Annotated in this window: 57 protein-coding genes, 3 tRNA genes and 1 other RNA gene (2 of these 61 only partly in view); 24 read left to right on the forward strand and 37 right to left on the reverse strand. The window is 71.5% G+C overall.

Features of this window, described 5'->3' with window-relative positions; translation table 11 throughout:
• The 4 genes from KZJ41_RS17800 to KZJ41_RS17815 form a co-directional block, all read right to left on the reverse strand.
• A protein-coding gene (locus KZJ41_RS17800) for a xanthine dehydrogenase family protein molybdopterin-binding subunit (RefSeq protein WP_251549370.1) crosses the window boundary here: on the reverse strand, positions 1–78 show its beginning. It extends 2,034 nt beyond the left edge of the window; only the first 78 of its 2,112 coding nucleotides appear in the window; its start codon is at positions 76–78; its stop codon lies off the left edge, out of view.
• A complete protein-coding gene (locus KZJ41_RS17805; protein ID WP_043798882.1) occupies positions 75–1,064 on the reverse strand; it encodes a xanthine dehydrogenase family protein subunit M in 990 nt (329 codons plus the stop codon). Before KZJ41_RS17805 ends, KZJ41_RS17800 begins: the two co-directional genes overlap by 4 nt.
• Positions 1,061–1,609, reverse strand: coding sequence for a 2Fe-2S iron-sulfur cluster-binding protein (locus KZJ41_RS17810; protein WP_043798879.1), 549 nt, complete (start codon positions 1,607–1,609; stop codon positions 1,061–1,063). Before KZJ41_RS17810 ends, KZJ41_RS17805 begins: the two co-directional genes overlap by 4 nt.
• A gap of 140 nt (positions 1,610–1,749) precedes the next feature.
• Complete coding sequence (locus tag KZJ41_RS17815) at positions 1,750–2,310, reverse strand: NAD(P)H-dependent oxidoreductase (protein WP_006940564.1); 561 nt, start codon at positions 2,308–2,310, stop codon at positions 1,750–1,752.
• A gap of 86 nt (positions 2,311–2,396) precedes the next feature.
• Here KZJ41_RS17815 and KZJ41_RS17820 point away from each other — a divergent pair, with 86 nt between their 5' ends.
• On the forward strand, positions 2,397–3,026 hold the full coding sequence (locus KZJ41_RS17820) for a TetR/AcrR family transcriptional regulator (protein WP_006940565.1): 630 nt from the start codon (positions 2,397–2,399) through the stop codon (positions 3,024–3,026).
• Between the two features lie 5 nt (positions 3,027–3,031).
• Complete coding sequence (locus KZJ41_RS17825) at positions 3,032–3,823, forward strand: META domain-containing protein (RefSeq protein WP_050036388.1); 792 nt, start codon at positions 3,032–3,034, stop codon at positions 3,821–3,823.
• 15 nt (positions 3,824–3,838) lie between these two features.
• Here the strand turns inward: KZJ41_RS17825 and KZJ41_RS17830 are convergent, their stop codons facing one another.
• Positions 3,839–4,387, reverse strand: coding sequence for a nucleosidase (locus tag KZJ41_RS17830; protein ID WP_006940567.1), 549 nt, complete (start codon positions 4,385–4,387; stop codon positions 3,839–3,841).
• Positions 4,384–5,157 (reverse strand): fructosamine kinase family protein, encoded by a 774-nt coding sequence (locus KZJ41_RS17835; protein ID WP_050035431.1) that lies wholly within the window; start codon positions 5,155–5,157, stop codon positions 4,384–4,386. The genes KZJ41_RS17830 and KZJ41_RS17835 overlap by 4 nt, the downstream gene beginning before the upstream one ends.
• A gap of 75 nt (positions 5,158–5,232) precedes the next feature.
• Between KZJ41_RS17835 and nadE the strand changes: the two genes are divergently transcribed.
• Entirely contained in the window at positions 5,233–6,072 is an 840-nt protein-coding gene (gene nadE / locus KZJ41_RS17840; protein ID WP_006940569.1) for an ammonia-dependent NAD(+) synthetase, read from the forward strand.
• An 88-nt stretch (positions 6,073–6,160) separates the two neighbouring features.
• On the opposite strand, the gene KZJ41_RS17845 is transcribed toward nadE, so the two are convergent.
• Together KZJ41_RS17845 and moaA are read right to left on the reverse strand one after the other, a co-directional pair.
• Positions 6,161–6,421: a MoaD/ThiS family protein gene (locus KZJ41_RS17845; protein WP_006940570.1), complete on the reverse strand. Its 261-nt coding sequence runs from the start codon at positions 6,419–6,421 to the stop codon at positions 6,161–6,163.
• Positions 6,414–7,475 carry a GTP 3',8-cyclase MoaA gene (gene moaA, locus KZJ41_RS17850; protein WP_029544496.1) on the reverse strand — a complete coding sequence of 354 codons (1,062 nt, stop codon included), beginning with the start codon at positions 7,473–7,475 and terminating at the stop codon, positions 6,414–6,416. Before moaA ends, KZJ41_RS17845 begins: the two co-directional genes overlap by 8 nt.
• Positions 7,476–7,595: 120 nt before the next feature.
• Here moaA and glp point away from each other — a divergent pair, with 120 nt between their 5' ends.
• The 4 genes from glp to KZJ41_RS17870 all read left to right on the forward strand — a co-directional run bounded on the left by glp (position 7,596) and on the right by KZJ41_RS17870 (position 11,910).
• Complete coding sequence (gene glp / locus KZJ41_RS17855; RefSeq protein ID WP_251549372.1) at positions 7,596–8,825, forward strand: gephyrin-like molybdotransferase Glp; 1,230 nt, start codon at positions 7,596–7,598, stop codon at positions 8,823–8,825.
• Positions 8,822–9,868, forward strand: coding sequence for a bifunctional molybdenum cofactor biosynthesis protein MoaC/MoaB (gene moaCB / locus KZJ41_RS17860; RefSeq protein ID WP_006940573.1), 1,047 nt, complete (start codon positions 8,822–8,824; stop codon positions 9,866–9,868). The genes glp and moaCB overlap by 4 nt, the downstream gene beginning before the upstream one ends.
• Positions 9,861–10,307, forward strand: coding sequence for a molybdenum cofactor biosynthesis protein MoaE (locus tag KZJ41_RS17865; RefSeq protein WP_029544500.1), 447 nt, complete (start codon positions 9,861–9,863; stop codon positions 10,305–10,307). The genes moaCB and KZJ41_RS17865 overlap by 8 nt, the downstream gene beginning before the upstream one ends.
• Positions 10,308–10,482: 175 nt before the next feature.
• Entirely contained in the window at positions 10,483–11,910 is a 1,428-nt protein-coding gene (locus KZJ41_RS17870; RefSeq protein ID WP_029544502.1) for a DEAD/DEAH box helicase, read from the forward strand.
• A 26-nt stretch (positions 11,911–11,936) separates the two neighbouring features.
• Here the strand turns inward: KZJ41_RS17870 and KZJ41_RS17875 are convergent, their stop codons facing one another.
• From KZJ41_RS17875 to KZJ41_RS17885, 3 genes are all read right to left on the reverse strand, one after another.
• Positions 11,937–12,965 (reverse strand): GTP-binding protein, encoded by a 1,029-nt coding sequence (locus tag KZJ41_RS17875; protein WP_044476173.1) that lies wholly within the window; start codon positions 12,963–12,965, stop codon positions 11,937–11,939.
• Between the two features lie 61 nt (positions 12,966–13,026).
• Positions 13,027–13,686, reverse strand: a complete 660-nt coding sequence (locus tag KZJ41_RS17880; RefSeq protein ID WP_102799088.1) for an MBL fold metallo-hydrolase — start codon at positions 13,684–13,686, stop codon at positions 13,027–13,029.
• On the reverse strand, positions 13,683–14,768 hold the full coding sequence (locus tag KZJ41_RS17885) for an S-(hydroxymethyl)mycothiol dehydrogenase (protein ID WP_006940578.1): 1,086 nt from the start codon (positions 14,766–14,768) through the stop codon (positions 13,683–13,685). Before KZJ41_RS17885 ends, KZJ41_RS17880 begins: the two co-directional genes overlap by 4 nt.
• A gap of 264 nt (positions 14,769–15,032) precedes the next feature.
• On the opposite strand from KZJ41_RS17885, the gene KZJ41_RS17890 reads away from it, so the two are divergent.
• Positions 15,033–15,347 carry a WhiB family transcriptional regulator gene (locus KZJ41_RS17890; RefSeq protein WP_050035435.1) on the forward strand — a complete coding sequence of 105 codons (315 nt, stop codon included), beginning with the start codon at positions 15,033–15,035 and terminating at the stop codon, positions 15,345–15,347.
• Between the two features lie 58 nt (positions 15,348–15,405).
• Positions 15,406–15,954, forward strand: coding sequence for a gluconokinase (locus KZJ41_RS17895; RefSeq protein WP_006940581.1), 549 nt, complete (start codon positions 15,406–15,408; stop codon positions 15,952–15,954).
• Here KZJ41_RS17895 and KZJ41_RS17900 read toward each other — a convergent pair.
• Both KZJ41_RS17900 and KZJ41_RS17905 read right to left on the reverse strand, forming a co-directional pair.
• Positions 15,938–17,215: a LuxR C-terminal-related transcriptional regulator gene (locus KZJ41_RS17900; RefSeq protein WP_006940585.1), complete on the reverse strand. Its 1,278-nt coding sequence runs from the start codon at positions 17,213–17,215 to the stop codon at positions 15,938–15,940. The genes KZJ41_RS17895 and KZJ41_RS17900 overlap by 17 nt on opposite strands.
• 44 nt (positions 17,216–17,259) lie before the next feature.
• Positions 17,260–18,621, reverse strand: a complete 1,362-nt coding sequence (locus KZJ41_RS17905) for an MFS transporter (protein ID WP_185712826.1) — start codon at positions 18,619–18,621, stop codon at positions 17,260–17,262.
• Positions 18,622–18,839: 218 nt separating this feature from the next.
• Between KZJ41_RS17905 and KZJ41_RS17910 the strand changes: the two genes are divergently transcribed.
• The 6 genes from KZJ41_RS17910 to KZJ41_RS17935 are packed head-to-tail and all read left to right on the forward strand — an operon-like array spanning position 18,840 to position 24,651.
• Entirely contained in the window at positions 18,840–19,901 is a 1,062-nt protein-coding gene (locus tag KZJ41_RS17910) for an aromatic ring-hydroxylating dioxygenase subunit alpha (RefSeq protein ID WP_185712827.1), read from the forward strand.
• A gap of 3 nt (positions 19,902–19,904) precedes the next feature.
• Positions 19,905–20,123 (forward strand): hypothetical protein, encoded by a 219-nt coding sequence (locus tag KZJ41_RS17915; protein WP_006940590.1) that lies wholly within the window; start codon positions 19,905–19,907, stop codon positions 20,121–20,123.
• A gap of 10 nt (positions 20,124–20,133) precedes the next feature.
• Positions 20,134–21,111 carry a PDR/VanB family oxidoreductase gene (locus KZJ41_RS17920; RefSeq protein ID WP_050035439.1) on the forward strand — a complete coding sequence of 326 codons (978 nt, stop codon included), beginning with the start codon at positions 20,134–20,136 and terminating at the stop codon, positions 21,109–21,111.
• A gap of 25 nt (positions 21,112–21,136) precedes the next feature.
• Positions 21,137–22,336, forward strand: coding sequence for a cytochrome P450 (locus KZJ41_RS17925; RefSeq protein WP_239010457.1), 1,200 nt, complete (start codon positions 21,137–21,139; stop codon positions 22,334–22,336).
• A 34-nt stretch (positions 22,337–22,370) separates the two neighbouring features.
• On the forward strand, positions 22,371–23,156 hold the full coding sequence (locus KZJ41_RS17930; RefSeq protein ID WP_050035440.1) for an IclR family transcriptional regulator: 786 nt from the start codon (positions 22,371–22,373) through the stop codon (positions 23,154–23,156).
• Entirely contained in the window at positions 23,149–24,651 is a 1,503-nt protein-coding gene (locus KZJ41_RS17935; RefSeq protein ID WP_065922421.1) for a long-chain fatty acid--CoA ligase, read from the forward strand. Before KZJ41_RS17930 ends, KZJ41_RS17935 begins: the two co-directional genes overlap by 8 nt.
• On the opposite strand, the gene KZJ41_RS17940 is transcribed toward KZJ41_RS17935, so the two are convergent.
• The 17 genes from KZJ41_RS17940 to prfB all read right to left on the reverse strand — a co-directional run bounded on the left by KZJ41_RS17940 (position 24,652) and on the right by prfB (position 36,897).
• On the reverse strand, positions 24,652–25,068 hold the full coding sequence (locus KZJ41_RS17940; RefSeq protein ID WP_029544516.1) for a hypothetical protein: 417 nt from the start codon (positions 25,066–25,068) through the stop codon (positions 24,652–24,654).
• A gap of 378 nt (positions 25,069–25,446) precedes the next feature.
• Positions 25,447–25,519 (reverse strand) — tRNA-Ala (locus KZJ41_RS17945).
• A gap of 77 nt (positions 25,520–25,596) precedes the next feature.
• Positions 25,597–25,672 (reverse strand) — tRNA-Ala (locus KZJ41_RS17950).
• Positions 25,673–25,809: 137 nt separating this feature from the next.
• Positions 25,810–26,556 carry a DsbA family protein gene (locus tag KZJ41_RS17955; protein ID WP_006940599.1) on the reverse strand — a complete coding sequence of 249 codons (747 nt, stop codon included), beginning with the start codon at positions 26,554–26,556 and terminating at the stop codon, positions 25,810–25,812.
• A 37-nt stretch (positions 26,557–26,593) separates the two neighbouring features.
• Positions 26,594–27,082 (reverse strand): MauE/DoxX family redox-associated membrane protein, encoded by a 489-nt coding sequence (locus KZJ41_RS17960; RefSeq protein ID WP_006940600.1) that lies wholly within the window; start codon positions 27,080–27,082, stop codon positions 26,594–26,596.
• A 26-nt stretch (positions 27,083–27,108) separates the two neighbouring features.
• A complete protein-coding gene (locus tag KZJ41_RS17965; protein WP_006940603.1) occupies positions 27,109–28,317 on the reverse strand; it encodes an MFS transporter in 1,209 nt (402 codons plus the stop codon).
• A gap of 61 nt (positions 28,318–28,378) precedes the next feature.
• Positions 28,379–30,013: a phosphoglucomutase (alpha-D-glucose-1,6-bisphosphate-dependent) gene (gene pgm, locus KZJ41_RS17970; protein WP_029544519.1), complete on the reverse strand. Its 1,635-nt coding sequence runs from the start codon at positions 30,011–30,013 to the stop codon at positions 28,379–28,381.
• A 78-nt stretch (positions 30,014–30,091) separates the two neighbouring features.
• Positions 30,092–30,436, reverse strand: a complete 345-nt coding sequence (gene crcB, locus KZJ41_RS17975) for a fluoride efflux transporter CrcB (protein WP_006940607.1) — start codon at positions 30,434–30,436, stop codon at positions 30,092–30,094.
• Positions 30,433–30,786: a CrcB family protein gene (locus KZJ41_RS17980; RefSeq protein ID WP_006940609.1), complete on the reverse strand. Its 354-nt coding sequence runs from the start codon at positions 30,784–30,786 to the stop codon at positions 30,433–30,435. The genes crcB and KZJ41_RS17980 overlap by 4 nt, the downstream gene beginning before the upstream one ends.
• A gap of 68 nt (positions 30,787–30,854) precedes the next feature.
• Positions 30,855–31,223: a transfer-messenger RNA gene (gene ssrA / locus KZJ41_RS17985) on the reverse strand.
• 101 nt (positions 31,224–31,324) lie between these two features.
• Complete coding sequence (locus KZJ41_RS17990) at positions 31,325–32,167, reverse strand: DMT family transporter (RefSeq protein WP_161996278.1); 843 nt, start codon at positions 32,165–32,167, stop codon at positions 31,325–31,327.
• Positions 32,168–32,175: 8 nt separating this feature from the next.
• Positions 32,176–32,649 carry an SsrA-binding protein SmpB gene (gene smpB, locus KZJ41_RS17995; protein WP_006940611.1) on the reverse strand — a complete coding sequence of 158 codons (474 nt, stop codon included), beginning with the start codon at positions 32,647–32,649 and terminating at the stop codon, positions 32,176–32,178.
• A 93-nt stretch (positions 32,650–32,742) separates the two neighbouring features.
• Positions 32,743–33,648 carry a permease-like cell division protein FtsX gene (gene ftsX, locus KZJ41_RS18000; protein ID WP_006940612.1) on the reverse strand — a complete coding sequence of 302 codons (906 nt, stop codon included), beginning with the start codon at positions 33,646–33,648 and terminating at the stop codon, positions 32,743–32,745.
• 60 nt (positions 33,649–33,708) lie between these two features.
• Positions 33,709–34,398 carry a cell division ATP-binding protein FtsE gene (gene ftsE / locus KZJ41_RS18005; protein WP_029544525.1) on the reverse strand — a complete coding sequence of 230 codons (690 nt, stop codon included), beginning with the start codon at positions 34,396–34,398 and terminating at the stop codon, positions 33,709–33,711.
• 31 nt (positions 34,399–34,429) lie between these two features.
• A complete protein-coding gene (locus tag KZJ41_RS18010; RefSeq protein WP_050035443.1) occupies positions 34,430–34,870 on the reverse strand; it encodes a hypothetical protein in 441 nt (146 codons plus the stop codon).
• On the reverse strand, positions 34,867–35,694 hold the full coding sequence (locus KZJ41_RS18015) for a mechanosensitive ion channel family protein (RefSeq protein WP_373566485.1): 828 nt from the start codon (positions 35,692–35,694) through the stop codon (positions 34,867–34,869). Before KZJ41_RS18015 ends, KZJ41_RS18010 begins: the two co-directional genes overlap by 4 nt.
• Before the next feature lie 78 nt (positions 35,695–35,772).
• A complete protein-coding gene (gene prfB, locus KZJ41_RS18020) occupies positions 35,773–36,897 on the reverse strand; it encodes a peptide chain release factor 2 (RefSeq protein WP_029544529.1) in 1,125 nt (374 codons plus the stop codon).
• Between the two features lie 79 nt (positions 36,898–36,976).
• Here prfB and hisN point away from each other — a divergent pair, with 79 nt between their 5' ends.
• The 3 genes from hisN to KZJ41_RS18035 all read left to right on the forward strand — a co-directional run bounded on the left by hisN (position 36,977) and on the right by KZJ41_RS18035 (position 40,506).
• Positions 36,977–37,762 carry a histidinol-phosphatase gene (gene hisN / locus KZJ41_RS18025; protein ID WP_161996279.1) on the forward strand — a complete coding sequence of 262 codons (786 nt, stop codon included), beginning with the start codon at positions 36,977–36,979 and terminating at the stop codon, positions 37,760–37,762.
• A 100-nt stretch (positions 37,763–37,862) separates the two neighbouring features.
• Positions 37,863–39,254 (forward strand): acyl-CoA dehydrogenase family protein, encoded by a 1,392-nt coding sequence (locus KZJ41_RS18030; protein ID WP_065922418.1) that lies wholly within the window; start codon positions 37,863–37,865, stop codon positions 39,252–39,254.
• A 43-nt stretch (positions 39,255–39,297) separates the two neighbouring features.
• On the forward strand, positions 39,298–40,506 hold the full coding sequence (locus KZJ41_RS18035) for an acyl-CoA dehydrogenase family protein (RefSeq protein ID WP_029544531.1): 1,209 nt from the start codon (positions 39,298–39,300) through the stop codon (positions 40,504–40,506).
• Between the two features lie 86 nt (positions 40,507–40,592).
• On the opposite strand, the gene KZJ41_RS18040 is transcribed toward KZJ41_RS18035, so the two are convergent.
• Complete coding sequence (locus tag KZJ41_RS18040; protein WP_251549374.1) at positions 40,593–40,895, reverse strand: potassium channel family protein; 303 nt, start codon at positions 40,893–40,895, stop codon at positions 40,593–40,595.
• Between the two features lie 294 nt (positions 40,896–41,189).
• Here KZJ41_RS18040 and KZJ41_RS18045 point away from each other — a divergent pair, with 294 nt between their 5' ends.
• Positions 41,190–42,833, forward strand: a complete 1,644-nt coding sequence (locus tag KZJ41_RS18045; RefSeq protein WP_029544536.1) for an acyl-CoA synthetase — start codon at positions 41,190–41,192, stop codon at positions 42,831–42,833.
• A gap of 51 nt (positions 42,834–42,884) precedes the next feature.
• Here the strand turns inward: KZJ41_RS18045 and KZJ41_RS18050 are convergent.
• Positions 42,885–42,961, reverse strand: a tRNA-Met gene (locus tag KZJ41_RS18050).
• Positions 42,962–43,216: 255 nt separating this feature from the next.
• The gene (locus tag KZJ41_RS18055; protein WP_185712829.1) at positions 43,217–46,204 is read right to left on the reverse strand and encodes a UPF0182 family protein; all 2,988 of its coding nucleotides are present in this window, start codon (positions 46,202–46,204) and stop codon (positions 43,217–43,219) included.
• A 155-nt stretch (positions 46,205–46,359) separates the two neighbouring features.
• On the opposite strand from KZJ41_RS18055, the gene KZJ41_RS18060 reads away from it, so the two are divergent.
• Positions 46,360–46,965: a PPA1309 family protein gene (locus KZJ41_RS18060; protein WP_037200991.1), complete on the forward strand. Its 606-nt coding sequence runs from the start codon at positions 46,360–46,362 to the stop codon at positions 46,963–46,965.
• Between the two features lie 20 nt (positions 46,966–46,985).
• On the opposite strand, the gene KZJ41_RS18065 is transcribed toward KZJ41_RS18060, so the two are convergent.
• The gene (locus KZJ41_RS18065; RefSeq protein WP_029544543.1) at positions 46,986–48,011 is read right to left on the reverse strand and encodes a PDZ domain-containing protein; all 1,026 of its coding nucleotides are present in this window, start codon (positions 48,009–48,011) and stop codon (positions 46,986–46,988) included.
• Between the two features lie 88 nt (positions 48,012–48,099).
• On the opposite strand from KZJ41_RS18065, the gene KZJ41_RS18070 reads away from it, so the two are divergent.
• From KZJ41_RS18070 to KZJ41_RS18080, 3 genes are all read left to right on the forward strand, one after another.
• Positions 48,100–49,602 carry a zinc-dependent metalloprotease gene (locus KZJ41_RS18070; RefSeq protein WP_006942790.1) on the forward strand — a complete coding sequence of 501 codons (1,503 nt, stop codon included), beginning with the start codon at positions 48,100–48,102 and terminating at the stop codon, positions 49,600–49,602.
• Between the two features lie 93 nt (positions 49,603–49,695).
• Complete coding sequence (locus KZJ41_RS18075) at positions 49,696–50,556, forward strand: hypothetical protein (RefSeq protein ID WP_161996280.1); 861 nt, start codon at positions 49,696–49,698, stop codon at positions 50,554–50,556.
• Between the two features lie 82 nt (positions 50,557–50,638).
• Positions 50,639–51,970 carry an AarF/ABC1/UbiB kinase family protein gene (locus tag KZJ41_RS18080; RefSeq protein WP_029544549.1) on the forward strand — a complete coding sequence of 444 codons (1,332 nt, stop codon included), beginning with the start codon at positions 50,639–50,641 and terminating at the stop codon, positions 51,968–51,970.
• Between the two features lie 21 nt (positions 51,971–51,991).
• Here KZJ41_RS18080 and KZJ41_RS18085 read toward each other — a convergent pair whose 3' ends face one another.
• Both KZJ41_RS18085 and KZJ41_RS18090 read right to left on the reverse strand, forming a co-directional pair.
• Positions 51,992–52,270: a WhiB family transcriptional regulator gene (locus KZJ41_RS18085; RefSeq protein WP_043797088.1), complete on the reverse strand. Its 279-nt coding sequence runs from the start codon at positions 52,268–52,270 to the stop codon at positions 51,992–51,994.
• Between the two features lie 383 nt (positions 52,271–52,653).
• Positions 52,654–54,786, reverse strand: coding sequence for an ATP-dependent DNA helicase UvrD2 (locus KZJ41_RS18090; protein ID WP_238406460.1), 2,133 nt, complete (start codon positions 54,784–54,786; stop codon positions 52,654–52,656).
• Positions 54,787–54,900: 114 nt separating this feature from the next.
• Here KZJ41_RS18090 and KZJ41_RS18095 point away from each other — a divergent pair, with 114 nt between their 5' ends.
• Entirely contained in the window at positions 54,901–55,155 is a 255-nt protein-coding gene (locus tag KZJ41_RS18095; protein ID WP_043797086.1) for a mycoredoxin, read from the forward strand.
• A 36-nt stretch (positions 55,156–55,191) separates the two neighbouring features.
• On the opposite strand, the gene KZJ41_RS18100 is transcribed toward KZJ41_RS18095, so the two are convergent.
• Positions 55,192–55,837 carry the 3' portion of an SDR family NAD(P)-dependent oxidoreductase gene (locus tag KZJ41_RS18100; RefSeq protein ID WP_161996282.1) on the reverse strand. 197 nt of this gene lie beyond the right edge of the window, so the window shows 646 of its 843 coding nt (coding positions 198–843); its start codon lies beyond the right edge, outside the window; it ends in the stop codon at positions 55,192–55,194.

The following is a 55,837-nucleotide window of genomic DNA, read 5'->3' on the forward strand; positions in this document are numbered from 1 at the left end:
CGCGGTTCCGGCCACCTTCTGCGGGCCGTCCACCCGCGGCGTCGACGTGCCGATCGGGCGCTGGGCCGAGTTGGTCATGCGACTGCCTCCGAGGTGAGTTCACGCAGTACCGAGACGAGGGTGCGGCGCAACAGCGGCACCTTGAACTCGTTGCCGTCGAGGGGCCGGGCATCGGCGAGTTCCGCGTCGGCTGCCGCAGCGAAGACGCCGTCACCGGGGGCGCTCCCCAGCAGGATGTGCTCGGCGCGATGGGCGCGCCACGGCCGGTGCGCGACGCCGCCGAGGGCGATGCGGCATCCGGTGACGACGCCGTCGGCGACCGTCAGGTCCGCCGCCACCGAGACGAGCGCGAACGCGTACGACGCCCGGTCGCGCACCTTGCGGTACGTCGAGACGGCGCCTTCGGGCGCCGGGATCTCGACGTCCAGGATCAGCTCGTCGCGCTCGAGCACCGTGTCGTACTCGGGGCTTTCGCCGGGAAGCCGGTAGAGCTGCTCGACGGGGATGCACCGCTCCCCCTGCGATCCGAGCACCGTCACCTGGGCGTCGAGCGCGAGCAGCGCCACCGCCATATCCGACGGGTGGGTGGCGACGCACTGTTCGGAGGCGCCGAGGATGGCGTGGTAGCGGGTGTAGCCACCGATCGCGGTGCAGCCGCTGCCCGGGGTGCGCTTGTTGCACGGGGTCGACGGGTCCCGGAAGTACACGCAGCGGGTGCGCTGGAGCAGATTGCCGGCGGTGGTGGCCATGTTGCGCAGCTGCGGGGAGGCGCCGGCCAGCAGGGCCCGGGCCAGGACCGGGTACCGGCGACGGACGATCGGGTGGGCGGCCAGGTCGCTGTTGCGCACGTTGGCGCCGACGCGCAGCCCGCCTTCGGCGGTCTCCTCCACGACGTCGAGCGACAGGCGGGAGACGTCGACGAGGACGTCGGGCGCGGTGACGCCGAGCTTGAGGTGGTCCACCAGGTTCGTGCCGCCGGCGAGGAAGGCGGCACCCGGGTGGCCGGCGACCGCGGCGACCGCGGCGGCGGGATCGGCGGGCGTCTCGTAGCGGAACGTCTTCACGAGCAGTGCCCCTCCCCGCGCGCGACGTGGCGGAGCGCTTCGACGATGTTGGGGTAGGCCGCGCAGCGGCACAGGTTTCCGCTCATGCGTTCGCGGATCTCGTCGTCGGTCAGTTCCGGGTCCTGTGTGAGGTCCGCGGTGACGTGGCTCGGGGAACCCTTGGCGGCCTCGTCGAACATCCCGACGGCGGAGCAGATCTGGCCCGGTGTGCAGTAGCCGCACTGGAAGGCGTCGCATTCGACGAACGCCTGGGGCAGGTGCGAGGGACCGTCGTCCGCGATGCCGGCGGCGGTGACGACGTCGGCGCCGTCGTGGGCGACCGCGAGCGACAGGCAACTCACGATGCGCCGGGAGTCGAGCAGGACCGTGCACGCGCCGCACTGGCCGTGGTCGCAGCCCTTCTTCGGGGAGTAGATCCCGAGCCGGTCGCGCAGGGCATCGAGGAGCGTGGTGCGCACGTCGACGATGCAGCGGCGCTCACGGCCGTCGACGCGCAGGGTGATCGTGTGCTCGTGTTCGCCGGGACTGTCGCTCTCGTGCGCCATGGGCTCCTCCGTCGCGGTGGGGACTGGCGAGGTATTCCCCGCAGCATGCCCCGGCAATCACGGCTGCGGGCGCGAATGGGGTACGGACGGTGACGGCCCCGGACCGGGCGTGGTCCGGGGCCGTTCGGTGTGCGGCCGGCTCAGGCGTCGACGAGTTCCCGGCGGGCGTCGGCGAGCTGGGCGAGCAGCGCGGAGATCTGCTCGGCGACCTCGGCGTTCTCCTTGGGGTGGGCGTCGCCGAACTTGTCGATGGTGCCGCCGATGGACAGCTGCAGGCCCGTCCGGCTGCCGGCGATGCCGAGCGCCTTGACGGTCTCCTCGAGCGCCCACTTCGCGCCGTTGCCGCTGGGCGAGGCGCTGATGACGGCGACGGGCTTGCCGGCCAGGGCGCCGGCGCCGTACGGGCGGGAGAGCCAGTCGATGGCGTTCTTGAGCACGGCGGGGATGGTGCCGTTGTACTCGGGGGTGACGAGCAGGAGGGCGTCGGCCTCGCTCGCCGCGACGCGCAGCGCCCCGGCGGCGACGGGCGCGCCGGTCTCGCCGTCGAGGTCCTCGTTGTAGAAGGGCACCTCGCCGAGACCTTCGTACACGGAGACCTCGACGCCCTGCGGCGCGACGGCGGCCGCGGTCTCGGCGAGGCGGCGGTTGACGGAGGCGGAGCGCAGGCTGCCGACGAGAGCGAGAACGCGGGTCTGGGACATGGGGTGTTCCTTCGGTTCGGGTGTCCGGGTCTGACTCCACTCTAAACGGACCGCGGTCCACTTCCATTCCCGGGCGGTACTGTGACGTGGTGAACATTCCGCTGCTGCCGCTGGTCGGGGACGAGGGCGTCGAACGGTGCGACGCGGCCCGCAACCGGCGCCGGCTCCTCGAGGCGGCCTCGCTCCTCGTCGCCGAACGCGGCGTCGACGCGGTCACGATGGACGCCGTGGCCGCGCGCGCCGGGGTCGGCAAGGGCACCGTCTTCCGCCGCTTCGGCTCCCGTGCGGGACTCATGCGCGCCCTGCTCGACCATTCCGAACAGGCCCTGCAGCAGCAGTTCCTCACCGGTCCCCCGCCGCTCGGACCCGGCGCCGATCCCGTCGACCGGCTCGTCGCGTTCGGTCGTGCCCGCATCCGTCTCGTGGAGGTGCAGGGCGAGGTGCTCCGCGCCGCGGAGAGTTCCGCCGAGGCCCGGTTCAACGCCCCGGCACGGGCCGTCAGCCTGACCCACATCGAGGTCCTGCTTCGCGCTGCGGGTGTCGACGGCGACCTCCCGCTGCTGGCCCAGGCCCTGTTCGCCCCGCTCGAGGCCACCCTGGTCCTGCATCAGTGGCGCGATCTGGGGTTCTCGCTCGACCGGCTCGCCGACGGGTGGGCGGACCTGGCCCGCCGCGTCGTCACGGCGCCGCCCGCCGCCGGGCGGGCGGTACCGTGACCGGCATGCGGCGGACTCTCGGGCTCTCGATTCTCCTCGCGCTGGCCGCGACGACGGCCGCCTGCGCGGGCGACGGCGCCGCCGCCCCGCCCCAGGACCCGGCCGTGCTCGTGGGGCGGGCGTTCGTCTCCACCGCCGTGTCGGGCCCGCAGATTCCCGGCGGCGGCCCACTGGTCGTGGAGTTCCCCGATGCGGGCCGGATCGCCGCCACCGCCGGCTGCAACCGTTCGTTCGGGTCGGTGGAACTCGGCGACGGCGTGCTGCGCGCCGATCGGCTCGGCAGCACTCTCATGTCGTGCCCGCCGCCGCTCGACCGCGCCGACACCTGGCTGTCCGATCTGCTGGCGTCGGAACCGCGCTGGCGTCTCGACGGCGACGTACTCACCCTCGACGGCGGGGACGTGTCCGTCTCACTGCTCGACCGCACGGTCGCCGACCCCGACCGTCCCGTCGTGGACACGCACTGGGTGCTCACCGAACTCGTCACGGCCGACGCGGTGTCGACCTCCCGCGCCCTCGAGAACGCCGCGCCCACCCTGACCGTCGCCGGCGACGGCACGGTCTCGGGCAGCACCGGCTGCAACCGGTTCACCGGTACCGCCACCGTCGGAGACACCGTGGTCACGTTCGGGCCGCTGGCCACCACCCGCGCGGCGTGCCCCGACCCGGAGCTCGCGCGGATCGAGTCGGCCGTCCTGGGAGTGCTGGCCGGCGAGGTGCGGTACACGGTCGAGGGTGCGGCGATGCGGCTGACCGCCGCCGACGGTGTCACCGGTCTCGGATACACCGCCCGCTGACGAGCCGGCTTCGGCTCAGTACCGCTCGACCAGCCACTGCGCGAGTGCGCGGGCACTGGCATCGACCTTGGCCGGCCAGTCCAGGGCGGTCTCGTCGGCGTGGTCGCTCACGTGCTTGACGAGCCGGCACTGCGCGCCCATGCGGGATGCGGCAAGCGCGACCGCGAAGCCCTCCATGTCGACGAGGTCGGCGCGGGCGGCGAGCGCGTCACGCACCTGCGCGTCCGAGACGAAGGAATCGCCCGTGGCGAGCACCGTCCCGTCCCCGTCGTCGAGTTCGAGCACGTCCTCGACCGGGTAGCCGAGGCTGCGCAGCACCTCGCTGCTGATGTCGTGATTGATCACCGCCGAGGGGACGTAGAGGCCGCCGTGGTGCAGGTGCAGCGCCCCGGCGGTCCCGATGTTGACCACCACCGGCGGGGTCCCGCGCCGGTGCCGCGCCAGCGCCTCGGTCACCGCGACGGCCGCGTGCACCTTGCCGATGCCGGTGATCACCGTCTCGTAGTGCGCCGGCACGTGCGCTGCCTCGGACTTCGTGGCGGCGACGACGAGGATCTCGGTCAACTCTTCTCTCCCAGCGCGAGGGTCGCGAGCGCCGCCCGGTGCAGCGCCCGCCCGTACCCCGCACCGTAGCCCGCCGCGTGCACCGCCAGCGGATGCAGCTGGTGCATCGGCACGCGCTCGCGCCATCCGGCCCGCAGCGGGCACGTGGCGTCGTAGGCCGCGACGATCTCGTCGAGCCGGGGGCAGCCGAACAGCGCCAGCATCGCCAGGTCCGTCTCGCGATGACCGCCGTGCGCCGCCGGGTCGATCAGCACCACCCCCGCGGCGGTCCACAGCACGTTGCCGTTCCACAGGTCGCCGTGCAGGCGGGCGGGGGGTGCACCGTCGTCGAACTCCCCGGCGGCGACGCGCGTGCAGGCCCGCTCGACGTCGGGCAGCTGCGCGGCGGTGACGCTGCCGGCGTCCACCGCGATCCGCAGGAACGGCTCGACCCGTTCCACCACGTAGAACTCGCCCCAGCTCGCGTGGACCGTGCTACTCATCGGCCGCTTGCCGATGAACAGCTGGCCGTCGAATCCATCCGGTGCGCAACCGAATCCGGCAGCGCCCGCGGCGTGCATACGCGCCAGGCGAGCGCCGAACTCCCGAGCCGCCGCGGCGGTGGGGGCCGCCTCGGTCAACCGCTCGAGGTCGATGTGGTCCACCCCGACGTCGCGGACACCGGCAACGGGCATGCCGGCGTCCGCGAGCCAGGCCAGCCCGGCGGCCTCGGCGCGGAAGAAGTCGGGGTGAGCCCCGGCCCGGTGCTTGCGGAAGACGTCGCTGCTCATCGCCACGAGTGTGCCCGCGGCGCGCCGCGCATGTCACCCGAGCAGACCGTCGGGCGTCCCGCTAGGGTTCGGAATATGGCGAACCTTCGCGAGCAGATCATCGAGGAACTCGGCGTCCGGCCGACGATCGACCCCCGGGCGGAGGTCCGGTCCCGCGTGCAGTTCCTGAAGGACTACGTCGTGTCGACCCCCGCCAAGGGGTTCGTTCTCGGCATCAGCGGCGGTCAGGACAGCACCCTCGCCGGCCGGCTCGCCCAGCTCGCGGCGGAGGAACTGCGGGCCGAGGGCCGCGAGGCCGAGTTCGTCGCGGTGCGGCTGCCCTACGGCGAGCAGGCCGACGAGCACGACGCGCAGGTCGCGCTGGAGTTCATCGGTCCCGACCGCTCGTTGCGGATCAACGTCAAGCCCGGTGCCGACGCCTCGGCCGCCGAGGTCGGGCAGGCCATGCACGAGATCTACGGCAACGGATCGCAGCTGAGCGACTTCGTGCGGGGCAACATCAAGGCCCGCGAGCGGATGATCCTGCAGTACGCGATCGCCGGCGAGCTCGGCTACCTGGTGGTCGGGACGGACCACGCCGCCGAGGCGGTGACCGGGTTCTTCACCAAGCACGGCGACGGCGGGGTGGACCTGACCCCGCTCGCCGGCCTGACGAAGCGGCAGGGCGCAGCGCTGCTGCGCGAACTCGGGGCCCCCGACAGCACCTGGCAGAAGGTGCCGACCGCGGATCTCGAGGAGGACCGGCCGGCCCTTCCGGACGAGGTGGCCCTGGGCATGACCTACGCGGAGATCGACGACTACCTCGAGGGCAAGGACGTCACCCCGGAGCTGGCCGAGAAGCTCGAGCGGACGTTCCTGAACACCCGGCACAAGCGGACGGTGCCGGTGTCGCCGTTCGACACCTGGTGGCGCTGACAGCCACCCCGCCCGGCGGCCGGGCCGATCCGCCCCGCCCGGCGGGCCGGGCCTGATCCGCTCAGCCCGGCGGCCGGGCCTGATCCCGTCAGCCGCCGGCGAACGGCGGGAGGACGTCGACCGTAGGTCCGGCGGCGCGTCCGAGGTCGCGGGTGAGTTCGGAGTCGATGAGGAACGCGGCCACCGACAACACCCGCGCCATCTCGGCGCCGTGACGGTCGATCAGGGCGGTCTTGAGGGTGCCCAGATCCACCGACGGCGCCAGCGCCACCGTCTCCTTCTCCACTCCGGCCGCGTCCGCCGCCGCCGCGAAATACCGCACCTCGATGCCCGTCACGGTCTCACCCACCGATAGCTCCCATGCTGCGCTGCGGCGGGGTGAAGTCCGCCGCGTCGATGCCGTGTCCGGCCCACTTGTTCCACATTGCACCACGCCACAGCGCGGCGAGCTCGTCGTCGTTCGCGCCGCCGCGCAGCGCCGCCCGCAGGTCGGTCTCCCGGTCGCTGAACAGGCACGAGCGCACGGTGCCCTCCGACGTCAGGCGGGTGCGGTCGCAGTCCGAGCAGAACGACCGGGTCACCGACGCGATGATGCCGACCGTCGCGGGCCCGCCGTCGACCGCCCAGCGTTCGGCCGGCGCCGACGGGTCCTCGCGGCCGACCTCGGTGAGGGCGAAGCGGGCGGAGAGCACGTCGAGCAGCCGCTGCGCGGGCACCATGTTCGCCCGGGCCCACTCGTGGTCGGCGTCGAGCGGCATCTGCTCGATGAACCGCAGCTGCACGCCCTCGTCGAGGCACCAGGCCAGCAGGTCCGCGGCCCCGTCGAGGGTCTGCGGCATGAGCACCGCGTTGACCTTCACCGGCGCGAACCCGGCCGCCTTGGCCGCGCGGATCCCGTCGAGCACCGAATCCAGCCGATCGCGCCGGGTCAGCCGGGCGAACCGCGCGCGGTCGACCGAGTCCAGGGAGATGTTGACCCGGGTCAGGCCCGCCTCCGCCAGCGCCCGGGCACGATGGGCGAGTCCCACCGCGTTGGTCGTCACCGCCAGCGGGATGCCGGGGACGGCGCGCGCACACCCGGCGACGATCTGCTCGAGGTCCCGCCGCATGAGCGGCTCCCCGCCGGTGAAGCGCACCTCCCGGACCCCGAGCCGGTGCACCGCGACGGCCACGAGCCGCACGATCTCGTCGGCGCTGAGCAGCCGCTCGCGCGGGATCGCCGGCAGCCCCTCCTCGGGCATGCAGTACGTGCAGCGCAGCGAGCACTTCTCGGTGATCGACACCCGCAGGTCGCGCGCGACACGCCCGAACCGGTCCAGCAGTTCGGGGGTGTCGGGCCGGTCGGAGACGTCGTCGGCCGCGGCAGGGCGCACCGCCGGGATCCCCACGTGCACCGCGGTCATCGGGCCTCCGTCCTCATGACCCTCAGTATGCCGTCGCGGGCCCCGTCGTGCGGGAGGAGCAGAAACCACGACCCGGACGAGGACGCACGGCGCCGCGAGCGGTGTGCCTAGGATTGGCCCATGGCGGGCGGCAGGCGGTCGGTGGAGGAGCATGCGCGACACGTGGCGACGTTGCTCTCCCCGTTGCTGATCCGCGGTACCGAACCGGTGCCGCTGCTCGAAGCGCTCGGCCGGGTGCTGGCCGAGGACGTCGTCGCTCCGATCGACCTCCCCACCTTCCGCAATTCGCAGATGGACGGCTACGCGGTCGACACGGCCTCGCTCACCGCGGCGCCCGCGACCCTGCCCGTGCGTGCCGTCCTCGCGGCCGGCGACGGGGTCGTCGCGCACGTGCCCGGGACCGCCACCAAGATCATGACCGGCGCGCCACTGCCCACCGGTGCCGACGCCGTCGTTCCCGTCGAGGACACCGTGCCGGTCGAGGACACCGTGCCGGTCGAGGACACCGCGGCCGAGGGGCGGGGACTCCGGGTCACGGTGTGCACGCTGCCCGAACCGGGGGCATACGTGCGCGAGCGCGGCAGCGACATCCACCGCGGTCGCACGCTGCTGCCCGCGGGCACTGTCGTCGCGGCCCGGCACGTCGCGGCGCTCGCCGCCGTCGGCCTGACCCACGTGTCCGTCCGGACTCGGCCGCGCGTGGCGGTGATCTCGACCGGCAGCGAACTGGTGCCCGGAGGAAGCGTTCTCGCCCCGGGCAAGATCCACGACTCGAACGGGCCGGCCCTGGCCGCCAGCGCGGCCGCCAACGGGGCGCTGGTGGTCTCGGTGGATCGCAGCGGCGACGATGCGGAGGTGTTCGCGGCGAAACTCGCTCGCGCCGCCTCCGTCGCCGAGGTGGTGTTCACCTCGGGCGGGGTGTCGAAGGGCGACTTCGAGGTCGTCAAGGACGTGCTCGGCCCGCGAGGGGCCGAATTCGTGTCGGTGGCGATGCAGCCGGGCGGTCCGCAGGGCACGGCACTGGTGGATTCCGTGCCGGTGCTGACCTTCCCCGGCAATCCGGTCAGCGCGCTGGTCTCGTTCGAGGTGTTCGCCCGGCCGGTACTGCGGGCCGCCGCGGGGCTGCCCGCCGTCGAGCCCGAGACCCGTCCTCTGTCAACAGGTCTCAGCTCCGTGCCGGGCAAGCGCCAGTTCCTGCGCGCTCGCCGCGACGGCGGCGCCGTGGTGGCGATCCCCGGCGCCGGGTCCCACCTGATCGCCGCGATGGCCACCGCGGACGTACTGCTCGACATCCCCGCCGACACCTCGGACCTCGAACCCGGAGAACTCGTGAAGGTACTACCGCTATGACCGAACCGCACGACCTCACCCCGCCCGACGGCGGGGCCCTGAGTCACCTCGACGACAGGGGCCGCGCCCGCATGGTCGACGTGTCCGGCAAGGCCGACACCGCCCGCGTCGCGGTCGCCGCCGGCGAACTCGTCACCACCGCGGAGGTGGTGTCGCTGGTGCGGGCCGACGACATGCCCAAGGCGGACGTGCTCGCCACCGCGCGGATCGCCGGGATCGCGGCGGCCAAGCGCACGTGGGAGCTGATTCCGCTGTGCCACCAGTTGGCGCTGTCGTCGGTGAAGGTCACCTTCGGGTTCACCGACACCGCGATCACGATCGAGGCGACGGCAAAGACGAAGGGCCCCACAGGCGTCGAGATGGAGGCCCTCACCGCCGTCGCGGTGGCCGGGCTGACGTTGCACGACATGGTCAAGGCCGTCGACCCCGCCGCGGTGCTGAACGGAGTGCGGTTGGTCTCGAAGGAGGGCGGCAAGCGCGGGCACTGGCAGCGCGACGAGGCGGAGACCGCCGCACCGGCGGAGGACGAGACCGTCACGCCGGACGAGGACGACATCCTGGAGCAGGCCGGCGTGCCGGCGACGGTGCTCGTCGCGTCCACGGGTGTGGCTGCCGGTACGCGGGAGGACAGGACGGGCCCGCTGATCGCGGACTTTCTCGAGGCGCGCGGCTTCACGGTGCGGGGTCCGCTGGTGTATGCCGACGCGGACATCGCGTGGGGCCTCGAGGACGCGCTCGCCGGCGACCCGGCCCTGGTGATCTCCACCGGCGGGACCGGCGCCTCCCCCACGGACGCGACCCCGGAGGCGACGCTGGCGCTGCTGGACCGCGAGCTGCCGGGGGTCGCCGAGGCCATCCGCCTGCGCGGCCTGCAGGCCACCCCGCACGCCTCGCTGTCACGCGGCGTGGCCGGGCTGGTGGGCCGCACGGTGGTGGTCAATCTGCCCGGCTCACCGGGTGGCGTGAAGGACGGGCTGGCGGTGCTCGAGCCGATTCTCGGCCACCTGCTGGCCCAGGTCGCCGGAGGAGGCGCGCATGAATGAGCTGCTGGCACGGATCTCGGCCGAGCCGCTCGACCCGGCGTCGGTGGACGCCGCGGTCGCCGGCCCCCAGCACGGGGCGGTGGTGCTGTTCAGCGGGGTGGTGCGCAACCACGACGGCGGGCGCGCGGTGAGCGCGCTCGAGTACCGGGCGCACCCCGAGGCGGAGCGATTCCTGCGTCGCTGTTGCGAACAGGTGGCGGCGGAGTCGGGACTGCCGGTCGCCGCGGTCCACAGAGTGGGCGATCTCACCATCGGCGATCTCGCGCTGGTGGCGGCGGTGGCGGCACCGCACCGGGCCGAAGCCTTCGCTGTGTGCGCCGAACTGGTCGAACGCATCAAACGCGAGGTCCCCATCTGGAAGCGGCAGCGATTCGCGGACGGTCTGTCCGAGTGGGTCGGCCTCGACGCGTGCGCCGACGAGCATCCCGGCGTGGGGTAGGCTGCGGTAGTTCGGGCATCACGACGATGCTCACCGTCGTGGGATACCGGCGGGCCGGGATCGTGCCCGGTTCCGCATGCAATACCGGCATCGGCTTTCCTTGCGGCGATCCACTGCGCCCTCCGAGATCGTCTCGGGGTGCGTGCACGCTGCATCGAAAGGCAGTTCTGTACCTATGACCGTTTCCTTCTCCGACCTCGGCGTCCCCCGGACCCTGGTGGCCTCCCTGGGCGACAGCGGCATCACGAGCCCGTTCCCGATCCAGGTCGACACGCTGCCCGACACGCTGGCCGGCCGTGACGTGCTCGGCCGGGGCCGCACGGGCAGTGGCAAGACGCTGGCGTTCTCCATTCCGCTCGCCGCGCGCCTGGCCGGCCGCGCCACCCGCGAGGCCGGCCGCCCGCGTGGGCTGGTGCTGGCCCCCACCCGCGAGCTGGCCACGCAGATCGCCGCGGTCGTCGAGCCCCTCGCGCGGGTCGCCGGGCTGCGGGTGACCACCATCTTCGGCGGAGTGTCGCAGAACCGGCAGGTCGACGCGCTGCGCCGCGGCGTGGACATCGTGATCGCCTGCCCGGGCCGCCTCGAGGACCTGATGCGGCAGAAGTTCGTCACGCTCGACGCGGTGGAGATCACCGTGCTCGACGAGGCGGACCACATGGCCGATCTCGGCTTCCTGCCCGGCGTGACGCGCATCATGAACGCGACCCCCAAGGACGGTCAGCGCCTGCTGTTCTCGGCCACGCTGGACAACGGCGTCGACAAGCTCGTCAAGCGGTTCCTGCGCAACGAGGTGCTGCACTCGGTCGACGAGGCGCACTCCCCGGTAGCGGCGATGACCCATCACGTGTTCGACGTCGACAACGCCGACACGAAGAAGGACCTCGTGCGGACCCTGGCGTCCGGTACGGGCCGGCGAATCCTGTTCATGCGCACCAAGCATCAGGCCCGCAAGCTCGCCCGTCAGCTCACCGAGTCCGGCATCCCGGCGGTCGATCTGCACGGCAACCTGTCGCAGAACGCGCGCGACCGCAACCTCGCGGCGTTCTCCTCCGGTGAGGCGCGTGTGCTCGTGGCCACCGACGTCGCGGCCCGCGGCGTCCACGTCGACGACGTGGAACTGGTGGTGCACGTCGACCCGCCGGCCGAGCACAAGGCGTACCTGCACCGTTCGGGCCGTACGGCCCGCGCCGGGAGCACCGGCGACGTCGTGACCGTGGTGCTGCCCGAGCAGCGCAAGGATCTGGCCGTCATCATGCGCAAGGCCGCGATCAAGGTCACTCCGGTGCGGGTGACGGCGAAGTCGGAGCACGTGCTGGACCTGGTCGGCGAGATCGCCCCGCACGTGAGCCCGTCGGTCAAGCAGGCCGCACCGGCCCCGTCCGGCGGTGGATCGCGACGGCCGGCCCGGCGCAGCGGCAGCGGGGCCGCTCAGCGCGGCGCCCGGCAGCACGGCGGCGGGGCCGCCCGGCAGCACGGCGGCGGGGCCGCCCGGCAGCAGGGCGCGTCGCGGCAGGAGCAGCCGGCGGCCCGGCAGGAACGCGCCGGCCAGGCCGGGGGGCGCCGGCGTCGCCCGAATCACACGTCGGCGACCGCCGCACGGTAGGTAGGTCCCCGCTTCCGGACCCGCGCTCAGCGCGGGGTGAACCGGTGCACGGCCAGCATCGCGTCTGCCGGCACCGGTTCGGTCGGGACACATTCGGCGAGCCGGGCGCGTACCGCCTCGGGGTCCAGATCGGCGCCGATCACGACGAGCCGGGTGGTGGCAGGGACGTCGCCCGTGCGCCGGACGGGGTCGAAGCGGATGTGGTCGCCGACGGTGTGCAGCAGGTAGGTGCGCGTGCGTCCCCCGGCGACGACGTGGACGTACCCCTTGATGCGGAACACCCCGGCCGGCTGGTCCTCGAGGAAGTCGACGAGGGCACGCGGGTGCAGCGGGACGGGGGACTCGAAGTCGACGGCTTCGTAGCCGTCGTGCAGGTGCGTGTGGTCGCCGTCCTCGTCGTGTTCCTCGTAGAGCAACCGGTCGAGGCTGAGTTGTTCGCCGGGTTGCGGCTCGGGGCGTTCGGGGATGTCGAACAGCAACGCCGGGTCGATGCGCCCGTGCACGGTGGACACGATCGCGGCGCGGTCGTTGAGGCGGCACAGCAGTTCGAGCAACTCGTCGTGGGCGTCGCCGTCGATGCGGTCGGTCTTGTTGAGCAGCACGAGGTCCGCGAGCGCGACGTGCTGATCGAGTTCGGGATGCCGGTCCCGGACGGTGCCGAACTCGGCGGCATCGACGACGAGGACGAGACCGCCGTAACCCACGTATTCGTTGCCCGAGCCGACGACGAGCCGGATCATGTTGCGCGGCTCGGCGAGTCCGCTGGCTTCGACGACGATGACGTCGATGCCGGAGGTACGGTGCGCGAGCCGGTCGAGCATCGCGTCCATGTCGGCGACGTCGACGGCGCAGCACAGGCAGCCGTTGCTCAGCGAGACCATGGAGTCGACCTGCCCGGCGACCATCATCGAGTCGATGTTGACCGAGCCGAAGTCGTTGACGATCACGCCGATTCGCGCGCCGCGGTTGTTGCGCAGCAGGTGATTGAGCAGGGTGGTCTTCCCGGAGCCCAGGAATCCTGCGACGATCACCACGGGGATCCGCTTGTTCGCCATGAGGCGAGCCTAGCGGTGCGCCCCGCCGGCCGGTCCGGGACGGGACGCACCACGGGCCTCGTCAGTTGCCCCGGCGGATCCATTCCTCGAGATGCGGGGACTCGGTGCCGATCGTCGTGCCGTCGCCGTGACCGGTGTGCACCTTCGTCTCGGCGGGCAGGGCGAACAGCTTGTCGCGGATCGAGCCGATGATGGTCGGGAAGTCCGAGTACGAGCGTCCCGTCGCACCGGGACCGCCGGAGAACAGGGTGTCGCCGGTGAACAGCTCGCCCGCCTCCGGCAGGTACAGGCACGTCGAGCCGGGCGAGTGCCCGGGGGTGTGGATGACCTGGATGTCGGTGCCCGCCACCGTGATCCGATCCCCGTCCGCGAGCGGCCGGTGCGCGACACCGGGGTGGGTCATCTCCCACAGCACGTCGTCGGCGGGGTTGAGCAGGATCGGGGCGTCGAGCTTGTCGGCCAGTTCGGGGGCGACGGTGACGTGGTCGTTGTGCCCGTGCGTGCACACGATCGCCACCACCTTCCGGCCACCGACGGCGTCGATGATCGGCTGCGCGGTGTGCGCGGCATCGATCACGACCACCTCGTCGTCGTCGCCGACGAGCCAGATGTTGTTGTCGACCTCCCACTCGCCGCCGTCGAGGGCGAAGGTGCCGTGGGTGACGACCCGATCGATACGCAGGCGGTGCCTATCCCCCGTCGCTCCGCTCGCCCCGGTCACAGGACCACCACCGAGCGCAGCACCTCGCCGCGGTGCATGGTCTCGAACGCCTTCTCCACCTGGTCGAGGGCGATGCGCTCGGTGACGAACTTCTCGAGCGGCAGCCGGCCCTGCTGGTAGAGGTCGACGAGCATGGGGAAGTCCCGCTCGGGCAGGCAGTCGCCGTACCAGGACGACTTGAGGGACCCGCCGCGGGAGAAGAAGTCGATCAGCGGCATCTCGAGGGTCATCTCCGGGGTGGGCACCCCGACGAGGACGACGGTGCCGGCCAGGTCGCGGGCGTAGAACGCCTGCTTCCACGTCTCCGGGCGGCCGACCGCGTCGATGACCACGTCGGCGCCGAAGCCGCCGGTCAGCTCCTGGATCGCCTCGACCGCGTCGACCTCGGCCCCGTTGATGGTGTGGGTAGCCCCGAGGTCGGTGGCCCACTCGAGCTTCCTCGGGTCCCGGTCGACCGCGATGATCTTGTTGGCGCCGGCGAGGCGGGCGCCCATGATCGCGGCGTCGCCCACGCCGCCGCAGCCGATCACCGCGACGGAGTCGCCGCGGGTCACCCCGCCGGTGTTCACCGCGGCACCGAGGCCGGCCATCACCCCGCAGCCGAGCAGGCCGACGACGGCCGGGTCGGCGCTGGGGTCGACCTTGGTGCACTGCCCTGCGTGCACGAGGGTCTTGTCGGCGAACGCGCCGATGCCCAGGGCCGGGGTCAGCTCGGTGCCGTCCTCGAGGGTCATCTTCTGCGTGGCGTTGTGGGTGTCGAAGCAGTACTGCGGGCGGCCGCGCTTGCAGGCGCGGCACTGCCCGCACACGGCCCGCCAGTTGAGGACGACGAAGTCCCCGACGGCGACCGAGTCGACGCCCGCACCGACGGACTCGACGACACCGGCGGCCTCGTGCCCGAGCAGGAACGGGAACTCGTCGTTGATGCCGCCCTCCCGGTAGTGCAGGTCGGTGTGGCACACGCCGCACGCGGCGATCGCAACGACGACCTCCCCCGGCCCCGGGTCGGGGATGACGATCGGCACGACCTCGACGGGAGCGCCCTTCGCGCGGGCGACGACGCCCCGGACCTGCTGTGGCATGACGGTGTCTCCTTCTTCTCGTGCGGTGCTCGCGCGACGTCGGCGACGTATCGCGGTATGCGCACACGCTATCGGCGGCGCGGCGCCCCGGTACCTGATCGAAGGAGTGGATCGACCTGACCGAAAGACCAGTCCCGCACTTTCGACCCCGAAATGCCGAAGTGTCGTTGATCGAGTACGGAAGTCCGGCTAAGCTTCGGTATGACCGCCCTCACAGGGCGCAGCGTCCAGGCGAGGCGACCCCTCGCAGGCCCGAGGAGTGCAATGTCGATCGCCAACACGGTGACCCTCCCCCACCCCCGCAGCGAAAGCTGGGACTGGCAGCTGCACGCGGCGTGCCGGGGCCACGAGTCGTCGGCCTTCTTCCATCCCGAGGGGGAACGTGGCCGCGCACGCGAACTGCGCGAGTACCGCGCCAAGCTCGTCTGCGCCCGGTGTCCGGTTCTCGAGCGCTGCCGCACCCACGCACTGGAAGTCGGTGAGCCGTACGGCATCTGGGGTGGCATGTCGGAGTCCGAGCGCCGCTCGCGTCGCGCCGCCGCGGATCGGTCGGCCCGGTGGGGCATGCTCGGGCGCTGACGCGACCCGCCTGCGCCGCGACGCGGCGCAGGCGCAGGCGCCGACCAGGGAGGCACGAATGGACTCACCCGGCCACCCCGGCCCGCCGATTCTCGTCGTCATGGGGGTGTCCGGCTCCGGCAAATCGACCGTCGCGGCACTCGTCGCCGAGGCCACCGGATGGGACCTGCTCGAGGGCGACGACCTGCATCCGCGTGCCAACGTGGAGAAGATGGCCGCCGGCCGGCCGCTCAGCGACGCGGACCGGGCGCCGTGGCTCGCGGCGGTCGGCGCGTGGATCCGGGACCACACCGGCCGGGGCAGGCCGGGGGTGGTGACGTGCTCGGCGCTGCGCCGCCGCTACCGGGACGACCTCGCCGGCGAGAACGTGGTCTTCGTGCACCTGGCGGGCACGCGCGAGCAGATCCGGGAACGGCTCCGCACGCGGCGCGGCCACTACATGCCGGCCGACCTGCTGGACTCGCAGTTCGACACGTTCGAGCCGCTCGAACCCGACGAGGCGGCGATCGTCGTCGGCATCGACGCCGAGCCCGCCGACGTCGCCGCCGAGATCGTGGCGCGGGCGGCCGAGTGGACGCGCGGGACGGACGTCAGCCCGCGGCCTTGATCCCCGCCTCGGCGCCGAGCGCGGCCGCCTCGCCGCGGGTGCTCACCCCGAGCTTGCGGAGCACCGAGGCCACGTGGAACTTGACCGTCGACTCGCTGACACCGAGCCGCTCGGCGATCACCCGGTTCCGCCGGCCCGCGACAAGGTGCTCGAGCACCTCCACCTCGCGTGGCGCGAGGACCGCCAGCGCCTCGAGTGCGGGGCTGCCGGCCACGGGTGCGGGCATGTCGAGCGGTAGCCGGGCCGCGACCCGGCAGCCCCAGCCGGGCGTGGACTCGGCCTCCACGGTGCCGCCGAGGGTTTCGGCCCGGTCCCGTAGCTGCCGCGCGAGGTCGGCGGCGTCGGCCTCGCCGTCACCGTCGTCCCGGATGTCGATCAGCAGGTCGGTTCCGTCGCAGTTCCAGGCGACCCGGACGCGGCCGAGGTTCGCCTGCGCGGACATCGCGAGGACCGCGCCGCGGGCGAGGGCCCGGGCCGCATGCGCGACCTCGCCCGGCAGCGCCCGCCCGTCCACCGGCGGGGCGACCATCTCGAGGACCACCTCGCGGTGCCGGAGCAGACCGCGCAGTTCACCGTGCAGCCTAGCGAAGGCGGTGGTCACCGCCTCCTCGGCGAGTTCGCGGTGCCGGTCGACGGCCGAGCGCAGCCCGATGAGGGCATTGGTGGCGGTTTCGCGTGCGGTGATGCGGGCCCGGGTGTCGTCGAGGTCCCTCGACCGCAGCGTCGCGAGGATCGACTCGAGCGTCATCGCATGGGCCTCGGTGAGCTCGGCAACGGTCCGTGCGCGTTCGGAGGAGGCGGCGCGGGATTCGGCGAGGTACGCCGGGCTGGCGTTTCGGACCTGCAGCTGGATGCCGGTGGCCACCACGGCGAACAGGGCCCGGACCAGCTCGAGGGGAATCGAGCCGGTGCGGGCACCGCCCGGGACGAGCACGAGCAGCGTGTCGGTGGCGTCGAGGATCGCCCACACGTCGCGGTCCCGGCCCGCGATCCGGGCCGGGCCGCGACGGATCTGCCCGGTCGCGAGTTCGCTTCGGACGCGGTCGAGTTCGGCAATTGTCACGCGGTCGACGATCGCCGGGTCGCCGGCCACCTTGCGGGGCCGGCCGGTGCATTCCCGCGTGAAGATCACCAGGGCGGTGTGCGGGACCAGGTCGGTGAGCAGCGCCGAGAAGCGCTGGCCGATCTCGGTGAGCGGCCCGACCAGTACGTCCCGCAGATTCGTGATCAGCGTGTCGGGGGCCGGGATCGGGGTGTTCACTCCGGTCACGATAGCGCGCGCGGCCCGGCGACCGGCCCCGCCGATCAGTGTGTGGCCACCGAGGCGGGTGTGTCGGCGGACCGGGCGTCGGCGGTGTGCGCCTCGAACCGCAGCCGTCCCACGGCGACGGCGGCGAGCACGAGGGCGCCGGCGACGAGCAGGTAGAGCTGGGTGGGCGACCAGTGCAGGTCGAGCAGCGCACCGGCGACGATCGGCGAGGCGATGGCCCCGAGCCGGCCGACGCCGATGCCCCAGCCGACGCCAGTCGCCCGCACCGACGGCGCATACACCGAGGGCGTGATCGCGTACAGGCCCGCGATGCACCCGTTGACGAACACGCCGATGAGGGCGCCGAGGGCGAATGCGACGACCACCGCGACAGTGGCGGGGACGAAGACCACGAGCAGAGCGCCGGCGATCACCATGTACGACGCCAGGACCCGCTTCAGCGCGAATCGCGCGGACAGCGCGCCGAGCAGCGTTGCGCCGAAGATGCCGCCGAGGTTCAGCAGCACGCCCCCGGTGATGCCCTGGTCGGCCGACAGGCCCGCTTCGACGAGCAGCTTCGGCGTCCAGCTCGTCACGAAGTAGAAGGCGAACATGGTCAGGAAGAACGCGGCCCAGACGAGCAGCGTCGAGCGACGCTGCCGCGGTGCGAGGAGGCTGCCGACCCTGACGCCGGACCGCGGCCCGGAAGCGTCGGCCTGTCGCGGCGCGGGCAGCGCGGCGAGCGGCTGGTGCCCGGCGCGGACCGCGAACGCGTTGATGCGGGCGAGGGCGTGGGCGGGCCGCCGGGCGAGCAGGAAGTCGAGGGATTCGGGCAGGCGGAGGTACACGACCGGGATGATCACCGCGGTGCAGACGCCGCCGAACAGGAACACGGATCGCCATCCGTAGGAGTTCTGCAGCACGACGGCGATGATGCCGCCGACGGTGGCGCCGACGGCGTAGCCGGTGGAGTTCAGGCTCACCGCCAGCGCGCGCCACCGGTTGGAGGCGTACTCGCTGGCGATGACGTTGCTGCTGGCGAGGATTCCCCCGATGCCGACGCCGGTGAGGGCGCGCAGCAGCCCCAGCTGCAGGGCGCTCTGGCTGACCGCGGAGGCAAGCATGCCGATCGACGCGATCCCCAGGCAGAGCAGGATCATGCCGCGGCGGCCGATCGTGTCGGCCCACGGCGCGAGGAACAGCGAGCCCGCGGCCATGCCGAACAGGCCTGCGCTGAGCAGCAGGCCGAGCGCCGAACCGGACAGGCCCCACTCCTGGGACACCGACTGGGCGGTGAAGGCCATGACGAGCACGTCGAAGCCGTCGAGGACGTTGAGCAGCACGCAGATCGCCACCGCGCCCCATTGGAAGCGCGTCATCGGGCTGGTGTCGATGCGTTCACGTAGATCGATTGCCATGTATCGGGCCCCTGTTCGAAGGATGTGAGGCGAGTCACCTGCGAGGAGCGTGATGGATCGGATCACAACGAATCCACCCTCCTTCCGGATATCGGAAGGGCGGGGACCGACTTTCCGCCATCCGGAAGTCGGGTGGCGCCCGTCACGTGCCGCCCGTCACGGTGGAGGCATCCGCCGGTCGCTCGGACCGGAACCATCCCCGTGGAGACGAGACAACCATGACGAAGATCGCCCGGAACCAGTGGTATGTGGCCGCCTACGGCCGCGAGATCGACCGGGAACTGTTCGCCCGGACCATCTGCGACGAGCCGATCCTGTTCTGGCGCACCGAATCCGGTGAGGTCACCGCAATGTCGGACCGGTGCGTGCACCGCCGCTTCCCGCTCTCGCAGGCGCCGAGCCGCCTCGCGGGCGACACGGTCGTATGCGGCTACCACGGCTTCACCTACGGGCCCGACGGCGGCTGCGTGGCCGTGCCGGGCCAGAAGCGGGTGCCCCGCACCGCGCGACTGAAGTCGTACCCGGTGGTCGAGCAGGACTCGTTCGTGTGGATCTGGATCGCCGACCCGGACCGTCCGGCCGAGCCCGATCCGACCCGCATCCCCCGGGCGCCGTGGCTCGACGCGCCCGGCTACGCCGTGGCCTCGGGCATGGAGCCGCTGCGGGCGCGCTACAGCCTGCTCGTCGACAACCTGATGGACCTCTCCCACGAGACGTACCTGCACGGCGGCTACATCGGCACCCCCGAGGTGGCCGAGACCCCCATCACCACCGAGGTCGACGACGAGGCCGGGATCGTCTATGTCTCCCGGCACATCGCCGACGCGGAATGCCCGCCCTTCTACGCCGAATCGACCGGCCTCGAGGGCCGCATCACCCGGTGGCAGGACATCGAGTACCACCCGCCGTGCCTGTACCTGCTGCACAGCCGGATCGCGCCCGTCGGCGTGCTGCCGCCCGAGACCGGACTCGACAGCGACGCGTTCCACGTCGAGGTGGTCTACGCGATCACCCCGGAGACCGAACACTCCACTCACGATTTCTGGTCGGTGGCAAGGGATTTTGCGCTCGAGGACGAGAAGGTCACCGAGTTCCTGCGCGAGAACAACCGCACCGTCGTGCTGCAGGACGTCGTCGCGCTCGACCGGCTCGAACAGGTGCTCGCCACCGAACCAGAGGGGTACCAGGAACTGAGCATCAACATCGACGCCGGCGCTCTGGCCGCGCGGCGGATCCTGCAGGCGATGACGGCGGGCGGCACCCTCGCCGAGACGAGGTAACCGATGTCCTCGCAACCGAACCGGATGCTGCGCGGGCCCAACGTGATGCGCGTCGTGTGGCTGCCCGGCTCCGACCGCCTCGAGGGAACGTGCCATTGCGGTGCCCGGCACGTCGCCGAGGATCCCGTCACGCTGTGGGACTGGCTGCTCGCTCATCCCGTCGGCCACGCCGACGCCCTCCCCCGGCCGCCCGAACCGACCCGCGAAGTCGCTCACGCGTAAGGACCCGACCATGACATTTCCGGAAAACAACTCCCCGGCAAACGAATTCGGCACCGACCTCGAAATCGTCGAGCGGACGGAACCCGCGGACGGCGTCGTCGCGTTGCGCCTGCGGCACCCGGACGGCGAGCCCCTGCCGCCGTGGAGTCCCGGCGCGCACATCGATCTCGTGCTCGACGAGGACCTCGTCCGTCAGTACTCGCTGTGCGGCGACCCGGCCGACACCGGGACGTGGCGCATCGCCGTCCTGCGCGAGGCCGACGGCCGCGGCGGCTCGCAGTACGTGCACGACAAACTCGCCGTCGGTGACCGCGTCCGCGTTCACGGACCCCGCAACAACTTCGACCTCGCCCCGGCGCCGCGCTACCTCTTCCTCGCCGGCGGGATCGGGATCACCCCGATAGTGCCGATGATCGCCGCGGCCGAGGCGGCCGGCGCCGACTGGTCCCTCGTCTACGGCGGCCGCCGCCGCGCCTCGATGGCGTTCGCCGACGACCTCGTCACCCGCTACCCGGGCCGGGTCACCCTCGTGCCGCAGGACGAACGGGGCCCGCTCGATCTGCCGTCGCTGCTCGGGGACCCGCGTCCCGGCACCCTCGTCTACTGCTGCGGCCCCGCCGGGCTGCTCGACGCCGTCACCACCGCCTGCGCCGACCGGCCCGCCGGGTCGCTGCGGATCGAACGGTTCGCCGCGAAGGAACAGTCCGCTCCGGTGCGCTCGGACGGCTTCGAGGTGGAGCTGGCCCTGAGCGGTACCACCGTCACCGTCGCGCCCGACGAGAGCGTCCTGGACGCCGTCGCCGCCGCGGGTGTGCAGGTGCTCTCGTCCTGCCGCGAAGGTACCTGCGGCACCTGCGAGACCACCGTGCTCGCCGGCACGGTGGACCACCGCGACTCCCTGCTGACCCCCGAAGAACAGGCCGCGCACGACACCATGCTGATCTGCGTGTCCCGCGCCGCCTGCCCCCGCCTGGTTCTCGAACTCTGACTGCCCGAATCCCGAGGTGACCGCCGTGACCGTCGCAATGCACCCGCCCACCCTCGACGACGACCCGTTCGACGACGCCGTCCTCGCCGACCCGTACGAGTTCCACGCCCGGCTGCGCGCCGCCGGACCGGTGGTGTACCTGCCCCGATACGACGTGTACGCGACGGGCAGGTTCGAGGAGGTCCACGCCTGCCTCACCGACTGGCGCACCTTCGTCTCCGGACGAGGGGTCGGCCTCGCCGACTTCGCCCACGAGACGCCGTGGCGTACCCCGAGCCTGCTGCTCGAGGCCGACCCGCCGGACCACACGGTGGTGCGGGCGGCCATGGGGGCCGTCGTCTCGCCGCGCACCGTGCGCGCGCTACGCGCCGGGTTCGAGGCCGAGGCCGACGCCCTGGCCGACGCGCTCGTGGCCCGCGGTGAGTTCGACGCCGTCACCGATCTCGCCGAGGTGTTCCCCCTGCGGGTGTTCCCGGACGCGGTGGGGATCCGCGAGGACGGCCGCGAGCATCTGTTGCCGTACGGCGCCATGGCGTTCAACGCCTTCGGGCCCCGCAACGACCGCGTGGAGAAGGCACTCGCCGCGTCCGGGCCGACGCAGGAGTGGGTCGCGGAGTCGTGCCGGCGGGAGAATCTCGCGCCGGGCGGGTTCGGCGCGCAGATCTGGGCGGCCGCCGACCGTGGTGACATCACCGCCGAACAGGCGCCTATGCTCGTTCGATCCCTGCTCACCGCCGGCGTGGACACCACCGTTCACGGCATCGCCAACACCGTCTACGCCATGACGCGGTTCCCCGGGCAGTGGCAGGCGCTGCACGCCCGGCCGGCGCTTTCGAAGTTCGCATTCGACGAGGCGCTGCGCTGGGAATCGCCCGTGCAGACCTTCTTCCGCACCACCTCCACCGACACCGAGGTGGCCGGCGTCCCCATCGGCGAGGGCCGCAAGGTCCTGCTGTTCCTCGGCGCCGCCAACCGCGACGAACGGCGATGGGGACCCGATGCGCACATCGTCGACATCCACCGCTCCGCCGGCGGACACGTCGCGTTCGGCATGGGCATCCACCAGTGCGTCGGTCAGCCGATCGCGCGGCTCGAGGCCGAGGTGCTGCTCACCGCGCTGGCACAGCGGATCCGGCGGATCGAACCGGCCGGGGATCCGGTGCCGCAACCGAACAACACGCTCAAGGGCTGGGCTAGCATTCCGCTCAGAGTCGAACCGGCCTGACCGGAGCAGTTCCCGAGGAAGGGGTGAGCACACCGTGACCCCCACCGGCGCCGCCCGCCCGGCCACCGGTTCCGTCACGGTACGCGCGCTCACCCTCCTGGAGGCGTTCACGCGCGAGCAACCCAACCTGACCCTGAGCGAGATTTCCCGGCGCACCGGCCTGCCGCTCACCACGGTGCACCGGCTCGCCGGGGATCTCACCGAGTGGGGCGCGCTGGAACGCGACTCGTCCGGCCGATTCAGCATCGGCCTCCGGCTGTGGCAGGTCGCGGCGCTCGCGCCGCGCGGCACGCTGCTGCGTGAGCTGGCGCTGCCCGTGATGGAGGACCTGTCGCAGATCACCCAGGAGAACGTGCAGCTCGGTGTGCGTGAGGGGACCGAAGTGGTGTTCGTCGAACGCCTGCGCGGTCAGCGGGCGGTGAAGACCCTCACCCGGGTCGGCAGCCCCTTTCCCATCCACGCGTCCGGCCTGGGACTCGTGCTGCTCGCGTTCGCACCGCGCTCCGTTCAGGAGGAGGTGCTGGCCCGGCCGCTGGAGCGGTTCACCGAACGCACCCTCACCTCCCCCGCCGAGCTGCGCCGGGTCCTGGCCGAGGTACGCCGCTCCGAGATCGCGGTGAGCGACCGGCAGGTGACGATGGAGGCGGTCTCCGTGGCCGCACCGATCTTCGAGCGGCCCGGCGTCGCGATCGCGGCGCTGTCGATCGTCGCCGCCGCGGACACCGCGCAGGTCACCGCACTGTCCCAACTGGTCCGCACCGCGGCCCGCGCGATCGGCCGCTCCCTGCGGCCCGGCGGATTGACGAGCAGCGATGGGTGAACCGGCCCGCACCGTGCCGCGGCTGCTGCTCGACAGGGTGGCCCGCACGCCCTACGCGGAGGCATTCCGGCACCCCAGCGGCGACGACTGGACGAGCGTGTCGTGGACCGAGGTGGCCGGCCGGGTCACCGCCCTCGCCGCCGGGTTGATCGGCCGTGGAATTCGCCCGGGCGCGCACGTCGCCGTCTGCGCCGCCACCAGCTACGAGTGGATCCTCGCCGACCTCGCGATCGTGTGCGCCGGGGCGGTCACCGTGCCGGTCTATCCCGCCACCCCGCCGACGGAGGTGGTGGCACTGCTCCGGCACTCGGGCAGCGTGCTGACCTTCACCGACCGGCCGCTGCCCACCGCGCCGGTGCTGCACCTGGACCGGCTCGGCGAACTCGAGGCCGAGGGCCGACGGCTCCTGGCCGCCGATCCCGGAGCGGTCGCGGCCCGCATCGCGGGCGTGACGCCCGACCACCTGGCCACCCTGATCTACACCTCCGCCTCCGACGGCACCGCCAAGGGCGCGTGCCTGCCGCACGCCGCCGTCACCTACGAGGCCCGGGCCATGGCCCGCCTGGGCATGCTCACGCCCTCGGACCTGCAACTGCTGTGGCTGCCGCTCTCCCACGTCTTCGGACGTGCGCTGCTGTTCGTGGGCGTGCACCTGGGCGTGCCGACGATCGTCGACGGCCGTGCCGATCGGGTCGTGCAGCGCCTCGGCGAGGTCCGGCCGACATTCCTCGGGTCCGTTCCCCACGTGCTGGGCAAGATCCGCGCCGGCGTGGAGTCCGGTGCCGCGGATCTGGGCCGGTTGCGGTTCGTGATCTCCGGCTCGGCGCGGCTCGACCGTCCGCTGGCCGAGTGGTTCGAAGGGGCCGGCGTGCCGGCACTCGAGGGATACGGCCTCACCGAGACCGCGGGTCCGTGCTGCGTCAACCGCCCGGACAGCCGGCGCCTCGGTTCCATGGGCCGGCCGCTGCCCGGCACGCAGGTGCGCATCGCCGCCGACGGGGAACTGCTCGTCCGCAGCCCCGCCGTCATGTCCGGATACCACGACGACGCCGAGCGCACCGCCGCGGTCCTCGACCGCGACGGGTGGTTCCACACCGGCGATCGCGCCGTCGTCGACGACGACGGTTTCGTCACCCTGCGCGCCCGCAAGAAGGAGGTGTTCAAGACCTCCACCGGCAAGTACGTCGCGCCGGTCGCCGTCGCACGCCGGTTCCGGGCACTGTTGCCCGGCGCGGACCTCGTCGTGGTGGGCGAGCACCGCCCCTACTGCGTAGGACTGGTGGTCCCCACCTCGGGCCGGGCGATCCCCCCGGCCGAGGCCGCGGCCGCCGTCGCCCGGCTCAATGCGGAGCTCGGCCGCTGGGAACGCATCCGCCGGTTCACCGTGCTGCCCGCACCGCTGCCGCCCACGGAGGTCGACGCGCACGGACGCCCGCTGCGGGAGCGGGTGCTCGCGCGCTGCGCCGAGGTGGTGCGCCGGCTGTACGAGGGTTGATCAGGGGCGGTAGCCCGGCTCGGTGCGACCGGCGTCCCAGGTGCGATCGGCGTCCCAGGTGGACACCGCCCAGATCACCACCACGTCGATCGCGATGATCGCGAGCGACCATCCCGGGTAGTAGGGCAACCACAGGAAGTTCGCGATGATCGACAGCGCCGCGATGACGATCGCGGCGACGCGCGCCCACGTGGCTCCCGTGACGAGAGCGAGACCGATCACGGCCACGAGGATGCCCAGGATCAGATGCACCCAGCCCCACGCCGAGACGCTCCAGGAGAAGGTGTACTCCTGGCCGACCACGATGATGTCGTCCTTGGCGATCGCGGCGATGCCCTGCAGAACCTGCAGGACGCCGACCGTCGCGAGCAGGATGCCGGCCGCGATCGACGTGCCCGCGGCGAAGCCCTGCTTCAGGCCGGACCCCGTTGCAGGTCCACTGTCGTGGCGGACCGCGGCGGGGCCGCCGGCCTCGTGGGCACCACCACCGTGGCGCGCGGACGCACCCGCCGCTGCCGTGGAACCTGCACCGGCGGTGGCACCTGCACCAGCCGTCGAACCTGTGCCGGCCGTCGAACCTGCACCGGCCGTGGCACCCGCACCGGTTGGAGAACCCGGGGTAACGCTCGAACCTTCGGACACGACAGCTCACCTCTCCCGTTTTCGAAGCGATCCCTCACAGTGTGCGCCGCCGGACGAGAGCGTGGAGCAGGTTCCGAGGGTGAAAAATGTCGGCATTGCCCGGAGAAGGGGGCCGCCGCGGTGGGAGAAGAATCCGGAGAGAGCCGGAGGGAGTGGAGCTAAGGGGACTCGAACCCCTGACCCCCACACTGCCAGTGTGGTGCGCTACCAGCTGCGCCATAGCCCCGTGCAGAACAATCGGGCCACCCGCGGTGGCCTCTCACGACGAGAGGCGAGAGCATTCACTCTCGCCTCTCGCGGTGATGGTGGAGCTAAGGGGACTCGAACCCCTGACCCCCACACTGCCAGTGTGGTGCGCTACCAGCTGCGCCATAGCCCCGTACTTGGATCGTCACCCGGGATTCACTCCCCGGTGCGAGAAGAAAATTACACCATCGCCGTCGACGACAACAAATCGCCTGGTCAGCGGCGACAGTGCGGGCGACGGTGGTCGGACGGCCGACCACCGCCGCCGCCTCAGCCGAGTTCGGCCACCCAGTTGTCGTTGCCGAGGGCGTCGATCACCGTGCCGTTGTGCACCACCGCGGGGGTGCCGGACGCGCCCGCCGCCGCGAGCGCCTGCCGTCCCGCCTCCGCGTCGACGGCGGCCTGCTCGACGCGCGCGCCGTCGGCGACGCACTGCGCCGCCTCGTCGGACGCCCCGGCGTCCCGCGCCATCTGTGCCAGCTCGGCGTTGGTGAGGTCGCTGTCGCTCCGCTCGGCGGGCTGGTTCTCCGGCGAGAGCAACGCGGCGTGGAACGCGGAGAACGCCGTCGCATCACCGGTCTGGGCGACACACTGGCCGGCCGCGACCGCGCGGGTCGAGTAGTCGCCGCTCGCGGAGAGCTGATCGAGGAACGCGAGCATGTGGTACCGCACGGCGACGTCGCCGGCGTCGACCGCCTGCGCGAGTTCCTGGCCGTGCTTGTGCTCGAGCTCGGCGCAGTACGGACACAGCGGATCCTCGAACAGGTCGATCGTGGTCGCGGCGTCGGGAAGACCGAGCACGATGACACCGTCATCCTGCAGCTCCACCTGCACCGCGGTGTTCTGCACCGTCCCGTAGCCCTCGTTGCGCGCCTTGCCCCGGTTCGACTGCCACAACACCCCCCCGATGACCAGCACCGCGATGACCAGGACCGCGATGCCGCCGAGGATGAAGGTGGACTTGCTCGACGTCGGCTCCGGCGTGTACTTGACCGGTTTGACCTTCTTCGCGCTCACGGAATCTGCCCTTCGCTGCTCGGGGATCGATGCGGGATCACTCTGCCATCGCGGGCTGAGTGCGTGCTGAGAGCCTCGCCCGTGAGCCGAGACCGAGCGCGAACGGACTGCGTGGGAACACCGTCAACCACCCGGCCAGGGCGAGGAAGCCGAGGTCTCGTGCGATCTCCCCGGCGTAGTCCCAGCCGTTCACGTCCGCCGCTCCACCGCCGCCGAAGCATCCGCAGTCGATGGACAGGCCGCGGGCCCAGACCGAGGCGATCACCGCGATCAAGGTCAGCAGCGCAGCCGCGCCCACGACCGCTGCGGCGCGCACCGCGAGTCCGATCAGCAGCAGCAGGCCGAGCACGAGTTCGAGGATCGGCAGACCGGCCGCAACGGGCCGTACGAGCGCCTCGGGCAACAACTGGTATGCGCGGACGGCCACGACGGTCTGTGACGGATCGGCGAACTTGATCCATCCGGAGATCAGCCACACGGCAGCGAGACCGAGCCGGGCGATCAGGCTGAACAGGGGAATCCACACCCCTTCGACAGTACCGACGACTGGGGTCAGATCTCCGTGGCTTCGGTCACTGTGGGTTTCCGGGCGGGCCGCGGCGCCAGCGCCCAGGGCACGGCGACGAGCAGCATGACGGCGCCGGTCACGGCGAAGGCGGCCCCGTACGACACCTGCTGCGCCAGGATCCCGGCGGCGACCGGTCCGATCACCGCCCCCACATCCGCGGTCATCTGGAACGTCGCCAGCACCGGGCCCCCGCGCGCCCTGCTGCCGACCACGTCGGCGACGGACGCCTGCTGGGCCGGGTTCATCAGGCCGGACCCGACGCCGGCCAGCAGCGACGTCGCGAAGAACAGCGCGAGGTTCGTGGTGAGGCCCATCGCGATCGTGCTGGTCCCGCACACCACCAGCCCCAGCAGGACGAACGGGCGGCGGCCGAACCGGTCGGACAACCGCCCGGAGACCATCAGGACCAGGGCATTGCCCACGGCGAACACCGTCAGTGCCACCCCGGCGAGGCCGGCATCGCGCCCGAGGACCTCCACGACGAACAGCGGCACCATCGCCACCCGCACGCCGAAGACGACCCAGCCGTTGGCGAAGTTCGACCCGAGCGCGGCCCGGTACACCGGCGACCGCAGAGCCTCCCGCAGCCGCATCACCGGCATGGCGCCGCCGGAGTCCGGCACGGCAAGCGCGGAGTGACGCAGGCTCACGAACACGACCGCCGCCGCGACGAGCAGCGCCACCGCATAGATGAGGAACGGTGCCCGCAGGCCCAGCCCGACCAGGGCGCCCCCGGCGAGGGGGCCACCGATGTTGCCGAGCAGGAAGCTCGTCGCGTAGAGCCCCGACACCCGGCCCCGCGCGTTCGGCGGCGAGATGCGAATCAGCAACCCGAGCGCCGAGACGGTGAACATGGTGGAGCCGATGCCGCCGAGCGCCCGGAACAGCAGCAGCTGCCAGTAGTCCGTCGCGAAGGCGCAGGCGCCGGTGGACAGCGCTACGATGAGCACACCGGCGGTGTACACCGGCCGCTCCCCCAGCCGCTGCACGAGGTTTCCGCTCGCGGGGGCGAACAGCAGGCGCATCGCCGCGAACGCCGAGATGACGACGGACGCCGCGGTGACCCCCACCCCGAAGCTGCGCGCGAACTGCGGCAGCGCGGGTGCGACGAGACCGAAACCGAGGGCGATGACGAAGGCCGCGCTGACCAGGACCCAGATCTCCCGCGGCAGGGCGGCGTCGCGTGTTCGCATGATGGCCTGATGTTAGCGACGCGCACGACCGGGAGGGCGGGCGCGTCCCGCCGGTGCGGGCTCAGCCGAGGACGTGGGACACCAGGTCCCGCGCCGCGTCCTGGACGCGGGCGAGATGCTCCGGGCCGAGGAACGATTCGGCGTAGATCTTGTACACGTCCTCGGTGCCGGAGGGCCGGGCCGCGAACCACGCGTTCTCCGTCGTGACCTTCAGGCCCCCGAGCGCGGCACCGTTGCCCGGCGCGGCGGTGAGGGTCGCGGTGATCGGCTCGCCGGCGAGTTCGGTGGCGTCGACCTGGTCGGGCGAGAGCTTCGCCAGGACGGCCTTCTGCTCGCGCGTCGCGGGCGCGTCGACCCGGGCGTACGACGGGTCGCCGTAGCGCTCGGCGAGCTCGGCGTAGCGCCGGGAGGGGGTCGTGCCGGTCACGGCGGTGATCTCGGACGCGAGCAGGGCCAGCAGGATGCCGTCCTTGTCGGTGGTCCACACCGAGCCGTCGCGCCGCAGGAAGGAGGCGCCGGCGCTCTCCTCTCCACCGAAGCCGAGGCTGCCGTCGAGCAGGCCGGGAACGAACCACTTGAAGCCCACGGGCACCTCGAGCAGACCCCGGCCCAGGCCCGCGGCCACGCGGTCGATCATCGACGAGCTCACGAGGGTCTTGCCGACCTTCGCCTCGGCCGACCATCCGGACCGGTGCCGGTACAGGTAGTCGATGGCGACCGCGAGGTAGTGGTTCGGGTTCATCAGCCCCCCGTCGGGGGTGACGATGCCGTGCCGGTCGGCGTCGGCGTCGTTGCCGGTCGCCAGGTCGTAGCGGTCGCGGGCGCCGATCAGCGACGCCATCGCGTTGGGCGACGAGCAGTCCATCCGGATCCTGCCGTCGGTGTCGAGGGTCATGAACCGCCAGGTGGCGTCGACGAGCGGGTTGACGACGGTCAGGTCCAGCCGGTGCCGCTCGGCGATCTCGCCCCAGTAGTCGACGCTGGCGCCGCCGAGCGGATCGGCGCCGACGCGCAACCCGGCGTCGCGGACGGCGTCGAGATCCACGACGTTCGGCAGGTCGTCGATGTAGGCGGCGAGGAAATCGTGCCGGCCGGCGTCGGCGAGCGCCCGGACGGCGGGCACCCGGCGCACCCCGTTCAGCCCCGCGGCGAGCAGTTCGTTGGCGCGCGCCGCGATCGCCGACGTCGCATCGGTGTCGGCGGGCCCGCCGTGCGGCGGGTTGTACTTGAAGCCGCCGTCGCGGGGTGGATTGTGCGACGGGGTGACGACGATGCCGTCGGCGCGGGCACCGGATCCAGCGCCGGCGTTGTGCCGCAGGATCGCGTGGCTCACGGCCGGGGTCGGCGTGTAGCGGTCGCGAGCGTCGATCACCACGTCGACGCCGTTGGCGGCGAGCACCTCGAGTGCGCTCGTCCACGCCGGCTCCGACAACGCGTGGGTGTCGCGGCCGAGGAACAGCGGACCGGTGATCTGCTGCGCCGCCCGGTACTCGACGATCGCCTGGGTGGTGGCGAGGATGTGCTGCTCGTTGAAGGCGCCGTCGAGGCTGGAACCGCGGTGACCGGAGGTGCCGAAGGCCACCTGCTGCATCGGATCCTGCGGGTCCGGCGTCACCGTGTAGTACGCGGTGACCAGGTGCGCGAGGTCCTCCAGATCCTCCGCCGCCGCCGGTTGTCCCGCTCGTTCGTGCGCCATGTGACCTCCTCGTCCACCCGACCTTGCCCTGCTCATCTTGCCCGCCCGGCGTGCCCGGCGCGCGCCGATCGCCGTCGTTCAGGACGTGAGGGCATACCCGGCCCAGGCCGCGGCCGTGCCGGCGAGCACACTCACCGCCGCATACACCGTCGCGGTGACCGGGCGGCGCACCCGGACGAGACCGACCGTCTCGACGGCGAACGTCGAGTAGGTGGTCAGGCCCCCGCAGAACCCCGTGCCGAGCAGCGCGAACGTCGAGGGCGCGAGCGCAGCCCCGGACAGCACACCGAGCAGCAGGCAACCGAGGACGTTGACGGTCAGGGTCGCCACCGGGACGCTGCGGTAGGAGCGGACGTGCCGGCCGGCAAGATAGCGCAGGACCGCTCCGGCACCGCCGCCCAGGGCGACGAGCAGGACGGTCATCGGGCCGTCCGGTGCCGCCACGCCTCGCCGGCCGCCATGCCGGCGCGCGCCGCCGCGAGTGCCCCCACGAGCGTCACGGCCACATAGACGACGGCAGTCGCGGGGTGGCGGACCGCGTCGACGGCGAACGTGGAGAAGGTGGTGAACCCGCCGAGCACACCGACGCCGAGGAACAGGCGCCACAGCCGGTCGGGACCGAGCATTGCTGCGACGACGCCGAGCAGCAGCGAACCGGCGATGTTGATCGCCGCGATCGTCCAGATGCCGGGGAATTGCACGGACAGCGCGTATCGGGTGACGGCACCCACCGCGCCGCCCGCGGCGACGACGGCCGTCGGCTTGTACTCCATGCCGGTAACCGTAGAGGTCCGGCATATGCGAAGGACCCCGGCCGGGTGGCCGGGGTCCTTCGCGTTTCCGGTGGAGCTGCCGGGAATCGAACCCGGGTCCTCCGCCGCCTCGCCAGGGCTTCTCCGTGTGCAGTTCGCTATGTCTCTACTTGGATCTCCCGGTCCCGCGAACAAGCCGAGATGACGATCCCAGTCGCTGTTTGTTGTCCCGTCCGGCTCCGCGACCGAGCCGTACGGTGGAGCTCCCTAGTCGATGCCAGGATCCGGGGCGGGAGCACACCCGGTCTGACAGAGACGCACTCGCTTAGGCAGCGAGGGCGTACTCGCGCTGAGTAGACTCGGCGCTTATTGGTTTGCAGCGACGCTTACGGTGGTCTCTTGCCTGCACCGACACGCTTCCCCTAGCTCAACGTACGCAGTCGAAACCGTTCAGCCCCGTACGTACCTGCGGCCTTCGCAGGACTACCCACTCTAACGCGCGGACCCCCCTCCGTCATTCCCATTTCCACCGTGATGCGAATGACGTGGCTCACAGCCCTCAGGCGGCCGCGGTGATCATGCCGACGGCGGTGAGGGCGAGCACCATTCCGGTCATCTGGCCCCGCCCGATGCGCTCGCCCAGCACGACCATCGCCAGCAGCACGGTCGCCGCCGGGTACAGCGCGCCGATGACGCTCACCAGCGACAGCATGCCGCCCTGGAAGGCGAACATCAGCGCACCGTTGGCGATCACGTCCAGCACCGCGACCGCGATGATGTGCGGATAGACCCGGCTCGGCGGCCGGATCATCTGCCGCACGCCCAGGGCCACCGCCCACACGACGAGTGTCGCCGTGAGCCGGGACATGCCGAGGGGCCACAGGCCGGTGCCCTCGGGGACGCGGTGCAGCGCGACGAACATCAGCGCGAACGCGACTCCGGAGCCGACGGTCAGCCACGCCACGGTGGCGGTGAATCGGGGTTGCTCGTCCCCGGCGACGCCTTCCTTCGATTCGCGACTGACCAGCACGACGGCGACGAGGGCGATCGCGATGCCGGCGTAGGCGACCGGTCCGGGCCGCTCCCCCGTCGCGATCCCGACGAGCACCGGGATACCGGCCACGAGCACGGCGGTGAGCGGGGACACCACCGACATCGGGCCCGCGGCGAGCGCGAGATAGAACCACCAGATCGCGAGCCCGCCGGCGACACCGGCCGCCGCACCCCAGCCGAGGGACTCGGGGGTGAGGTCGCCGCCCACGAGCGGCGCGACGGCGAGCACCAGCAGCAGCGACAGCGGGTACGAGACGATCACGAACCGCAGCGCCGCCACCCGGCGGGACGCGACCCCGCCGAGGAAGTCGCTCACCCCGTAGCCGACCGCGGCCACCAGGGCGAGCACGATCGCCGTCAGCGCATGCCCTTCACCCGCCGGCCGAGCTCGCGGGTCACCTCGCGCTCGGCGGTGCGACGGGCCAGGTCCTGCCGCTTGTCGTAGTCCTGCTTGCCCTTGGCCAGCGCCAATTCGACCTTCACCTTGCCGTCGGAGAAATACATCGACAGCGGGACCAGGGTCTGGTTGCCCTCGCGGGTCTTGCCGACGAGGTTGTCGATCTCCCGGCGGTGCAGCAGCAGCTTGCGGGTGCGCCGGGGCGCGTGGTTGGTCCACGTGCCGTGCCCGTACTCGGGGATGTGCAGCCCGCGCAGCCACACCTCGCCGTCGTCGACGGTGGCGAACGCGTCGACGAGCGACGCCTTGCCCTCGCGCAGGCTCTTGACCTCGGTGCCCAGGAGCGCGACTCCGGCCTCGTACGTGTCGAGAATGGTGTAGTTGTGCCGTGCCTTGCGATTCGTGGCGATGACCTTGCGGCCCTTTTCCTTCACTTTCGGGCCCCTCCGGTCCTCGATGCGTCCGACAGATCTGTGTACAGCATAGGTAGCGGACGCAACGAGATATTCCCGCGCACCGACGCGCGGCTATTCACGCACGTACAGGCGCAGGGTGACGTAGGCGGTCAGGGCCGCCATGCCGACGCCCACCAGCACCAGGATCGGCGAGACCAGCAGCACGTCGCTGTTGGAGATGCGGGCGACGATGTTGGCCTCGTAGACCTCCGAGAGCACCTCGTCGACGAAGGCGCCCTTCGCGACGAACAACCCCGCGATCGCCAGCGCCGCGCCGATCACGGCCGCCACGACGGCCTCGAGCAGGAACGGCAGCTGGGTGTACCAGCGGGTGGCGCCGACCAGCCGCATGATGCCCACCTCGGTGCGGCGGGTGAACGCGGCGATCTGCACCATGTTCGCGATGAGCAGGATCGCAGCGACCGCCTGGACCGTGGCGATCGCGAATGCGGCGTTGCGGACGCCGCCCAGCACGCTGAACAGCCGCTCGACGAGGTCCTTCTGATTGAGCACGCTGTCGACGCCGGGACGGACGGCGAACTGGTCCTCGATCACCCCGAAGCGGTCGGGATCCGAGAGCTTGATCTTGAACGAGGCCGGGAAGCTCTCGGCGCTGACGAGCTCGGCGAGCTCCGGCTGGTCCTTGAAGACCCGCTCGGTCGCGTCGGCGACGGCGTCCTCGCGGTTGAGGTACTGCACCGACACCACCGCCGGGGTGTTCTCGAGGTCCGAGCGCAGGGTGCGGCAGATGTCCTGTTCGCAGTCGGGGTCGAGGGTCGAGATGTCGTCGGTGAGGAACACCTGCACCTCGACCCGGTCGAGGAAGATCTGCTGCGTCTTGTCGGCCATCTGCACGACGAGCAGACCCGCGCCGAACAGGCCGAGGGAGATCGCGGTGGTCAGGATCATCGCGACGGTCATGGTCAGGTTGCGGCGCAGGCCGGTGACGACCTCGCTCAGGATGAAGCTGGCACGCATGGAGTGTCGAAGTCCTTCGGTTGCCGGAGGGGCGAGAGCGATGGGAGCGGGAGAGCGCGGTCAGCGACCGACGCCGTAGACGCCGCGCGCCTCGTCGCGCACGACCCGACCGAGATCGAGCTCGACCACGCGGCGCCGCATGGAGTCGACGATGTGGTGGTCATGGGTGGCCATGAGCACGGTGGTGCCCGTGCGGTTGATGCGCTCGAGCAGCATCATGATGTCCTGGCTGGTGTCCGGGTCGAGATTGCCGGTCGGTTCGTCGGCCATGAGCACCAGGGGCCGGTTCACGAAGGCCCGGGCGATCGCGACGCGCTGCTGTTCGCCGCCGGACAGTTCGGTGGGCAGGCGGTCGGCCTTGCCGGACAGGCCGACGAGGTCGAGCACCTCGGGCACGGTGCGAGCGACGACCGAGCGGGGCTTGCCGATCACCTCGAGCGCGAACGCGACGTTCTCGGCCACCGTCTTGCGCTGCAGCAGCCGGAAGTCCTGGAATACGCAGCCGAGGTTCTGCCGCAACCTGGGCACCCGGCGCGCCGACAGGCGGTTGACGTGGAAGTCCGCCACGTGGATGTCACCGGAGGTGGGCGTGTCGTCACGCAGGAGCAGCCGCAGGAAGGTCGACTTCCCGGAACCGGACGGGCCGATGAGGAAGACGAACTCGCCCTTGTCGATCTCGACGCTCACCTTGTCGAGGGCGGGCCGGGTCGACGTCTTGTACGACTTGGACACATTCTCCAGGCGGATCACGCCGCCATGCTAGCCGTTATCGGACGGTGACCTAAGGAACCGACTCGCCGGTAGGTTCGGCGGGGGACGAATCGCCGAGGCCGGGAATCGGAATCTCGGGCAGCCGCAGGCCGGGCTGAGTCGTCGTGGTCGTCGGGGCCGGGGCCTCGGGAACGGTGCGCGAACCCGCTCCGCCGGGCGTGGATCCGGTCCCGGTCGGCGCCGGCGTGGTCGTCGTCGGGGTCGGCTCCGTACTGGTCGGCGTGGGGCTCGGTTCGGCGGTGGTGGGCTCGGGCACGTACGGCACGTACGGCGTCTCGCTGACGACCACCGCGCCCGGCGGCGCCGTCGCCGTGCCCTGTTCCTCCTCCGGGTTGAGGTACAGGTAGAGCACCCACAGCCCCAGCCACACGAGGCACAGGGCCAGGGTGGCGGTACGCAGCCGGCCGCCGAAGACGTGGTCCGGGATGTGGAACCTGCGAGGCTCGCTCACCGCACCGCCTCGATCCCGTGGATCGGGGTGGACGTGTCGAGCTGTGGATGGACGGTGAGGCCCTGCCGGCGCAACGCGAGCGCGACCCGCACGCGCAGTTCCCGTCCCACCTGGAACTGCTTCCCGGGCAGGGTGCGCGCGACCATGCGAACGCTGACCTGGTCGACCTCGAGGCTCTCGACGCCCATCACGGTGGGCTCGTCGAGCAGCAGTTCCTTCAGCTTCTCGTCCTCGAAGGCATTGACGCCGACCTCGTGCAGGATGTCGTTGACCTCCGCGATGTCGGCCGTGACCGGGATCGGCACGTCGACGACCGCACGGGCCCAGTCCTTGGAGAGGTTGACGGCCTTGTTGATCTGCCCGTTGGGCACGGTGATGACCTCGCCGGCGGCGTTGCGCAGCTTGGTGACGCGCAGGGTGACGTCCTCGACCGTGCCGACGGCGTCGGCGGAGGCCCCGGTGACCGAGATCTGGACCGTGTCACCGAACCCGTACTGCCGTTCGGTGATGATGAAGAATCCCGCGAGAATGTCCTGGACGATGCGCTGGGCGCCGAAGCCGAGCGCCGCGCCGAGGACGGTCGCGGGGGCCACCAGGCTGCCGATGGGCAGCGCGAGGTAGTCGAACACCTTCAGGGTGGCGACGATGTAGACGAACGTGATGACCACCCAGGTGATCACCTGCGCCACCGAGTGCCGGTGTTTCGTCACCTCCGAGCGCACCAGCGCGTCGGACTGCTGATACGTCTCGTCGATGCGGCGGGTGATGCGGCCGCCGGTCCAGCTGACGAACCGCGCGACGAGCACAGCGCCGAGCACGGTCAGGGCGATCTGCAGACCGCTGGTCGACAGCCAGTCGAGGAGCCTGGTACCGGGAAACAGGGTGGATCCTCCGTAGCCGTGTTATTGATTCTGCTTCTGGTTCTCGCGCATGCGCCACCGGATGCCCTCTTCGAGGAACCCGTCGATGTCGCCGTCGAGGACGGCGGCCGGGTTGTTCACCTCGTACTCGGTGCGCAGGTCCTTGACCATCTGGTACGGGTGCAGGACGTAGGAGCGCATCTGGTTGCCCCACGAGCTGCCGCCGTCGCCCTTGAGCGCGTCCATCTCCGCGCGCTCCTCCTGCCGCTTGCGTTCGAGCAGCTTGGCCTGCAGCACGCGCATGGCCGAAACCTTGTTCTGCAACTGCGACTTCTCGTTCTGGCAGGTGACGACGATACCCGTGGGGATGTGGGTCAGGCGCACCGCGGAGTCGGTGGTGTTGACGGACTGCCCGCCCGGGCCGGACGAGCGGTACACGTCGACGCGGATGTCGTTCTCGTCGACGTCGATGTGGTCGGTGGTCTCGACGACCGGCAGCACCTCGACCTCGGCGAACGACGTCTGGCGGCGGCCCTGGTTGTCGAAGGGGCTGATCCGCACGAGCCGGTGGGTGCCCATCTCGACCGACAGGGTGCCGTACGTGTAGGGCGCCTTGATCGCGAAGGTCGCGGACTTGATGCCGGCCTCCTCCGCGTACGAGGTGTCGTACACCTCGACCGGGTAGCCGTGCTTGTCGGCCCACCGGATGTACATGCGCATGAGCATCTCGGCCCAGTCCGCGGCGTCGACGCCGCCGGCGCCGGCGCGGATGTTGACCAGCGCGTCGCGCTGGTCGTACTCGCCGGACAGGAGCGTGCGCACCTCCATCGCCTCGATGTCGGTGCGCAGGCCGGCCCGCTCGGCGTCGGCGTCGGCCATGGCGGCGGCGCGGTCCTCACCCTCCTCGCCCTCGGCGAGTTCGTAGAGCACCGGTAGGTCGTCGAGCCGGGAGCGCAGCTCCTCGACGCGGCGCAGTTCGCCCTGGGCGTGCGAGAGCTGGCTGGTGACCTGCTGCGCGTGCTCCTGGTCGTTCCACAGCTCCGGGTCGGCGGCCTGGTGCTCGAGTTCGTCGATACGCCGACGCAGCTCGTCCACGTCGAGAACCGCCTCGACGGTCTCGAGGGTGGTCGCCAGTTCGGCCAGGTCTGCGGAAACATCGGGATGCACGATTCCCAAGGTTACCGGGTGTGCGGCGGTACCTCGCCACCGCTCGGGGCCCGGTGGGCTCTCGGCTAGCGTCTGAGGCATGAGCACCGACCTCTCGGCCGATCTGGACCTCGCCCTGCGCCTCGCCGACGAGGCGGACGCCATCACGCGCACCCGGTTCGGCGCCCTCGACCTGACCGTCACCGACAAGCCGGACCTGACACCGGTGTCGGATGCCGATCTCGGCGTCGAACGCGCCGTGCGCGGCACCCTCGGCGCCGAGCGCCCGGGCGACGCGATCCTCGGCGAGGAGTTCGGCGGCGACGCGGTGTTCACCGGCCGGCAGTGGGTGGTCGATCCGATCGACGGGACGAAGAACTTCGTGCGCGGCGTGCCGGTGTGGGCCAGCCTCATCGCCCTGCTCGACGACGGCGTGCCCGTGGTGGGGGTGGTGAGCGCCCCGGCGCTGAACCGTCGCTGGTGGGCCGCGGCGGGCGCGGGCGCGTGGGTGGCGCACGACGGCGCAGAGCCGCGCCGCATCGCCGTCTCGCAGGTCACCGACCTGTCCGCGGCGTCGCTGAGCTTCTCGAGCCTGTCCGGCTGGCGCGATCGCGGTCGGCGCGACGAGTTCGTCGCGCTCACCGACGAGGTGTGGCGGGTGCGGGCCTACGGCGACTTCTATTCGTACTGCCTGCTCGCGGAGGGTGCGGTCGACATCGCCCTCGAGCCCGAGGTGTCCCTGTGGGACCTGGCCGCGCTCGACGTGCTGGTCCGGGAGGCGGGAGGCCGGTTCACGAATCTGGACGGTGCGGCCGGCCCGCACGGCGGCAGCGCGGTAGCCACCAACGGGGCGCTGCACGAGGGCGTGCTCACGCGCCTGCGGTGATCCGCGCGGCTCCCGCCCACCCCGAACTTACTCGATAGTAGACACCTACCTTACTCCGGAGTAAGGTAGTGGTGTCCGTCCCCACATCGAGAAACTTCTGGTGATCATGAGCAAGCAAGAGAGTGTGGCCCGGAACACCCCTCGCGACACGTCCGCGGTGGGCCTGAATCCCCTCCGACGGGACGCCATGGGCGCCGCGATGCGGGTGCTCACGCGGATCACCGGTTCGGAACTCGCGGACCGGTACAACCTCCGGCAGGCCATCGACCGGGTGACCTACCAGTCCACCAAGACCGGCTTCAAGACGCTCGGCGCCGCCACCCGCACCTTCAAGAAGGTCACCGGCGGCAACGCACCTCAGCGCCTCGACCCCGCCGTCCGCACCGACCTGTTCGACCTGACCCCCACCGACGATCAGCAGATGATCGCCGAGACCGTCCGCGAGTTCGCCGCCGAGATCCTGCGGCCCGCCGCGCACGACGCCGACGAGGCGGCCGCCGCCCCCACCGACCTCCTCGCCCGGGCCGCCGAACTCGGCATCACCCTCGTCAATGTGCCCGAGGCGTTCGAAGGAGCCGCCACCGAGCGGGGCGCGGTCACCAACGCGCTCGTCGCCGAGGCGCTCGCCCACGGCGACATGGGGCTGGCCCTGCCGATCCTCGCGCCGAGCGGCGTCGCGGTCGCCCTCACCCAGTGGGGCACCGAGGAGCAGCAGCGGACCTACCTGCCGGCGTTCGCCGGGGACGACGTCCCGCAGGCCTGCGTCGTGATCACCGAGCCGCGCGCCCTGTTCGACCCGTTCGCGCTGCAGACCAAGGCGGTGCGCTCCCCCAGCGGTTACCGGCTCAACGGCGTCAAGTCCCTCGTGCCGGCCGCCGGCAGCGCCGAACTGTTCGTCGTCGCCGCCGAGCTCGACGGCAAGCCGTCGCTGTTCCTGGTCGAGTCCGACAGCAAGGGCGTCGCGATCGAGGCCGACCCGTCGATGGGCCTGCGTGCCGCCGGGCTCGGCCGGCTGCATCTGACCGACGTCGCCGTCCCGCAGGCCGCCCTGCTCGGCGACGCGGACGCCGACGCACGCGCCGAGCAGTACGCGGACGCGGTCCGCCTCGCCCGCCTGGGCTGGGCCTCCCTCGCCATGGGTACCGGGCAGGCCGTGCTCGACTACGTCGTCCCCTACGTCAACGAACGGGAGGCGTTCGGCGAACCGATCAGCCACCGGCAGGCCGTCGCCTTCATGGTCGCCGACATGAAGATCGAGCTCGACGGCATCCGGCTGGTCACGCTGCGCGGCGCGGCCCGCGCCGAGCAGGGCCTGTCCTTCGCCCGGGAGGCGGCGCTGGCCCGCAAGCTCGCCACCGACAAGGGCATGCGGATCGGCCTCGACGGCGTCCAACTGCTCGGTGGCCACGGCTTCACCAAGGAACACCCCGTCGAACGCTGGTACCGCGACCTGCGCGCCGTGGGCGTCGCCGAGGGCGTCGTCCTCGTCTGAGCCGCCCGATCCGGCAGCGTCACCTCACACCTAGGAATCTGTGATGATCAATCTCGAACTTCCCAAGAGGCTCAAGGCGTCGGCGAACCAGGCGCACCAGGTCGCCGCGCAGATCTTCCGTCCCGTCTCGCGCAAGTACGACCTCGCCGAGCACGTGTACCCGGTCGAGCTCGACACGATGGCCGCGATGGTCGAGGGGTTGAACGACTCCGGCCAGGGCGCCTCGGGCGCGGCGCTCGGCCGCGGCGACGAGCCGAAGAAGCAGGCCGGCAACGTCAACGGCGGCAACATGGCGTCGCTGCTCAATGTGATCGAAACCTGCTGGGGCGACGTGGGGCTCACCCTGTCGATCCCCTACCAGGGGCTCGGCAACTCGGCGATCGCCGCCGTCGCCACCGACGAGCAGCTCGAACGCTTCGGCAAGGTGTGGGCGTCGATGGCGATCACCGAGCCGAGCTTCGGCTCCGATTCCGCCGCCGTGACCACCACCGCCGTCCTCGACGGCGACGAGTGGGTCCTCAACGGCGAGAAGATCTTCGTCACCGCCGGCGAGCGCTCGACCCACGTGGTGGTGTGGGCGAGCGTCGACAGGTCGAAGGGGCGCGCGGCGATCAAGTCGTTCGTCGTCCCGCGGGACGCCCCCGGCCTGAGCGTGGCGCGCCTCGAGCACAAGCTCGGCATCAAGGCCTCCGACACCGCCGTCCTGGTGCTCGACAACTGCCGGATCCCGAAGGACAACCTGCTCGGCAGCCCCGAGGTGAACGTCGAGAAGGGGTTCGCGGGGGTCATGCAGACCTTCGACAACACCCGCCCGATCGTCGCCGGCATGGCCGTCGGCGTCGCCCGAGCGGCGCTCGAGGAACTGCGCGGCATCCTCGCCGAGGCCGGCGTCGAGGTGTCCTACGACATCCCGGCCTGCAACCAGCACGCCGCGGCCGCCGAGTTCCTCGCGCTCGAGGCCGACTGGGAGGCGGCCTACCTGCAGGCGCTGCGGGCCGCGTGGATGGCCGACAACAAGCATCCCAACTCGCTCGAGGCCTCGATCTCCAAGGCCAAGGCCGGCCGCACCGGCACCGCGGTCACCCTCAAGGCCGTCGAACTGGCCGGCACCTACGGCTACTCCGAGCGTCCGCTGCTCGAGAAGTGGGCGCGCGACTCGAAGATCCTCGACATCTTCGAGGGCACCCAGCAGATCCAGCAGCTCATCATCGCGCGGCGGCTGCTGGGCCTGTCGAGCACCGAGCTGAAGTAGCAGGTCACAGACCACTTCTCCGAGGGGTCGGGCCCCCGCCGTAGGCACCGACGGTGGGGGCCCTCTCGCGCTCCAGGGGCGGTCCGCTACACGCGAGAGCCGGCGGAATCGTCCTCACGTGCGCGGCGGAGATCTTCGCGGAGGGCGACCACCTCGGCCGTCAGCGCGGCCACCTGCGCCCGTGTCACCGCCTGGCTCGCCTCGTCCTGCTCGCCCACACGCTCGACCGGCCAGGACGCCGACGTGACCGTCACGACACCGAGCAGGGCGATGCCCGCGATCATCAGGGCGGCCGCGATCAGCCGGCCGGTGGCCGCGACGGGGGCGAAATCGCCGTAGCCGACCGTGGTGACACCCAGGTGAGCACCATCACCGCCTCGCCCACCCACGCCGTGCCGTCCGCCGGCTGGGCGAGCACCAGCCATGCGTACGCGGCCAGGAACATCCCCGCCGCGGTGGCCATCGGCCATTCGGACAGGCGGCGCCACCGTTCCTCGGTCACTCGAACGCCCCGGAGGCGAGGGATCGGATCACGAACGGATCCTGCCGTCACCGCCGCGCGGGCCGGAATCGCCTCCCGTCCGGGTGCCCGTCGGCAATTCGGACGAATGTCCATGACTGTGAGGCGCGTCACCACTAGTGTTGCGGTGACGCGAATCCGGCACGAGCTCGAAGGGGACAGCATGCCCGGGCAGGACATCATCGACAGGATCACCGGTGCCGCCGGGGGGGTGACCGACACGCTCGGCGCCGTACGGGTGCTCGCCCGCTCCGGGCTGCTGCACTTCCCCCGGGTGGACCACGGGATCGGCACCCTCGTCGCGGTGAGCCGCTACGGTCCGTTCGCCGGACCGGTGCACGCCCACGCCGCGCGTGGCTTCGACGCCGTCGCCCTCGTCGACGAGCGCGGACGGCTGAGCTACCAGGAACTCGAGGCGCAGTCGAACGCGCTCGTGCGGGCGCTGCAGGCCGACGGCGTCGCGGCGGGGGACGTGATGGGCCTGATGGCCCGCAACCATCGCGGACTCGTTCTCACCATGCTCGCCGCCGCCAAGCTCGGCGCGAAGCTGGTCATGATGAACACCGGGTTCGCTCCGCGGCAGCTCGCGGACGTCGCCGCGCGCGAAGGTGTGGGCACCTTCGTCTACGACGCCGAGTTCGCGGCGGTGGCGGCCGCCCTGCCGCCGGAGGTACGGACCTACAGCTCGTGGCCCGAGGGCGACGAGCCGGGCCCACCGGGCATCGAGTCCGTGCTCGCGCAGTTCGATGGGTCCGCCGTTCCGCCGCCGAGCACGCTGGGCGGTTTCGTTCTGCTCACCAGCGGCACCACCGGCACACCCAAGGGCGCCCCGCGCGAGCGCACGTCGCCGCTCGCCTCGGCGCAGTTCCTGGACCGGGTACCGCTGCGGCCGGGACAGACGATGCTGATGGCGGCGCCGGCGTTCCACGGGACCGGAATCTCGCAGTTCGGGCTCGCCCTGGCGTTGGGGCAGACGGTGGTGATGGAGCGACGGTTCGACCCGCTCGAGACGGTTCGCCTGATCGAGCGGCACCGGGCCAACGTGCTGGTCGTCGTGCCGACCATGCTGCAGCGGATCCTGGACCTCGGCGGCGAGACGATCGGGCGGTACGACACGTCGAGCCTGCAGATCATCTTCTCCGCCGGGTCCGCGCTGTCGCCGGACGTGTGCCGGCGTACCCGTGAATACTTCGGCGACGTGCTGCACAACCTGTACGGCTCCACCGAATGCGCGGTGGCCACGGTCGCCACTCCCGAGGACATCCGCCGGGCGCCGGGCACGGCCGGACGGCCGCCGGTGACGTGCCGGGTCGAACTGTACGACGAGGCCGGCAACCGGATCACGACGCCCGGCGAGGTGGGCCGGATCTTCGTCGCGAGCGGTCTGAGCTTCGACGGCTACACCGACGGCCGGGACAAGGAGCGCATCAACGGTCTGCTCTCGACCGGCGACGTGGGGCACTTCGACGAGGACGGGCTGCTGTTCGTCGACGGCCGAGACGACGACATGATCGTCTCCGGCGGCGAGAACGTGTACCCGCTCGAGGTGGAGAACCTCCTCGTCGAGCGGGACGACGTGTTCGACGCCGCGGTGGTCGGCGTGGAGGATCCGGACTTCGGTCACCGGTTGCGCGCCTTCGTGGTGCCGGCGGAGGGCTCCGAGCGCGACGCCGAGGAGATCAAGGAGTATGTCAAGGCGAACCTGGCCCGCTACAAGGTCCCGCGCGACGTCGTCTTCCTCGACGAGCTGCCGCGCAATGCGACGGGAAAGCTGCTGCGACGCGTGCTCGTCGACATGAAGCCCTGAGCACATGGGAAGGGCCCGGCACCGGATGATCCGGTGCCGGGCCCTTCCACTTGGTAGCGGGGACAGGATTTGAACCTGCGACCTCTGGGTTATGAGCCCAGCGAGCTACCGAGCTGCTCCACCCCGCGTTGCAAGAACGAAGTTACACGGCCCGATGAATGGAATGCAAATCGCCTGGGCGAAGGCCGTTTTCGCCCCTCATCCTGTGTCCTGGGACACACTCGCGCGACGACCCCGCTCACATAACGGTGGAATAACAATCGCGTGGCGAGGCGGCCGACCTGCAGTGCGAGAGCGGCTGCCCCGGCCGGACGCCGAGTCGTCCTCGAACCGACGGGGCCCCGCGCACCTCGTGCGCGGGGCCCCGTTCGTCGCGGAAGGGATCAGCCGCCGGTGGACTGGTACGCGTCCACGGCCGCCTGCACCCGTTGCAGCGCACGGCCGTAGGCGGCGAAGTCGCCCGTGCTCTGGGCCGCACTGAGCTCGGCCAGCGCCGCGTCGAGTTCGGCGACCGCGGCCGCCCGGTCCGCGGGAGCCGGGGCGGGAGCGGGGTTCGGCGCCGGAGCGGGCGCCGGAGCCGCTGCCTGACCGTCCTGCTCCGTCCCCTCGACCGGCGCGGTGGGCGCCGACTCGCCACCCGGCGCGGTGGCCGCACTGCCGACACCGGCCCCGAAGACCTGGTCCAGCGCCGCGGCGAGGGTGGGGGCGTAGCCGATGCGCACGCCGCCGGCAGGGCCGGGCTCGCGATAGCTGACGATCACCCGGGACAGCTGCGGGAACGTCGACGTGCTCCCCGTCGCCGAACTGCGTTCCGTGTACATCGGCTGGACGTAGAGGATCCCGCCCTGGGCGATGGGCAACGTCAGCAGGTTGCCGTACTGGATCCGGTTGGATCTCTCGAGCAGGGTCCGCTCCGACGCGACGCGCGTGTCGGAGATCATCGCGTTCTGCGTCTGTTCGGGACCGAACGTCTGGGTGTCGGTCGGCAGCCGCAGGATCGTGAACCTGCCGTAGTTGTCCGGGTCCGAGTCCACCGAGATGTACGCGGACAGGAACTGCCGGTTGAAGCCCACCATCGCCGAGGTGAGCCGGAACGACGGGCGGGCCGTCTCCTCGTCACCGATCAGCACGTAGTACGGCGGCTGGTTCGCGGTCGTGTCCACCGTCGGATCGCTCGGCACCGACCAGAACGCGTTGTTGGTGAAGAACTCGCGCGGGTCGTCCACGTGATACTTCGCGAGCATCTCGCGCTGCACCTTGAACAGGTCCTCCGGGTACCGGAAGTGCGAGCGGAGCTCGTCGGAGATCTGATCCTGCGGGGTCACCGCATCGGGGAAGACACCCATCCACGCCTTCAGGACCGGGTCCTGATCGTCGACCTGGTAGAGGGTCACGGTGCCGTCGTACGCGTCGACCGTCGCCTTCACCGAGTTCCGGATGTAGGAGACTTCCTTGCGGGGCAGCAGCCGGCCGGTGTTCTGGTCGACGCTGTCCTCGACGAGCCCTTCGAGGGAACTGCGCTGCGCGTACGGGTAGTTGTCGAGCGTGGTGTAGGCGTCGACGATCCACACGATGCGCCCGTCGACCGCGGCGGGATAGGCGTCGCCGTCGGCGGTGAGCCACGGCGCGACCTTCGTCACCCGGTCCCGCGGGTCGCGGTTGAACAGCAGCTTCGACTCGCTGCCGATGGCGCTCGAGAACAGGATGTTGCGTTCGGCGTACTTGGACGCGAACGCGAGCCGGTTGAACCAGTTGCCGATCGAGACGCCACCCGAGCCGGTGTAGGTGTACTGCGCGGTGTCGGTGTCGTACTCCCGCGGGGCCTCCCCCTCGGCGGCACCGACGATCGCGTAGTCGGGCTCCTCCTGCGCGATGACCTCACCGAAGTAGATCCGCGGCTGCTCGACCGGAATCACCTGGTTGCCCGACTCGAGCGATGCGATGTCGCTGACCATGTACACCGGGTAGCCACTGTTGCTGTTCGCGGCCTCTTCCGCGGACTCGCTGGCGGCCGCGTTCACTCGGTTGGCGGGAGCCGCGACCAGGCCGTTGCCGTGGGTGTACACCGTGTGCTTGTTGATCCAGTCGGTCTGGTTGCCCGTCAGGCTCGACGGCGACAGCTCGCGGGCGGCGACGATGTAGTCCTCGCGCTCCCCGTCGATCTCGTACCGGTCGATGTCCAGCGACGGCGGGAACCCGTAGAAGTTCTTCAGCTGCTGCTGCTGGGTGAAGGTGCGCGGCAGCACGTTGGGATCGAGCAGGCGGGTGTTGGCGATGGTGGTCACGTCCGCCGGCACGTTGCGCGGTGACGTGGTGCCCACGCCGGGGTAATCCCGGTACTCCACGATCTCGTCCGTGATGCCGTAGGCCTCACGCGTCGCCGCGATGTTGCGCTCGATGTACTCGGACTCCTTGACGGCGGCGTTCGGCCGGACGGAGAACTGCTCGACCACCAGCGGCCACACGGCCCCGACGAGGATCGACGAGAGCACGAGCAGGGCCGTCGCCATCGCCGGGATGCGCAGGTCGCGCAGCACGATGGCCGCGAAGAACGCCACCGCGCAGATGACCGCGATCGCCATCAGGATCAGTTTCGCGGGCAGCACGGCATTGATGTCGGTGAAGCCCGCGCCCGTGAAGGTGGGCTCCTTGCGCCCGCTCCACAGCAGTGCGTACCGGTCGAGCCAGTACGCGATCGCCTTGAGCGCAACGAAGATCCCGGCCAGCACGGCCAGCTGAATGCGGGCGGCGCGGGTGAGGCTGCCGCCGCGGCCGGCGAGCCGGATGCCGCCGAAGATGTAGTGGGTGACCAGGCTGGCGAAGAGCGCCAGGATGACCGCCACGAACATCCAGTTCAGCAGGAAGCGGTAGAACGGCAGGTCGAAGGCGTAGAACCCGACGTCCAGCCCGAACTGGGGGTCCGTGGTGCCGAACGAGCCGCCGTTGAAGAACATCTGCACGGTCACCCAGCTCGCCTGCGCGATCAGGCCCGACAGCAGGCCGAGCACGATCGGAATGCCGAGGCCGAACGTGCGCAGCCGGGTCATCACCGTGGTGCGATACCGCGAGATGGGGTCGTTGGGCCCGGATGCGGGCACGAACACCGGCCGCGATCGGTACGCCAGCAGCAGCGCCAGCCACACCACACCGCCCACGAACAGGCTCACGAGGAGGAACAGGACGATCCGGGTCAACAGCACCTTCAGGTACACGTCACGGAAGTCGACCTCGCCGAACCACAGCCAGTTGGTGTAGGCGTCCACCAGTCGGGGACCGACCAGCAGCAGCACCGCGGCCACCACGGCCAGGCTCAGCAGGATCTTGCTGCGTTTCGACAGCGAAGGTACTCCGGTGGGGGGCCTCATGCCCACGTGCCACACTCCCAATTCTCCGGCGACGCGAACGCGCCGCAGCTGTTCACCCCGACTGTCACCCACGGCACTCGCGGTGACCGTTTCGCCCCACTCTACGGAATGAGGCGACCACCACGCCGCGCGGCGACGAGACCCGGCGACGATGCAAGGATATGTCCGTGAGCGACAGTCATCCCGTCCCGTCCGAAGACGCCCTGCGCCGGTGCGTCGGTGAGATCGTCGACTTCGTCGACGCCGGTGGCTGGGGACAGCCGCCGACGATGTTCGCGCTGGTGCCCACGGCCCTGCTGGCGGCGTCGGAACCCACCCTGCTCGACCAGCTCGACGAGGGCCACGAGTACACCCCGGTGGAGCAGGAGGCCTTCCCCGACGACGTCGAAGGCGGCAGCCCCGCCCTCGACGAGTTCCTCGCCACCACCAGCTGGCCCGATTCCGTCGCCGGCTGCGCCCTGGTGCAGGAGATCGTGGTGCTGCCCCCGAGCGCGGAGTCGGATCTCGACGACGCGCTGGTGCCGCTGCTCGCCGATCCGCACGCTGCCGACGAGGCCGCCCGGGCCGCGGCGCACGGGCACCCGGAGCGGCGCGATGCCCGCCTGATCGCGGCGGTCCTGCGCGACGGGCCGTCGCTGTCGCTGCTGCAGCTGAGGCCCACCGACGAGGACGACCCGTTCGCCGGGATCGAGCTGCGCACCTACGACAACCTCGCGCCGAACGTGGTGTCCGCCCTGTACGCGACCCTCGAACCGGGCGACGACTAGGACCGGTCCCGCACGACGGCCTAGCCGCAGGTGGGCGCGTCGCCGCCGGCGGCGAGGGAGCCGAGCGCGTCGATCGCGCCCTCGAGGGTCTCGACCTTGACCAGCCGCATCCCGTCGGGGGCGTCGCTCTGTGCCTCGGCGCAGTTGTCGGCGGGCACGAGGAACACTGTGGCGCCGTCCTCCGCGGCCCCGACGAGCTTGTGGGTGATGCCGCCGATCGGGCCGACGACCCCGTCGGAATCGATGGTGCCGGTGCCTGCGACGACCTCGCCGCCGCTGAGCTCGCCGGGGCTGAGCTTGTCGACCACGGCGAGGCTGAAGATCAGCCCCGCCGACGGGCCACCGACGTCGGCGAGGTTGAACGTCACGTCGAACGGCACGTCCGGGACCTCCTCGGGGCTGATGCCGAGGAAGCCCTTGTCCGGATCGTCGGGGCGGGCTCCCACGGTCACCGAGGCGGTCTGCTCGACCCCGTCGCGCACGAGCACGACGTCGACCGGGGTGCCGGGCGCGACCGCGGCGACGGCCCGCTGCACGCTGCCGGCGGTGGTCACCGGCTCCCCGGCGACGGTGACGAGCCGGTCGCCCTCGCGCAGCACGCCGGCGGAGGGCCCGGACTCGCCGACCCTGGCGACGCGCAGGACAACGGGCAGGTCGAGGTGGTGCAGGGCGGCGAGTTCCGCGCTGCGTTCGGACTGCTCGAACTGGGCGGCGTCCGCCTCCTTGACCTGCTCCCTGGTCGCGGTGGGCGGGTAGATCTGCTCGCGGGGGGCGATCCCGTACCGGCTGCCCAGCCACGCCGAGAGCGCCTGCGCCACGGTCAGGCGGTCGCTGACCCCGACCGTGGTCATCACGAGCTCGCCACTGGTGGGGTCGGTGTCGGCGCCCTCGATGGCGACGACAGCCTTGCCGTCGATCTCGCCGAGGGTGTCGAACGTCGGGCCCGGCCCGAGCGCCACGTACGGCACCTTCACGTTCAGCGCCACCGTCACCAGCAGCAGCGCGGGGAACAGCGCCGCCAGGATCGTCACGAGCCGTCGATTCACCCGGCCAGGGTATCCGGAGCGGCGATGTTCGCGATCAGCGTGATCGCGGGGGCCGCCACCCCGCGGTGCGCCTTGTACCGTTGACGACATGAGCGACACGCCTTTCGGATTCTCGAATCCCGACGACGACCCGGACCGCAGGAAGGACTCCGGTTCCGGCGCCGAGGGATCCGGCGCCGAGGGTGCCGGCCCGGAAGGCGCCGGGTCCCAGGGCGGCGCCACCGGCGGGTTCCCCTTCGGTTTCGGGGCCCCCGGCGCAGGCGGTGCCCCGTTCGGCGCGGGCGGCGACAACCCGTTCGGCGCGCAGGGCTTCGACCCGGCGGCGCTCGGGCAGATGCTGACACAGTTCGGTCAGATGCTCAGCGGCATGGGCAGCGCGGTGGGGTCCGGCGGTTCCGGGCCGGTCAACTACGAGGTGGCCGGCAAGCTCGCCCGCCAGCAGATCGGCTCCGTCACCCCGGTGTCGTCCGGGTCGGCGGATGCCGTCCGGGACGCCGCACATCTGGCGGAACTGTGGCTCGACGGGGCGACGACCCTGCCCGCGGGCGCGACCCGCACCGTCGCGTGGACGCCCGTCGACTGGCTCGACAACACGCTCGAGACGTGGAAACGCCTGTGCGATCCGGTGGCCGAGCAGGTCAACGGCATGTGGATGCAGGGCCTGCCGGAAGAGGCCCGGGCGATGGCCGGGCCGATGCTCGGCATGTTCTCCCAGATGGGCGGGCTGGCGTTCGGTTCCCAGCTCGGCCAGGCCCTCGGGCAGCTCGCCAAGGAGGTCCTGACCTCGACCGACATCGGCCTGCCGCTCGGGCCCGCGGGCACCGCGGCGCTGATGCCCGCCGCGATCGAGGCGTTCGGTGACGGACTCGAGCAGCCGGCCCAGGAAGTCCTGGTCTTCCTCGCCGCCCGGGAGGCGGCACACCAACGGCTCTACAGCCACGTGCCGTGGCTGCGCTCGCGCCTGCTGTCCACTGTGGAGGACTACGCGCGCGGCATCCGGATGGACTTCTCCGCGATCGAGGACCTCGCCCAGGGTATCGATCCCATGGCGCTGACGGATCCGTCGAAGATCGAGGAACTGCTCAAGGGCGCGGCGTTCGAGCCGCAGACCACCCCCGAGCAGAAGCAGGCCCTCGAACGCCTCGAAACGCTGCTCGCCCTGGTCGAGGGCTGGGTGGAGACCGTGGTCGCCGACGCGCTCGGCGACCGGCTGCCCGGGGTGGCCGCGCTGAGCGAGACGCTGCGCCGCCGCCGCGCGAGCGGCGGGCCCGCCGAGCAGACCTTCGCGACTCTCGTCGGTCTTGAGTTGCGGCCGCGGAAGCTGCGCGAGGCCGCGGCCCTGTGGCGCCGGCTCACCACCGATGCCGGGCCGGACGCGCGGGACAAGGTATGGGCGCACCCGGATCTGCTGCCGGACTCGTCGGACCTCGACAACCCGGCCGCGTTCCTCGACCGCGTCATCGGCGGAGAAGCGGCGGCGTTCGACGATCCGATCGCCCAGTTGCGCGAGACCGAGGCGCGCGAACGCGCCGAGCGGGAGAAGGGCGAGCCGGGCTCCGGCGAGTCCACCGATCCCGACGAATCCGCCTGAACGCACATCGGGCCAGGTAGGCGCCGGTTTTACCCTGTGGACAACCCGCCTCGGGCACAGGTGGTGCGGCGGGTTTGCTGTCAGGCTGACGGCATGACCACGGCAACGCATCCACAGTCCGGACCGGCGCTCGACCCTGCCCTCGAGGTGCTCCACCGACCGGACGGGACGGTACAACTCGGGTGGGGTCCGGACACGGCGGCCGTCCTGTCCCCCGACGCGGGGCTCGACGCGTTCGGACTCTCGACGGTGCTGCGCCTGCTCGACGGGCGCTCGTCGCGCGAGGAGATCCTCGCCCGCACCGCGCGGGCGGGGCTGCCGGGCGCCGCCGTCACCGCCCTGCTCGACGAGCTGACCGCCCTCGGTGCGGTCCGTGATCCCGGCGTAGCCGCGCTGCAGGTCCCCCGGGTGCGGGTGCACGGACGCGGGCCACTGGCAGACGCGCTGGTCGCCCAACTGACGGTGTCGGGCACGCGGCTGCGCCGGTCCGCCGTCTACACCGGCGACAGCGACGTCGCCCGCTGGGACGCGCAGTGCGTGCTGCTCACCGACGCGCTGGTGCCCGACCCCGGTCTCGTCCGCGAGCTGATGCGGCACCGTGTGCCGCATCTGCCCGTACTGCTGCGCGACGGCCGCGGCATCGTCGGCCCCTTCGTCGTCCCGGGCCGCACGAGCTGCCTGCGCTGCGCCGATCTGACCCGCACGGATCTCGATCCGCACTGGCCGCAGCTGGCCGCCCAGCTGTGCGACCGCGTCGGGTGTGCGGAGCCCGCAGCGGTGCTGGCGACCGCGGCCCTCGCCCTCGGACAGCTCGACGCGATTCTCACCGCCTCGCCGTCCACGCCGCCCGCGACGTTGGACCGGACCCTCGAGGTGGATCTGCGCAGCCATCGACTCACGTCGCGGCGCTGGTTCCGGCACCCGGACTGCGGGTGCGGAGGCACACCCGCGTGAAGCGGCGCACCGCGCCGGTGACGCAGCGGCGCACCGCGCCGGTCGCGCAGCGGCGCACCGCGCCGGTCTGACGCCGTCAGGCATGATGGTGGGCGTGGCCGAAATCCCCCGCAGAAGCAGTTCCCGCACCGCCAAGCTCGCCAGCATCCCCCTCGGGATCGCCGGTCGCGCCGCGGTGGGATTCGGCCGGCGTCTGGCCGGCGGGGACCGCGAGGAGATCGATGCCGAGCTTGCGGCGAAGGCGGCCGAGCAGCTGTTCACGGTGCTCGGCGAGCTCAAGGGCGGAGCCATGAAGGTGGGCCAGGCGCTGAGCGTGATGGAAGCCGCGGTGCCGGAGGAGTTCGCCGAGCCGTACCGGGAGGCGCTGACGAAGCTGCAGTCGGCGGCGCCGCCGCTGCCGGCCAAGGCGGTCCATCGCGTCCTCGATCAGCAGCTCGGCGCCCGCTGGCGGGAGCGCTTCGCCTCGTTCGACGACATTCCCACCGCCTCGGCGAGCATCGGCCAGGTCCACCGGGCGGTGTGGGCGGACGGCCGCGAGGTCGCGGTGAAGGTTCAGTACCCGGGCGCCGACGAGGCGCTGCGCGCCGATCTGCGCACCCTGTCGCGGTTCGCGGGACTGTTCGCGACGGTGATGCCGGGCACCGACGTGCGGGCCGTGCTCGACGAGCTGACCGCGCGCACCGAGGAGGAGCTCGACTACCGGATCGAGGCCGACAACCAGCGGACGTTCGCCAGGGTGTTCGCCGACGATCCCCGGTTCGTCGTGCCGCGGGTCGTCGCCAGCTCCCCGAAGGTCTTCGTCACCGAATGGCTCACGGCGACACCGCTTTCCATGATCATCGCCGAGGGAACCCGCGAGCAGCGCAACCGGGCCGGGGCGCTGCTGGCCGAGTTCCACTTCGCGTCCCCGGCACAGGTGGGGCTGCTGCACTGCGATCCGCACCCGGGCAACTTCATGCTGCTCGACGACGGCCGGCTCGGCGTCATCGACTTCGGTGCCACGGCCGCGATGCCGAACGGGTTGCCGCCGGTGCTGGGCCGGATGGTGCGGCTGGCCCTCGAGGAGCGCTTCGACGAGCTGACCACGCTGCTCTACGAGAACCGGTTCGTCCTGCCGGGCCGGGAGGTCACCGAACAGGAGATCGCGGACTACCTGCGCCCGTTCACGGATCCGATCCACACGGAGTCGTTCCACTTCACCCGGGCCTGGCTGCAGAAGGCGGCGGGCACCGCCACCGACTTCTCCGGATCCAACTTCCGCACTGCGCGGGCACTGAACCTGCCGCCGGAGTACGCGAACATCGTCCGCGTACTCCTCGGCTCCGTCGGTATCTGCGCGCAACTGGACGCGCACGCGCCGTACATGCGGATCCTGTCGGCGTGGCTGCCGGGATTCACCGATCCGGTGGACTGACCTCCCGGCAGCCGGTCCGGCCTAGGCGCACACCAGTTCCTTGCGGGGGCGTCCCCGCGGACGCTTGCGGGCGACGACGACACCCCGTTCGAAGATCTCGCCGCCCCACACGCCCCACGGCTCGGCACGGTCGAGTGCCGCGGCGAGGCAGTGAGCGCGGATCGGGCACCGGCCGCACAGCGCCTTGGCTCGCTCCAGTTCGGTCGGTGATTCGGCGAACCACAGGTCCGGATCGCCGTCGCGGCAAGGCAACTCGCGCACGCGCGTCGTATGGTCGACGTCGAGCGTTGCGGTCTGCACGATGGATGTCTCCTCTGTCTGGTTCGGATGCGATGCGCGAACCGGGCAGAAGACGAAGAAGGCCACGGTCCGCTGGGCGGTGTCCGTGGCCGGAAGGCGAATGAAGATTACCGGGGTGAACCTCGGTGGCTTCGGGGCACGGACGAAGGGGCGGCTGCTCGCACGCGGGCGACGCGCGGAGTGCACGCGCCGGCGGCGACGGGGGCGCCGGCGACGGGGGCGGCGACCACCACTGCAGCTGCATCGAAGCCGAGCATCGGGGCCACCTCCTTCGTCGTCCGCGCACGGGCCTTTCCCGTGACATCGACCTCCAGCCTAGGAACTCGGCCGTCGATCGCACAACCCATTTTCTACCTGCGGTTTTACCGCATCTTTGCGAACCGCTACAGATCGAGGGTATCGGGCGCGCGTTCACCGCGCACGACGGCGAGCACGTCCGCGCCGAACTGCTCGAGTTTCTTCGCCCCGATGCCGGGGATGGCGACGAGGGCACGGTCGTCGCCCGGCCGCTGCTCAGCGATCGCGATGAGCGTGTTGTCGCTGAACACCACGTAGGCGGGGACCTTCATCTCCTTGGAACGTTCCCGGCGCCAGTCCTTCAGCGCCATCAGCAGCGATTCGTCCAGGTCCGACGGGCAGCCCTCGCAGCGCCCGAGCATGGTCGCGGACGACCCCATCAGAGGCTTTCCGCACACGCGGCACTGCGGCCGCTTACGTTTCGGCGACGCGGGGGCCGCGATCCGGGAGGCCGGCGAGTCGTCGGGGATCAGACCGTGCAGGAACCGGGACCGCCGCCGCGACCGGCGGCCGCCCTCGGTGCGCGAGAGCGCCCAGGACAGTTGCAGGTGCACGCGGGCGCGGGTGACCCCGACGTACAGCAGGCGGCGCTCCTCCTCGATGCCGGCCTCGTCGGGCGGCGTGGAGCTGTCGCCGACGACGTGCACGATGGGCAGGGTCCCGTCGGTGAGGCCGACGAGGAAGACCGCGTCCCATTCCAGGCCCTTGGCCGCGTGCAGCGACGCGAGCGTCACGCCCTGCACCGTCGGCGGGTGCCGCGCCTCGGCCCGCGCCGCCAGGTCACGCAGCAGACCGTCGAGATCCAGGTCGGGCTCGTGCCCGAGGAGCTCCTCGGTCAGCTGCACGAGCGCCCGCAGAGATTCCCACCGTTCACGGGCCTGCGCACCGGCAGGCTCGGCCTCGGTCAGGCCGAGCGGGGCGAGCACCGCCCGCACCAGCGTGACGAGGGCGGCGCCGCGATCGGCGCCCGCGGGCAGGTCGTCGCGGCCGTGGGCCTGCCGCAGCGCGCCGACCGCCTGGCGCACCTCGGCGCGGGTGAAGAAGCCCTCGCCGCCGCGGACCTGATACGGGATACCGGCCTCGGTGAACGCCTGCTCGTAGGCCTCCGACTGGGCATTGATGCGGTAGAGCACCGCGATCTCGGCGGCGGGCACCCCCGATCCCAGCAGCTTCGCGATCGACTTGGCCACGGCCTGCGCCTCGGCGGGCTCGTCGTCGTACTCGGCGAACGCCGGCTCGGGTCCGGGCGGGCGCTGGCCGACGAGCTGGAGGCGGGTCCCGGCGATGCGGCCGCGTGCCGCACCGATGACCCGGTTGGCGAGGGACACCACCTGCGGCGTGGAACGGTAGTCGCGTTCGAGCCGGACCACGGTGGCGTCCGGGAATCGGCGGGAGAAGTCGAGCAGATACTGCGGGGTGGCACCGGTGAACGAGTAGATCGTCTGATTCGCGTCGCCGACGACGGTGAGGTCGTCGCGGTCGCCGAGCCACGCGTCGAGCACGCGCTGCTGCAGGGGCGTGACGTCCTGGTACTCGTCGACGACGAAGCAGCGGTAGCGGTCGCGGAACTCCTCGGCGACGGCGGTGTGCTCCTCGAGCGCGGCGGCCGTGTGCAGCAGCAGGTCGTCGAAGTCGAGGAAGATACCGTCGTCGCGCACCTTGAGGGACTCGTAGCCGGCGTAGACGGCAGCCACCCGTCCGGCGTCGGCGGGGGGCTCACGCCGGGCCCGGGCCACCGCGGCCGGGTAGTCCTCCGGCGCGACGAGCGAACCCTTGGCCCACTCGATCTCCGAGAGCAGGTCGCGCACGGTGTCGGTGTCGGTGGCGAACCCGGCACGGTGCGCGGCCTGGGAGACGACGGCGAACTTGCGGTCGAGCAGCTGCCACGGCGTGTCGCCGACCACTCGCGGCCAGAAGTAGCGCAGCTGCCGCAGCGCGGCGGCGTGGAAGGTACGCGCCTGCACCTGCGGCCCCGAGCCGCCCACCCCGAGTTCGCGCAGCCGGCCGCGCATCTCCCCGGCGGCGCGGGCGGTGAACGTGACGGCGAGGACCTGGCCGGCCGCGACGTGTCCGTGGGACACCAGGTGCGCGATGCGGCGGGTGATGGTCCGGGTCTTTCCCGTCCCGGCACCGGCGAGCACACACACCGGGCCCCGCGGCGCGAGGACCGCCGCCGCCTGCTGAGGATCCAGGCCCTCCACCGATGCATCTGCTCGCATGGGCTCCATCATGGCAGGACGCGGTGACAGGCCTCCGGCCCACACCGACTGTGGTGGAGAACACATTTCACCGTCGCGCGGAACAGCGGGTGCCCCGGAGTTGTTGTGCGCACCGTGACTACGACCGATGCTCCCGCCCTGACGCTCTACACCACCGACTGGTGCGGCTACTGCCGCCGCCTCAAGAGCCAGCTCGACGAGCACGGCATCGGCTACGCCGAGATCGACATCGAGGCCGACCCGTCCGCCGCCGAGTTCGTCGGCAGCGTCAACGACGGAAACCACGTCGTTCCCACCGTGCAGTACGCCGACGGCAGCACCGCGACCAATCCCCCGCTGTCCGCGGTCAAGCAGGCGCTCGGTCTCTAGCCGACGGCACCGCATCCGCCGGGAGCACCGAGGAGCTCAGGTGGTGTATCCCGGCGGGGCCGGCACGGCGTGTTCGGCTGCCCGGCTGGCCTGCTCCCATGCCGCCCAGTCCCGGATGCGCTCCTGCGCGAGTCCGACCGCGGCGTCGTAGACGACGCTGCCGAGGATCAACCGTCTCGGCGGGGCGTCGCTGTCCACGGCTGCCCGGACCGCGGCCGCGGCGAGCGCCGGCTCGCTGTCGACGCCGCCGGCGGCCGACGTCGCTGCCATCTCGGCGCGCAGCGCCGCATAGTCGTCGAGCGGCGCGGTGGCGGGCATGTCCTTGTACAGGTCCGTCCAGTATCCGCCGGGTTCGACGATCGTCACGGCGACCCCGAAGTGTGCAGCCTCGGCAGCGACCGCCTCGCTCAGTCCTTCCAGTGCGAACTTGCTGGCGCTGTACAACCCGGTGGTGGGAAATGCCGCGATCCCCGCAACACTGGAGATCTGCAGCAGGCGGCCCGGGCGCCGACGCAGCGCCGGCAACACCGCCTGCGTGACCCACAGCGCTCCGAAGAAGTTGGTCTCCATCTGAGCGCGTGCCTGCTCCTCGGTGAACTCCTCGACGAAGCCCGTCCACATCGTCCCGGCGTTGTTGACGACGACATCGAGGCGCCCGAAGTGGTCGACAACCCGATCGACC

Source organism: Rhodococcus sp. 11-3 (assembly GCF_023704055.1).
GTDB classification, from domain to species: Bacteria; Actinomycetota; Actinomycetes; order Mycobacteriales; family Mycobacteriaceae; genus Rhodococcus; species Rhodococcus aetherivorans.

Bases quoted from the DNA above. Each gene is read 5' to 3' on its own strand.
- KZJ41_RS17810 (WP_043798879.1), bottom strand. From the start codon at position 1,609: ATGGCGCACGAGAGCGACAGTCCCGGCGAACACGAGCACACGATCACC.
- KZJ41_RS17815 (WP_006940564.1), bottom strand. From the start codon at position 2,310: ATGTCCCAGACCCGCGTTCTCGCTCTCGTCGGCAGCCTGCGCTCCGCC.
- KZJ41_RS17825 (WP_050036388.1), top strand. From the start codon at position 3,032: ATGCGGCGGACTCTCGGGCTCTCGATTCTCCTCGCGCTGGCCGCGACG.
- KZJ41_RS17835 (WP_050035431.1), bottom strand. From the start codon at position 5,157: ATGAGCAGCGACGTCTTCCGCAAGCACCGGGCCGGGGCTCACCCCGAC.
- nadE (WP_006940569.1), top strand. From the start codon at position 5,233: ATGGCGAACCTTCGCGAGCAGATCATCGAGGAACTCGGCGTCCGGCCG.
- moaA (WP_029544496.1), bottom strand. From the start codon at position 7,475: ATGACCGCGGTGCACGTGGGGATCCCGGCGGTGCGCCCTGCCGCGGCC.
- glp (WP_251549372.1), top strand. From the start codon at position 7,596: ATGGCGGGCGGCAGGCGGTCGGTGGAGGAGCATGCGCGACACGTGGCG.
- moaCB (WP_006940573.1), top strand. From the start codon at position 8,822: ATGACCGAACCGCACGACCTCACCCCGCCCGACGGCGGGGCCCTGAGT.
- KZJ41_RS17865 (WP_029544500.1), top strand. From the start codon at position 9,861: ATGAATGAGCTGCTGGCACGGATCTCGGCCGAGCCGCTCGACCCGGCG.
- KZJ41_RS17870 (WP_029544502.1), top strand. From the start codon at position 10,483: ATGACCGTTTCCTTCTCCGACCTCGGCGTCCCCCGGACCCTGGTGGCC.
- KZJ41_RS17875 (WP_044476173.1), bottom strand. From the start codon at position 12,965: ATGGCGAACAAGCGGATCCCCGTGGTGATCGTCGCAGGATTCCTGGGC.
- KZJ41_RS17885 (WP_006940578.1), bottom strand. From the start codon at position 14,768: ATGCCACAGCAGGTCCGGGGCGTCGTCGCCCGCGCGAAGGGCGCTCCC.
- KZJ41_RS17890 (WP_050035435.1), top strand. From the start codon at position 15,033: ATGTCGATCGCCAACACGGTGACCCTCCCCCACCCCCGCAGCGAAAGC.
- KZJ41_RS17895 (WP_006940581.1), top strand. From the start codon at position 15,406: ATGGACTCACCCGGCCACCCCGGCCCGCCGATTCTCGTCGTCATGGGG.
- KZJ41_RS17905 (WP_185712826.1), bottom strand. From the start codon at position 18,621: ATGGCAATCGATCTACGTGAACGCATCGACACCAGCCCGATGACGCGC.
- KZJ41_RS17910 (WP_185712827.1), top strand. From the start codon at position 18,840: ATGACGAAGATCGCCCGGAACCAGTGGTATGTGGCCGCCTACGGCCGC.
- KZJ41_RS17915 (WP_006940590.1), top strand. From the start codon at position 19,905: ATGTCCTCGCAACCGAACCGGATGCTGCGCGGGCCCAACGTGATGCGC.
- KZJ41_RS17920 (WP_050035439.1), top strand. From the start codon at position 20,134: ATGACATTTCCGGAAAACAACTCCCCGGCAAACGAATTCGGCACCGAC.
- KZJ41_RS17935 (WP_065922421.1), top strand. From the start codon at position 23,149: ATGGGTGAACCGGCCCGCACCGTGCCGCGGCTGCTGCTCGACAGGGTG.
- KZJ41_RS17965 (WP_006940603.1), bottom strand. From the start codon at position 28,317: ATGCGAACACGCGACGCCGCCCTGCCGCGGGAGATCTGGGTCCTGGTC.
- pgm (WP_029544519.1), bottom strand. From the start codon at position 30,013: ATGGCGCACGAACGAGCGGGACAACCGGCGGCGGCGGAGGATCTGGAG.
- crcB (WP_006940607.1), bottom strand. From the start codon at position 30,436: ATGACCGTCCTGCTCGTCGCCCTGGGCGGCGGTGCCGGAGCGGTCCTG.
- KZJ41_RS17980 (WP_006940609.1), bottom strand. From the start codon at position 30,786: ATGGAGTACAAGCCGACGGCCGTCGTCGCCGCGGGCGGCGCGGTGGGT.
- ftsX (WP_006940612.1), bottom strand. From the start codon at position 33,648: ATGCGTGCCAGCTTCATCCTGAGCGAGGTCGTCACCGGCCTGCGCCGC.
- hisN (WP_161996279.1), top strand. From the start codon at position 36,977: ATGAGCACCGACCTCTCGGCCGATCTGGACCTCGCCCTGCGCCTCGCC.
- KZJ41_RS18035 (WP_029544531.1), top strand. From the start codon at position 39,298: ATGATCAATCTCGAACTTCCCAAGAGGCTCAAGGCGTCGGCGAACCAG.
- KZJ41_RS18045 (WP_029544536.1), top strand. From the start codon at position 41,190: ATGCCCGGGCAGGACATCATCGACAGGATCACCGGTGCCGCCGGGGGG.
- KZJ41_RS18060 (WP_037200991.1), top strand. From the start codon at position 46,360: ATGTCCGTGAGCGACAGTCATCCCGTCCCGTCCGAAGACGCCCTGCGC.
- KZJ41_RS18070 (WP_006942790.1), top strand. From the start codon at position 48,100: ATGAGCGACACGCCTTTCGGATTCTCGAATCCCGACGACGACCCGGAC.
- KZJ41_RS18075 (WP_161996280.1), top strand. From the start codon at position 49,696: ATGACCACGGCAACGCATCCACAGTCCGGACCGGCGCTCGACCCTGCC.
- KZJ41_RS18080 (WP_029544549.1), top strand. From the start codon at position 50,639: ATGATGGTGGGCGTGGCCGAAATCCCCCGCAGAAGCAGTTCCCGCACC.
- KZJ41_RS18090 (WP_238406460.1), bottom strand. From the start codon at position 54,786: ATGCGAGCAGATGCATCGGTGGAGGGCCTGGATCCTCAGCAGGCGGCG.